The sequence below is a fragment of the Buchnera aphidicola (Pemphigus obesinymphae) genome (genome assembly GCF_026122815.1).
Lineage (GTDB): Bacteria > Pseudomonadota > Gammaproteobacteria > Enterobacterales > Enterobacteriaceae > Buchnera_C > Buchnera_C aphidicola_BJ.
In genome coordinates this window covers 57672-115342 of the sequence record NZ_JAIWQW010000001.1, presented here as the reverse complement: position 1 = coordinate 115342, position 57671 = coordinate 57672, and the positions used below count along the sequence as shown (strand labels likewise).

General features: G+C 27.1%; 66 protein-coding genes, 4 tRNA genes, 2 rRNA genes and 1 pseudogene (2 of these 73 cut by a window edge). 56 read left to right on the top strand and 17 right to left on the bottom strand.

Going from position 1 to position 57671, the window contains the following annotated elements; genetic code table 11:
* Positions 1 to 6, bottom strand: partial view of an orotate phosphoribosyltransferase gene (gene pyrE / locus LDP10_RS00585; protein ID WP_265196805.1) — the 5' end (the start) only. It extends 657 nt beyond the left edge of the window; only the first 6 of its 663 coding nucleotides appear in the window; the start codon lies at positions 4 to 6; the stop codon falls past the left edge of the window.
* Positions 7 to 161: 155 nt separating this feature from the next.
* Positions 162 to 234 (bottom strand) — tRNA-Ile (locus LDP10_RS00580).
* Between the two features lie 168 nt (positions 235 to 402).
* Here LDP10_RS00580 and LDP10_RS00575 point away from each other — a divergent pair.
* Together LDP10_RS00575 and sbcB are read left to right on the top strand one after the other, a co-directional pair.
* Positions 403 to 478: transfer RNA gene (locus LDP10_RS00575), tRNA-Asn, on the top strand.
* A gap of 158 nt (positions 479 to 636) precedes the next feature.
* Positions 637 to 2076, top strand: coding sequence for an exodeoxyribonuclease I (sbcB, locus tag LDP10_RS00570; RefSeq protein WP_265196804.1), 1440 nt, complete (start codon positions 637 to 639; stop codon positions 2074 to 2076).
* Between the two features lie 237 nt (positions 2077 to 2313).
* On the opposite strand, the gene LDP10_RS00565 is transcribed toward sbcB, so the two are convergent.
* Positions 2314 to 2550 (bottom strand): oxidative damage protection protein, encoded by a 237-nt coding sequence (locus LDP10_RS00565; RefSeq protein ID WP_265196803.1) that lies wholly within the window; start codon positions 2548 to 2550, stop codon positions 2314 to 2316.
* Between the two features lie 9 nt (positions 2551 to 2559).
* Positions 2560 to 3615: an A/G-specific adenine glycosylase gene (gene mutY, locus LDP10_RS00560; RefSeq protein ID WP_265196802.1), complete on the bottom strand. Its 1056-nt coding sequence runs from the start codon at positions 3613 to 3615 to the stop codon at positions 2560 to 2562.
* A gap of 156 nt (positions 3616 to 3771) precedes the next feature.
* On the opposite strand from mutY, the gene trmB reads away from it, so the two are divergent.
* On the top strand, positions 3772 to 4491 hold the full coding sequence (gene trmB, locus LDP10_RS00555; RefSeq protein ID WP_265196801.1) for a tRNA (guanosine(46)-N7)-methyltransferase TrmB: 720 nt from the start codon (positions 3772 to 3774) through the stop codon (positions 4489 to 4491).
* Positions 4492 to 4493: 2 nt separating this feature from the next.
* Here trmB and hemW read toward each other — a convergent pair whose 3' ends face one another.
* The 4 genes from hemW to dnaB form a co-directional block, all read right to left on the bottom strand.
* Positions 4494 to 5630, bottom strand: a complete 1137-nt coding sequence (gene hemW, locus LDP10_RS00550; RefSeq protein WP_265196800.1) for a radical SAM family heme chaperone HemW — start codon at positions 5628 to 5630, stop codon at positions 4494 to 4496.
* A gap of 109 nt (positions 5631 to 5739) precedes the next feature.
* Positions 5740 to 6171 (bottom strand): Holliday junction resolvase RuvX, encoded by a 432-nt coding sequence (gene ruvX / locus LDP10_RS00545; protein ID WP_265196799.1) that lies wholly within the window; start codon positions 6169 to 6171, stop codon positions 5740 to 5742.
* A gap of 37 nt (positions 6172 to 6208) precedes the next feature.
* Entirely contained in the window at positions 6209 to 7168 is a 960-nt protein-coding gene (gene gshB, locus LDP10_RS00540; RefSeq protein ID WP_265196798.1) for a glutathione synthase, read from the bottom strand.
* Positions 7169 to 7575: 407 nt separating this feature from the next.
* Positions 7576 to 8976 (bottom strand): replicative DNA helicase, encoded by a 1401-nt coding sequence (gene dnaB, locus LDP10_RS00535; protein WP_265196796.1) that lies wholly within the window; start codon positions 8974 to 8976, stop codon positions 7576 to 7578.
* 1288 nt (positions 8977 to 10264) lie between these two features.
* Here dnaB and LDP10_RS00530 point away from each other — a divergent pair.
* Positions 10265 to 10789, top strand: coding sequence for a single-stranded DNA-binding protein (locus LDP10_RS00530; RefSeq protein ID WP_265196795.1), 525 nt, complete (start codon positions 10265 to 10267; stop codon positions 10787 to 10789).
* Between the two features lie 126 nt (positions 10790 to 10915).
* On the opposite strand, the gene LDP10_RS00525 is transcribed toward LDP10_RS00530, so the two are convergent.
* Both LDP10_RS00525 and LDP10_RS00520 read right to left on the bottom strand, forming a co-directional pair.
* Entirely contained in the window at positions 10916 to 11188 is a 273-nt protein-coding gene (locus LDP10_RS00525) for a hypothetical protein (protein ID WP_265196794.1), read from the bottom strand.
* The gene (locus LDP10_RS00520) at positions 11164 to 11685 is read right to left on the bottom strand and encodes an alpha/beta fold hydrolase (protein ID WP_265196793.1); all 522 of its coding nucleotides are present in this window, start codon (positions 11683 to 11685) and stop codon (positions 11164 to 11166) included. Before LDP10_RS00520 ends, LDP10_RS00525 begins: the two co-directional genes overlap by 25 nt.
* 207 nt (positions 11686 to 11892) lie before the next feature.
* Here LDP10_RS00520 and LDP10_RS00515 point away from each other — a divergent pair, with 207 nt between their 5' ends.
* The gene (locus LDP10_RS00515) at positions 11893 to 12468 is read left to right on the top strand and encodes an NfuA family Fe-S biogenesis protein (protein WP_265196792.1); all 576 of its coding nucleotides are present in this window, start codon (positions 11893 to 11895) and stop codon (positions 12466 to 12468) included.
* A gap of 76 nt (positions 12469 to 12544) precedes the next feature.
* On the opposite strand, the gene ansA is transcribed toward LDP10_RS00515, so the two are convergent.
* Positions 12545 to 13576, bottom strand: coding sequence for an asparaginase (gene ansA, locus LDP10_RS00510; RefSeq protein ID WP_265196791.1), 1032 nt, complete (start codon positions 13574 to 13576; stop codon positions 12545 to 12547).
* A gap of 183 nt (positions 13577 to 13759) precedes the next feature.
* On the opposite strand from ansA, the gene prfC reads away from it, so the two are divergent.
* From prfC to deoD, 3 genes are all read left to right on the top strand, one after another.
* The gene (gene prfC / locus LDP10_RS00505) at positions 13760 to 15367 is read left to right on the top strand and encodes a peptide chain release factor 3 (RefSeq protein WP_265196790.1); all 1608 of its coding nucleotides are present in this window, start codon (positions 13760 to 13762) and stop codon (positions 15365 to 15367) included.
* A gap of 124 nt (positions 15368 to 15491) precedes the next feature.
* Positions 15492 to 16715, top strand: a complete 1224-nt coding sequence (locus LDP10_RS00500; protein ID WP_265196789.1) for a phosphopentomutase — start codon at positions 15492 to 15494, stop codon at positions 16713 to 16715.
* Between the two features lie 54 nt (positions 16716 to 16769).
* A complete protein-coding gene (deoD, locus tag LDP10_RS00495) occupies positions 16770 to 17477 on the top strand; it encodes a purine-nucleoside phosphorylase (protein WP_265196788.1) in 708 nt (235 codons plus the stop codon).
* A 77-nt stretch (positions 17478 to 17554) separates the two neighbouring features.
* Here the strand turns inward: deoD and LDP10_RS00490 are convergent.
* A tRNA-Ser gene (locus tag LDP10_RS00490) sits at positions 17555 to 17640 on the bottom strand.
* Positions 17641 to 18510: 870 nt separating this feature from the next.
* Here LDP10_RS00490 and aroK point away from each other — a divergent pair.
* From aroK to trpS, 4 genes are all read left to right on the top strand, one after another.
* Positions 18511 to 19038, top strand: coding sequence for a shikimate kinase AroK (gene aroK, locus LDP10_RS00485; protein WP_265196787.1), 528 nt, complete (start codon positions 18511 to 18513; stop codon positions 19036 to 19038).
* A 32-nt stretch (positions 19039 to 19070) separates the two neighbouring features.
* Positions 19071 to 20162 carry a 3-dehydroquinate synthase gene (gene aroB / locus LDP10_RS00480; RefSeq protein ID WP_265196786.1) on the top strand — a complete coding sequence of 364 codons (1092 nt, stop codon included), beginning with the start codon at positions 19071 to 19073 and terminating at the stop codon, positions 20160 to 20162.
* Positions 20163 to 20740: 578 nt separating this feature from the next.
* Entirely contained in the window at positions 20741 to 21427 is a 687-nt protein-coding gene (gene rpe, locus LDP10_RS00475) for a ribulose-phosphate 3-epimerase (protein ID WP_265196785.1), read from the top strand.
* A gap of 39 nt (positions 21428 to 21466) precedes the next feature.
* Complete coding sequence (trpS, locus tag LDP10_RS00470) at positions 21467 to 22471, top strand: tryptophan--tRNA ligase (protein ID WP_265196784.1); 1005 nt, start codon at positions 21467 to 21469, stop codon at positions 22469 to 22471.
* A 47-nt stretch (positions 22472 to 22518) separates the two neighbouring features.
* On the opposite strand, the gene tsgA is transcribed toward trpS, so the two are convergent.
* Positions 22519 to 23688, bottom strand: a complete 1170-nt coding sequence (tsgA, locus tag LDP10_RS00465; protein ID WP_265196783.1) for an MFS transporter TsgA — start codon at positions 23686 to 23688, stop codon at positions 22519 to 22521.
* 1322 nt (positions 23689 to 25010) lie between these two features.
* On the opposite strand from tsgA, the gene fkpA reads away from it, so the two are divergent.
* The 37 genes from fkpA to trkA all read left to right on the top strand — a co-directional run bounded on the left by fkpA (position 25011) and on the right by trkA (position 47136).
* The gene (gene fkpA, locus LDP10_RS00460) at positions 25011 to 25814 is read left to right on the top strand and encodes an FKBP-type peptidyl-prolyl cis-trans isomerase (protein ID WP_265196782.1); all 804 of its coding nucleotides are present in this window, start codon (positions 25011 to 25013) and stop codon (positions 25812 to 25814) included.
* Positions 25815 to 25934: 120 nt separating this feature from the next.
* The gene (tusD, locus tag LDP10_RS00455) at positions 25935 to 26321 is read left to right on the top strand and encodes a sulfurtransferase complex subunit TusD (protein WP_265196781.1); all 387 of its coding nucleotides are present in this window, start codon (positions 25935 to 25937) and stop codon (positions 26319 to 26321) included.
* A 9-nt stretch (positions 26322 to 26330) separates the two neighbouring features.
* Positions 26331 to 26690, top strand: coding sequence for a sulfurtransferase complex subunit TusC (gene tusC, locus LDP10_RS00450; RefSeq protein WP_265196780.1), 360 nt, complete (start codon positions 26331 to 26333; stop codon positions 26688 to 26690).
* Positions 26691 to 26702: 12 nt separating this feature from the next.
* A complete protein-coding gene (gene tusB, locus LDP10_RS00445; RefSeq protein ID WP_265196779.1) occupies positions 26703 to 26990 on the top strand; it encodes a sulfurtransferase complex subunit TusB in 288 nt (95 codons plus the stop codon).
* 118 nt (positions 26991 to 27108) lie between these two features.
* On the top strand, positions 27109 to 27483 hold the full coding sequence (rpsL, locus tag LDP10_RS00440; RefSeq protein WP_265196778.1) for a 30S ribosomal protein S12: 375 nt from the start codon (positions 27109 to 27111) through the stop codon (positions 27481 to 27483).
* 46 nt (positions 27484 to 27529) lie between these two features.
* Entirely contained in the window at positions 27530 to 28000 is a 471-nt protein-coding gene (rpsG, locus tag LDP10_RS00435) for a 30S ribosomal protein S7 (protein WP_265196777.1), read from the top strand.
* A 105-nt stretch (positions 28001 to 28105) separates the two neighbouring features.
* Positions 28106 to 30217, top strand: a complete 2112-nt coding sequence (gene fusA / locus LDP10_RS00430) for an elongation factor G (protein WP_265196776.1) — start codon at positions 28106 to 28108, stop codon at positions 30215 to 30217.
* A gap of 38 nt (positions 30218 to 30255) precedes the next feature.
* Positions 30256 to 31440: an elongation factor Tu gene (gene tuf, locus LDP10_RS00425; RefSeq protein ID WP_265196775.1), complete on the top strand. Its 1185-nt coding sequence runs from the start codon at positions 30256 to 30258 to the stop codon at positions 31438 to 31440.
* Positions 31441 to 31966: 526 nt separating this feature from the next.
* The gene (gene rpsJ, locus LDP10_RS00420) at positions 31967 to 32278 is read left to right on the top strand and encodes a 30S ribosomal protein S10 (RefSeq protein WP_265196774.1); all 312 of its coding nucleotides are present in this window, start codon (positions 31967 to 31969) and stop codon (positions 32276 to 32278) included.
* Positions 32279 to 32313: 35 nt separating this feature from the next.
* Positions 32314 to 32943, top strand: a complete 630-nt coding sequence (rplC, locus tag LDP10_RS00415) for a 50S ribosomal protein L3 (protein WP_265196773.1) — start codon at positions 32314 to 32316, stop codon at positions 32941 to 32943.
* A gap of 10 nt (positions 32944 to 32953) precedes the next feature.
* Positions 32954 to 33559 (top strand): 50S ribosomal protein L4, encoded by a 606-nt coding sequence (rplD, locus tag LDP10_RS00410; RefSeq protein WP_265196772.1) that lies wholly within the window; start codon positions 32954 to 32956, stop codon positions 33557 to 33559.
* Positions 33556 to 33858 carry a 50S ribosomal protein L23 gene (gene rplW / locus LDP10_RS00405; protein WP_265196771.1) on the top strand — a complete coding sequence of 101 codons (303 nt, stop codon included), beginning with the start codon at positions 33556 to 33558 and terminating at the stop codon, positions 33856 to 33858. The genes rplD and rplW overlap by 4 nt, the downstream gene beginning before the upstream one ends.
* A gap of 14 nt (positions 33859 to 33872) precedes the next feature.
* A complete protein-coding gene (gene rplB, locus LDP10_RS00400) occupies positions 33873 to 34694 on the top strand; it encodes a 50S ribosomal protein L2 (RefSeq protein ID WP_265196770.1) in 822 nt (273 codons plus the stop codon).
* A 16-nt stretch (positions 34695 to 34710) separates the two neighbouring features.
* Positions 34711 to 34989, top strand: a complete 279-nt coding sequence (gene rpsS / locus LDP10_RS00395; protein WP_265196769.1) for a 30S ribosomal protein S19 — start codon at positions 34711 to 34713, stop codon at positions 34987 to 34989.
* A 15-nt stretch (positions 34990 to 35004) separates the two neighbouring features.
* Positions 35005 to 35337 (top strand): 50S ribosomal protein L22, encoded by a 333-nt coding sequence (gene rplV / locus LDP10_RS00390; protein WP_265196768.1) that lies wholly within the window; start codon positions 35005 to 35007, stop codon positions 35335 to 35337.
* Between the two features lie 17 nt (positions 35338 to 35354).
* Positions 35355 to 36056, top strand: a complete 702-nt coding sequence (rpsC, locus tag LDP10_RS00385) for a 30S ribosomal protein S3 (RefSeq protein ID WP_265196767.1) — start codon at positions 35355 to 35357, stop codon at positions 36054 to 36056.
* Positions 36057 to 36070: 14 nt separating this feature from the next.
* Positions 36071 to 36481 carry a 50S ribosomal protein L16 gene (gene rplP / locus LDP10_RS00380; RefSeq protein ID WP_265196766.1) on the top strand — a complete coding sequence of 137 codons (411 nt, stop codon included), beginning with the start codon at positions 36071 to 36073 and terminating at the stop codon, positions 36479 to 36481.
* A complete protein-coding gene (gene rpmC, locus LDP10_RS00375) occupies positions 36481 to 36675 on the top strand; it encodes a 50S ribosomal protein L29 (RefSeq protein ID WP_265196765.1) in 195 nt (64 codons plus the stop codon). The genes rplP and rpmC overlap by 1 nt, the downstream gene beginning before the upstream one ends.
* Positions 36672 to 36926 (top strand): 30S ribosomal protein S17, encoded by a 255-nt coding sequence (gene rpsQ, locus LDP10_RS00370; protein ID WP_265196764.1) that lies wholly within the window; start codon positions 36672 to 36674, stop codon positions 36924 to 36926. The genes rpmC and rpsQ overlap by 4 nt, the downstream gene beginning before the upstream one ends.
* 157 nt (positions 36927 to 37083) lie before the next feature.
* On the top strand, positions 37084 to 37455 hold the full coding sequence (gene rplN, locus LDP10_RS00365; RefSeq protein ID WP_265196763.1) for a 50S ribosomal protein L14: 372 nt from the start codon (positions 37084 to 37086) through the stop codon (positions 37453 to 37455).
* A gap of 18 nt (positions 37456 to 37473) precedes the next feature.
* A complete protein-coding gene (gene rplX, locus LDP10_RS00360) occupies positions 37474 to 37800 on the top strand; it encodes a 50S ribosomal protein L24 (RefSeq protein ID WP_265196762.1) in 327 nt (108 codons plus the stop codon).
* A 2-nt stretch (positions 37801 to 37802) separates the two neighbouring features.
* Positions 37803 to 38342, top strand: a complete 540-nt coding sequence (rplE, locus tag LDP10_RS00355; RefSeq protein ID WP_265196761.1) for a 50S ribosomal protein L5 — start codon at positions 37803 to 37805, stop codon at positions 38340 to 38342.
* Positions 38343 to 38354: 12 nt separating this feature from the next.
* Positions 38355 to 38660 carry a 30S ribosomal protein S14 gene (gene rpsN / locus LDP10_RS00350; RefSeq protein WP_265196760.1) on the top strand — a complete coding sequence of 102 codons (306 nt, stop codon included), beginning with the start codon at positions 38355 to 38357 and terminating at the stop codon, positions 38658 to 38660.
* A 35-nt stretch (positions 38661 to 38695) separates the two neighbouring features.
* Positions 38696 to 39088, top strand: coding sequence for a 30S ribosomal protein S8 (gene rpsH / locus LDP10_RS00345; protein WP_265196759.1), 393 nt, complete (start codon positions 38696 to 38698; stop codon positions 39086 to 39088).
* Positions 39089 to 39100: 12 nt separating this feature from the next.
* Entirely contained in the window at positions 39101 to 39637 is a 537-nt protein-coding gene (rplF, locus tag LDP10_RS00340; RefSeq protein WP_265196758.1) for a 50S ribosomal protein L6, read from the top strand.
* 1 nt (position 39638) lies between these two features.
* Complete coding sequence (gene rplR, locus LDP10_RS00335) at positions 39639 to 40004, top strand: 50S ribosomal protein L18 (protein WP_265196757.1); 366 nt, start codon at positions 39639 to 39641, stop codon at positions 40002 to 40004.
* A gap of 12 nt (positions 40005 to 40016) precedes the next feature.
* Entirely contained in the window at positions 40017 to 40520 is a 504-nt protein-coding gene (rpsE, locus tag LDP10_RS00330; RefSeq protein WP_265196756.1) for a 30S ribosomal protein S5, read from the top strand.
* A gap of 7 nt (positions 40521 to 40527) precedes the next feature.
* Positions 40528 to 40710 (top strand): 50S ribosomal protein L30, encoded by a 183-nt coding sequence (gene rpmD / locus LDP10_RS00325; protein ID WP_265196755.1) that lies wholly within the window; start codon positions 40528 to 40530, stop codon positions 40708 to 40710.
* Positions 40711 to 40713: 3 nt separating this feature from the next.
* Complete coding sequence (rplO, locus tag LDP10_RS00320) at positions 40714 to 41148, top strand: 50S ribosomal protein L15 (RefSeq protein ID WP_265196754.1); 435 nt, start codon at positions 40714 to 40716, stop codon at positions 41146 to 41148.
* A 13-nt stretch (positions 41149 to 41161) separates the two neighbouring features.
* Complete coding sequence (secY, locus tag LDP10_RS00315) at positions 41162 to 42499, top strand: preprotein translocase subunit SecY (RefSeq protein WP_265196753.1); 1338 nt, start codon at positions 41162 to 41164, stop codon at positions 42497 to 42499.
* Positions 42500 to 42522: 23 nt separating this feature from the next.
* Complete coding sequence (gene rpmJ / locus LDP10_RS00310) at positions 42523 to 42639, top strand: 50S ribosomal protein L36 (RefSeq protein WP_265196752.1); 117 nt, start codon at positions 42523 to 42525, stop codon at positions 42637 to 42639.
* Positions 42640 to 42746: 107 nt separating this feature from the next.
* Complete coding sequence (gene rpsM, locus LDP10_RS00305; RefSeq protein ID WP_265196751.1) at positions 42747 to 43106, top strand: 30S ribosomal protein S13; 360 nt, start codon at positions 42747 to 42749, stop codon at positions 43104 to 43106.
* Between the two features lie 20 nt (positions 43107 to 43126).
* Positions 43127 to 43516, top strand: coding sequence for a 30S ribosomal protein S11 (rpsK, locus tag LDP10_RS00300; RefSeq protein ID WP_265196750.1), 390 nt, complete (start codon positions 43127 to 43129; stop codon positions 43514 to 43516).
* Positions 43517 to 43545: 29 nt separating this feature from the next.
* On the top strand, positions 43546 to 44166 hold the full coding sequence (gene rpsD, locus LDP10_RS00295) for a 30S ribosomal protein S4 (protein ID WP_265196820.1): 621 nt from the start codon (positions 43546 to 43548) through the stop codon (positions 44164 to 44166).
* Between the two features lie 25 nt (positions 44167 to 44191).
* On the top strand, positions 44192 to 45181 hold the full coding sequence (locus tag LDP10_RS00290) for a DNA-directed RNA polymerase subunit alpha (RefSeq protein ID WP_265196819.1): 990 nt from the start codon (positions 44192 to 44194) through the stop codon (positions 45179 to 45181).
* A gap of 45 nt (positions 45182 to 45226) precedes the next feature.
* Positions 45227 to 45616, top strand: coding sequence for a 50S ribosomal protein L17 (gene rplQ, locus LDP10_RS00285; RefSeq protein ID WP_265196749.1), 390 nt, complete (start codon positions 45227 to 45229; stop codon positions 45614 to 45616).
* Between the two features lie 152 nt (positions 45617 to 45768).
* Positions 45769 to 47136, top strand: a complete 1368-nt coding sequence (gene trkA / locus LDP10_RS00280; protein WP_265196748.1) for a Trk system potassium transporter TrkA — start codon at positions 45769 to 45771, stop codon at positions 47134 to 47136.
* Positions 47137 to 47198: 62 nt separating this feature from the next.
* On the opposite strand, the gene fmt is transcribed toward trkA, so the two are convergent.
* Positions 47199 to 48176, bottom strand: a complete 978-nt coding sequence (fmt, locus tag LDP10_RS00275; protein WP_265196747.1) for a methionyl-tRNA formyltransferase — start codon at positions 48174 to 48176, stop codon at positions 47199 to 47201.
* A complete protein-coding gene (def, locus tag LDP10_RS00270; protein ID WP_265196746.1) occupies positions 48139 to 48672 on the bottom strand; it encodes a peptide deformylase in 534 nt (177 codons plus the stop codon). The genes fmt and def overlap by 38 nt, the downstream gene beginning before the upstream one ends.
* Before the next feature lie 465 nt (positions 48673 to 49137).
* Here def and LDP10_RS00265 point away from each other — a divergent pair, with 465 nt between their 5' ends.
* The 6 genes and pseudogenes from LDP10_RS00265 (at position 49138) to cspE (ending at position 54792) form a co-directional block, all read left to right on the top strand.
* A complete protein-coding gene (locus tag LDP10_RS00265) occupies positions 49138 to 49614 on the top strand; it encodes a DUF494 family protein (RefSeq protein WP_265196745.1) in 477 nt (158 codons plus the stop codon).
* A gap of 392 nt (positions 49615 to 50006) precedes the next feature.
* Positions 50007 to 50833, top strand: a pseudogene (gene aroE, locus LDP10_RS00260) (shikimate dehydrogenase).
* Between the two features lie 155 nt (positions 50834 to 50988).
* Positions 50989 to 51061 (top strand) — tRNA-Glu (locus tag LDP10_RS00255).
* A 151-nt stretch (positions 51062 to 51212) separates the two neighbouring features.
* Positions 51213 to 54137, top strand: a 23S ribosomal RNA gene (locus LDP10_RS00250).
* 80 nt (positions 54138 to 54217) lie between these two features.
* Positions 54218 to 54333, top strand: a 5S ribosomal RNA gene (gene rrf / locus LDP10_RS00245).
* A gap of 249 nt (positions 54334 to 54582) precedes the next feature.
* Positions 54583 to 54792, top strand: coding sequence for a transcription antiterminator/RNA stability regulator CspE (gene cspE, locus LDP10_RS00240; protein ID WP_265196743.1), 210 nt, complete (start codon positions 54583 to 54585; stop codon positions 54790 to 54792).
* Between the two features lie 208 nt (positions 54793 to 55000).
* Here cspE and ybeD read toward each other — a convergent pair whose 3' ends face one another.
* Positions 55001 to 55264 (bottom strand): DUF493 family protein YbeD, encoded by a 264-nt coding sequence (ybeD, locus tag LDP10_RS00235; protein WP_265196742.1) that lies wholly within the window; start codon positions 55262 to 55264, stop codon positions 55001 to 55003.
* Between the two features lie 496 nt (positions 55265 to 55760).
* On the opposite strand from ybeD, the gene cysS reads away from it, so the two are divergent.
* A complete protein-coding gene (cysS, locus tag LDP10_RS00230) occupies positions 55761 to 57161 on the top strand; it encodes a cysteine--tRNA ligase (protein WP_265196741.1) in 1401 nt (466 codons plus the stop codon).
* Positions 57162 to 57244: 83 nt separating this feature from the next.
* Here the strand turns inward: cysS and folD are convergent, their stop codons facing one another.
* Positions 57245 to 57671, bottom strand: partial view of a bifunctional methylenetetrahydrofolate dehydrogenase/methenyltetrahydrofolate cyclohydrolase FolD gene (folD, locus tag LDP10_RS00225; protein WP_265196740.1) — the end only. Its footprint extends 434 nt past the window's final position; the window shows 427 of its 861 coding nt (coding positions 435-861); the start codon falls outside the window, past its right edge — the gene reads right to left on this strand; it ends in the stop codon at positions 57245 to 57247.

Sequence of the window (57671 nt, the reverse complement as noted above, 5' to 3'; positions counted from 1 at the left end):
TATCATTTTATTAACCTTGTTATTTTATAAAAATTTTATTAAAAATGTATATATAAATCATGTAAGAATTTTTATAAATATAAAAAAGATAATTTTATCTAATATAAAATAAAAATTTTATATCATAAGATTTAATTTTAAATAATTTATTAAATATTTTTTGGCCCCTGCTGGATTTGAACCAGCGACCAAGCGATTATGAGTCGCCTGCTCTTACCTCTGAGCTAAGGGGCCAAATTTTTTATTTTGAGGCTAATATATATTATTATTTTAATGATAATATTTCAAGTAATATTCCATATATTTTTATTAATTTTATATGTAAAAGTATTTTTAATATGTATATATGTATATAAATAAAATTTATTGATTTATAAAAAAAATAGTGATAAAATCTTATTTTCCTCTGTAGTTCAGTTGGTAGAACGGCGGACTGTTAATCCGTATGTCACTGGTTCGAATCCAGTCGGAGGAGCCACACAATTTTTCTACTGATGTTTTTTTATTTTTATAATTTAAATTTTTTTATAAGATTATTAATTTTATCTTATTTAAATTTATTTTTTGATTCTATATATTTTATTTTAAATATTTTTTGATGAAAATTATTTTTTTATTCATAGTAAGTTTAAGATTATGATAAAATTTTTTAAAAAATATAAAAAAAATGTATCGACGTTTCTTTTTTATGATTATGAAACTTTTGGAACAAATCCTGCTTCAGACAAACCTTCACAATTTGCATGTATTCGTACTGATATTAATTTTAACATTATTGATAAACCAAAAATATCATTTTGTTATCCTCCAATAGATTATTTACCAAATCCTGAAGCAATATTAATTACGGGTATTACTCCACAAAAAACATTTTTAGATGGTTATAATGAATTTTATTTTTCTAAGTATATTTATAACATTTTTAATATAGGTAATACTTGTATTATAGGTTATAACAATATTCGTTTTGATGATGAAATAACTCGAAACATTTTTTATAGAAATTTATTAGATCCTTATTCTTGGAGTTGGAAGAATAACAATTCTCGTTGGGATTTATTGGGTGTTTTGCGTACATATTACGCAATTCGGCCTAATGGAATAAATTGGCCGATAAATGAAATAGGGATGCCTAGTTTTAAATTAGAAAACATTAGTAAAGCAAATAATATTTCTCATACTACAGCGCATGATGCTCTATCGGATGTTTATGCGACTGTTTTATTAGCAAAATTTTTAAAAGAAAAAAATGCAAAATTATTTAAATTTTTATTTGAAATACGTGCTAAAGAAAAATTATTAAATTTAATAGATATAAATAATATGAAACCAGTATTTTATGTATCTGGATTATTTGGTGCTTCTCGGAGTAATATTAGTTTAATATCTCCAATATTACGACATCCTAAAAATAATAATATATTGATAGGTATTGATTTAACTAAAAATATACTTTGTTTAATTAATTATTTAAAACAAGTGAATACCAAAACATTAAATTATAATGAATTATTTTCATTAGGATTTTTATTTATATATTTAAATAGATGTCCGATATTAGTTCCTTTAAATTGTCTCTTAAAAAAAGATTTAAATAGATTAAATATTAATAAGCAAAATTGTTTTAGTAATTTATACATTTTAAAGGAAACACCATCAATTAAAAATTATATTTTATTTTTTTTAAACTACAATCATGGTGTATTACCAAAAGATATTGATTTGACAATTTATGATTCTTTTTTTTGTAATCAAGATAAAAGCATTATAGAAAAATTGCATATACAACTTCCATTAAATAATGTTGATGATAAATTTTCTTTTCGTGACAATAGAATAAAAAAAATATTATTTCGTTGTAAGGCTCGTAATTTTCCTGTTTTTTTAAAAGATAATGAAAACAAAAAATGGTTAAAGTATTGTAATACAGTTTTAAATAAAAAATTAATGTCTAATTATAGATTAAATATAAAATTTTTATTAAAAAAGTATAATCAAGATGAAGAAAAAATTTTTTTATTAAAAGAATTATTAATTTATTCTGAAAATTTGGAGAGTTATATTTTAAATTTTTAATTAATTAATATTATTTTTTAATTTCTTTTTTAATGGGTAACATAATATTTATTTTTACTTTATTTAATTTTTCTATTTTTATTAATATAATGATTAAATCATTATATTACAATTTATATGTTTACAGTAGTAATCATACTATTAGTCCATATTACAACGTTTTTAATAAAATATATTTTAAAATAAAAGTATTTAATGATTATGAATTGATTAGTTCCAGTAGTGAATTTTAGAAATTTATTTATTTTTAAACAAGAAATTTTCCATGTGTTTTTCTATTATTTTTCTGTCTTTTAAATTTAACATGTTTAATTTTCTTTCATTTATTATCGTAGTTTGTTTAGACATCCATATTTCCCAAGCTAATTTAGAAATTTCATTATATATACGTTTTCCTAATGTTCCTGGGTATATTTGATATTCTTGTCCTTCCGCTTCTTTTTTTAAAAATTTACAAAAAATGATACGATTCATTGGATATTTTTATCTCATATTGTTTTTAAGAATGGTTATAATTTTTTTAACAGGACTAGATAAACCTATTAATTGTGGATTTATAAGGTTATACCAAATATGATAGTTATGATGAATATTTTTTTTTTGTGACAAACTTACAGTTATGTGTATAGGTATAATATATAATTTTAAATGGCTAAAATAATGGTAAAATGGATTGATTATTTGTTTTTTACTTTTTTTAATATTTTTCCCATTTAGCCAAGATTGAGCATGTATTTCTTTATAAAATTCCGGAAAAGAAAATAAACTAGCCCATATGCCATATGATGGTCTTTTTTTTAAGAATATAAAATGATTATATTGTAAAATTAAAAAATAAAAAGTTTTTTTTAAAATATTTTTGTGACTATGCTTTTTAGGATAATCTTCATAATTATTATTTGATAATGATATACAATTGATATTTAATGGACAAATATTACATTTTGGTTTTGTTCTTGTGCACACTAAAGAACCTAGATCCATCATAGCTTGATTAAATTTTCCAGTATTGTGTATTGGTGTAATATTGTCAATAATTTTCCATAATTTTTTTTCTGTTTTTTTTTCGTTTATTTTTGTATTAATTGCGTAGTAACGAGTAATAATTCTTTTTACATTACCATCTAGAATAGGGTAGCAATATCCAAATGCCAATGATAAAATAGCTCCGGCAGTGGACTTTCCTATTCCAGGTAATTGGATTAGTTCAATAAAATTATCTGGAAATTTATTTTTATATTTTTCTGAAATAATTTTAGTTGTTTTATATAAATTTCTTGCTCTGGCATAATATCCTAATCCACTCCAAAGAAAACATATTTCGTTCATAGAAGCTTTTTTTAGACTTTTAAAGTCTGGAAATTTTTGAATGAAGGCATTAAAATACGGAATTACAGTTTTTACTTGTGTTTGTTGTAACATTATTTCCGATAGCCAAATTTTATAAGGTGTTTTTTTAATTTGCCAAGGAAGGTTTTTTCTACCATGAATATGGTACCAATTTATAATTAATTGATAGAAATTATAAAATGTATTCATATATCTCCAATCCTATTATAATAAAATTTTTATTAATTTTGCATAAATTTTTATAATTGTTGGGTAATATTATTTAGATAAAATTTAAGGATAATCCAATTTTTTATATTATAATATTGTTATATAATTTTATAAATGATAAAAAAAGATTTTAATATGGTCAATAATATTATAATTCCGAAATATAATAATAAAGGTGTATTTTTGCGTCAGATTCGTAGTTTCGTTATCAGGAATAAAAAAATTAATGATTCTGGTATAGAAATTATAAGGAATGTTTTTCCTATTTTGGGTTTATCATTTAAGATAGAAAAAATAAATTTTGACAAGATTTTTAATACTATATCTCCTGTAGTATTGGAAATTGGATTTGGTACAGGGAAAACATTAGTTGATACTGCTTTGAAGAACAATAAAAAAAATTTTTTAGGTATTGAGGTACATCAAAATAGTCTTTTAAAATGTTTAAAATATGCACATTTTAAGAAAATAAAAAATTTAAAGGTTATATATCATGATGCAGAAGAAGTAATGTTATATATGATTAGAAATAGAACATTATCTAAAGTACAAATATTTTTTCCTGATCCTTGGCATAAAAAAAAACATTATAAAAGAAGACTTTTGAAAAAAAATTTTATTAATTTAATTTTAAAAAAATTAGTTTTAGGTGGTACATTACATGTAGCTACTGATTGTCAAAGTTATGCAGATAACATTGTTGAAATAATAAATTATATTCCAGGGTATAAAAATTTATCAGAAACAAATACTTATATTGTAAGACCAAAAAATCGTCCTGTGACTAAATTTGAAAAAAAAGCTATTATTTTAAACAAAGTTATATTTGATTTATTTTTTGAAAAAATAATATGATATCAGTCATGCAAAAATATTTCTAACAAGTTGTTTAAAAATAATTTCCCTTTTTTTGTAGTTTTCCAAGTAAGTAATGTTTCTTGTAAATAATTTTGGGAAATAGCAGATTCAATATTTTTTTTAATATATTTTTCTTTAAGAAAAGTATATTTAACAAAGTTTTTTCGATATGTTGGTTGGAATAATCTTAGAGTATTCATGAAATATTCAAAGGGTTTATCTTGGTCTTTTACTTTATATATTTTATTTATATATTTTCCATTGATAAAATCGAAAACACCTTTATTTTTAATAACTCTAATTAGAGAACCATTTTTCTGTGTTAATTTACCGTGAGCACCGCAACCTATACCTACATAATCACCATATTTCCAGTAGTTAATGTTATGTTTACAATAGTATCCTTTTTTTGCGTAGGAAGAAATTTCATATTGTTGATAACCTGATTGAGTTAATAATTTTCTACCTTCTTTCCATATTTTCCACATATTTTCTGAATTTGGTAAATTTAATTTTTTACTATAAAAAATAGTATTGGGTTCAATGGTTAATTGATACCAGGAAATATGATGAGGATTTAAAGAAATGGCTGTTTTTAAATCTGATAAAGCATTTTTTAACGATTGTGATGGAAGTCCGTACATTATATCAAAATTTACGTTTTTAAATTTAATATCATGTATGATAGTTTTAATATTAGGAATATCGATATATTCTTTATCTCGTGATAAGATGTGTAATTTTTTTTCATTGAAAGTTTGTATACCTATAGAAAGTCTAGTGATACCAATTTCTTTGTATTTTAGAATTTTTTTATATTCTATGTCTTTAGGATTGGTTTCTATTGTAATTTCTGCTGATGGAGAAACATAAACACATTTTTTTATTTCTTTTAATAACATATTTATAGATTCGTAATGGAATAAACTAGGTGTTCCTCCACCGATAAAAATAGAATTAATAATTCTATTTGAAGTTAAATTTATGTCTTTTTTTAAATCTAATATCAGATGACGAATATATTCTTTTTCTGGAATTTTGTTTTTTGTTACATAAGTATTAAAATCACAGTAAGGACATTTTTTAAAGCACCAAGGAATATGAATGTATAAGCTAAGAGGAGGTAAAGTTATCATGTCAGTATTTTTAATTATGTTATGAATTTATAATTCACGTATTTGTAATATAAAACATGGTAATTATTTTTAAAGTACATTTTTTTTATTTGTAGATATTAATTTTAATTTAATAAAAATTATTTTTTTTATATCCCGTGTTAAAAAACCAGCTTTCTAATATAATTACTGCGGAAATAGAGTGTATTTTATTTTTTTTTAATGATTTAAAACCATCTTGTGCAAATAATATTGACTTAGCTTCTATTGTACTTAGACGTTCATCATGTAATTCTACATGTAAAGAAAATTTTTTTTTTATTAATTTTGCAAATTTTTCTGTTTTTTTTGTTATATTTTGTTTGCTTCCATCTATATTTAATGGTAGTCCAACCACAATGAATTGCGGTTTCCATTCTAATATAAGAGCACCAATTTGATTCCAATCTGGAACTCCAAATTTAGCTGGAAGAGATTTTAATGCATGTGCTGTAAAAGTTAATTTTTGTCCTACAGCTACACCGATGTTTTTTATTCCAAAATCAAAAGATAATATAAGCATGTTTAAATCTCTAGAAATAAAAAATATATTTATGTATTTATTTTTTCATTTTTAATATTTTTTTTTCAATGGTATTTATAATTAAGTCTGTAATGGATTTATCACAATGTGATTCAATTTCGCAAATTCCAGTAGGGCTGGTGATATTAATTTCTATCAATTTATTTCCAATAACATCGATTCCTACAAATAGCAATCCCATTTTTTTTAATGCATTTGAAATGTAATTGGCTATTTTAAAATCATCTTGATTTAATTTTTTTGGTTTCCCAATGCCACCAGCAGCTAAATTACCTCTTGTTTCACCAGATTTTGGAATTCTAGCTAAACACCATGGAAATGGTTTTCCATTTATAATAAAAATACGTTTATCTCCTTTTTTTATTTCAGGTAAATAATTCTGTAACACGCAATATGATTTTTCATATTTAGTCATAGTTTCGATAATTACTGATGTGTTAGGATCATTTTTTTTTACACGAAAAACAGAACTACCTCCCATACCATCTAGTGGTTTTATGATTATATCTTGGTGTTTATTTAAAAATTGACGTATTAAAATAGTATTACTTGTTATTAAAGTATCAGGTATAATTTCAGGAAAATCAGTTGCAAATATTTTTTCATTAAATTTTCTTAGACTTTTAGGCTTATTAATAACCAATACTCCTGATTTTTCTGCAGCTTCTAAAATATATGTTGCGTAAATGAATTGCATATTTACAGGAGGATCCTTACGCATTAAAATAACATCTAAACTAGATAATGGAATATATTCTTCTTTTCCTAAGAAGAACCATTGTTTTTTATTTTTTTCTATTCTTAATAGACGACTCTTAGCATAACTTTTATTTTTTATTAAAAATAAATCATGAATTTCCATATAATAAATTGTATATTTTTTTTCTTGTGCTTTTATTAAAATAGCAAAACTAGAATCTTTTTTTATGTTAATGGTAGAAATAGGATCCATTATTATACCTAGTTTTATGTTCATTATTTTCCAGTTTTTTTGTTTTTTTTAAAAAAAAAAGTTATTAGAATTTTTAAATATAATTTTTACTACTATTTGACATTAATAATTTTATTTCATTAAAAATACATGATAAAAAATATTACTTTAATACAGAATATGTTTGATTAAAATTTATTTTGATTTTTATGGTTTTTTTTCGATTTATAAAATATATATTTAGATTAACATTTATTAATTCAATATGAATGTTCCATTGTTTAAATAACATAAAAAATACTACTATTTTAATAACAAAATTAGTTAAAGATAATTTAAATATATATTTTTTATATTTTATTTTGATAAAAACATATGCAATATATAGATGTATAACAAGTTAGAATTACAGGTAAAATTAATATTTAGCAAAAATAATATAAATCAATCTTTTATTCTTCATTATATTGAGGTCCAGCATAATTATCAAATCTAGACCAATGACCATTAAAAGTTAAGCGTATTTTTCCGATAGGGCCGTTTCTTTGTTTCCCTATGATAATTTCTGCAATACCTTTGAGATCACTATCTTCATGATATACCTCATCTCTATATATAAACATTATAAGATCAGCATCTTGTTCAAGGGAACCAGATTCTCTTAAATCCGAATTTACAGGTCTTTTATCAGATCTTTGTTCTAAAGATCTGTTAAGCTGAGATAATGCTATAACAGGAACTTGTAATTCCTTTGCTAAAGATTTTAAAGATCTTGAAATTTCTGCAATTTCCAATGTTCGATTATCTGACAACGAGGGTACTCTCATCAGTTGTAAATAATCAACCATAATTAAACTTAAACCATTATTTTCACGATATATACGACGTGCTCTTGAACGAACTTCACTAGGAGTTAAACCAGAAGAGTCATCAATGTACATATTTTTCTTTTTTAATAAAATGTTCATTGTACTAGAAATTCTAGACCAATCTTCATCGGTTAATTTTCCTGTGCGAATATGAGATTGATTCACTCGGGATAAAGATGCAAGCATACGCATCATAATTTGTTCAACAGGCATTTCAAGACTAAATATTAACACTGGTTTATCGTAAATCATAGCAGAATTTTCGCATAAATTCATGGCAAAAGTAGTTTTACCCATAGATGGTCGTGCAGCTATGATAATTAAATCGGAACGTTGCAATCCAGATGTTTTTTTATTTAGATCTTGGTATCCTGTATTGATCCCTGTAACACCATCATGTGGATTTTTAAATAATTTTTCTATATTTTCTACAGTCATATTAAGGATTTGTTCGATATTTTTAGGTCCAGAATCTTTTTTAGATCTTTTTTCCGCAATTTCGAAAACTCTTGATTCCGCATAATCTAATAATTCTTCGCTTTTTCTTCCTTGAGGATCATATCCTGCATTAGCTATTTTATTAGCTACTAAGATCATTTCTCTTACTACAGCACGTTCACGGACTATGTCTGCATAAGCGGTAATGTTAGCAGTACTCGGTGTATTTTTTGATAGTTCTGCTAAATAGGCAAATCTACCAACTCTTTCTAAAGTTCCTTTTTGTTCTAAAGATTCTGATAAGGTGATCAAATCAATAGGATTACCAAGATCTAGTAATTTTTGCATTTCACGAAAAATCAAACGATGAGAAAGGCTAAAAAAATCATCAGCAACAATGCGTTCTGAAACTGTGTCCCACCTTTCATTATCTAACATTAAACCTCCTAATACAGATTGCTCTGCTTCAAGTGAATGAGGAGGTATTTTAAATTTATGAATTTGGTTTTCTTTTATTTTTTTTTTATAGAATTTATTTTCTGACATAATTAATATTATAATATCATGTAATGAATAGATTTAAAATTATAACCTAATTTTAATATAAGAAACTATATGATAATGAATCTATTTATATTTGGTATTTTTAAATATGTCTTCATTTTTATTAATTTTTTTTATTATTATAAAAAAAAATGTTTATTTTTATAATAATAAAAACAATACTCAATTTTTTAAATTTATTTTTTAATTAATTTCGATATTGGCTATTAATAGTATAATTTTACCAGATTGGAATTGGTTTTTTACTGTATTTTTAGTAAGTATTCTTTTTTTTAGAATATATTTTTTCTTAAATTATAATATATATTTTTTTAAATTTTTTGATAAATATCATATGGGTATTTTTATATGAATAAAAATTATGTGTAACATTTTTATTATTAATTTTTTATTAAATATTTTAAAATTGATATAATATTAAAGAGATTAGTTTTTATAAATTTTTTCTCATATTTTTGTTAAATTTATCTTTTTTTCATTCATATTCTATCGTAGAATATATTATTTAAAGCATTTATTGAATCTATAAAAAGATCATAATTTAGTGATAAAATTACTAAATTTTTCATATTTAATAATTTTAAATGTAAAAATTATATTTTATACTTTTATTTCTTTTTGATTAAATTATTTTAAAATTTTTTGTATTAATTCTTTTTATATTTTTTTACCATATCTGGTAAAAAAATTAGTATTTTAGATATTTTAAATGATGTTAACTACCTTTCTTTATAAAATATTTGTCTAGTCTGTCAAGACTATTATTTTTAAAGAAATAATAACCGATGTTTAAAATATTAATTCAATTAATTTTTAATGAAAATATTATGTTTTTCAGTTTAAATTATTTGTATCCAGATGTTGAAGTTAAGAACAGAGATCTAGTTAATGAATAATGAATAATTTCATTTTTCTTATTATCGAGAATATACTCTCCTTTTTTTAAATAAAAAATTATTTAGTTTATTTATGTAAAATAGAGAAAATTTTAATGGGTAGAATTTTCTCTATTTTAGAGAATTAATTTCATTTTATATTTCTTTTCTTAATAGATTTTATGTTATTATTTATTTGGGAAAAGAATATCAATATTTTTTATAAAATGTTGATATATTATTAGATTTATTTTTGTTTCATTAATATTCTGTCGTAGAATATAGTATTTTAAGTATTTATTTATGTAATGTCATTTCTGATATAACAGGACATTTCTATTATATAAATGTTATAAAAAAGATTATGTAATTAAATTTACTGAGTAGGTAAACAAATGGCAAGTAGAGGTATAAATAAAGTAATTCTTATTGGTAATTTAGGTCAAGATCCAGAAATTCGTTATATGCCTAATGGTGGAGCTGTAGCAAATATTACTTTGGCTACTTCTGAAACATGGAGAGATAAAAATACAGGAGAAATGAAAGAAAAAACTGAATGGCATAGAGTAGTATTATTTGGGAAATTAGCAGAGATAGCCAGAGAGTATCTTAGAAAAGGTGCACAAGTATATATAGAAGGTGCATTACAGACAAGAAAATGGCAAGATCAAAATAGCGTAGATCGTTATACTACGGAAATCATCGTGAATATTAGTGGAACAATGCATATGTTAGGAAATAGAAATGTTCATAATTCATTTTCTAATGAAAATATACAAAAAAATAATATGATATTGCAAGAAAAAAATAAATTAGAAAAAGGTGATGTGAAATTCAATAAATCTAGTGCTTACAATAAAAAAGAGATTTCTATTAATGATGAGTCTCAAATTGATTTTGATGATGATATTCCTTTTTAAAAATATATTAACTAAATTAAAATGATTATAGCACCCCGTGTTTAGGGGGCTAGTGGTTTATATATATTTTTTACTCATTAATTTAATCAATACCAATATTATATTTCTTTATAATATTATTATAAATCATAATAATTTTTTAAATTCTAACAAACATTTACAAAATTTTTGAGGTTGTGAGATAAAAGGTGCGTGAGCGGATTGATTAATGGTAATAGAATAACTATTTGGTATTATTTCATCTAAAATATCGGCTATTTTATTAGGAATAAAAGGATCTAAATTACCATATATTCTTAATAATGGAACAGTTAATTTTTTTATATTTTCTCTTAAATCGACAGAACATAATGTTTTCAATCCTTCTATTAAAGCTATTCTTTTAGGATAAGGGTACAATAATATTTTTTTTTTAATATTGAAAAATATTGATAAGGTTGAGAAAAATTAAAAATTTGTAAATCTATAAAATTTTTAACAGTTTTCGCATAGTTATTACTTAAAGAATTATAAATATCTTTAAATATTTTAGGATTAATACCAGGCCATTGCGGACGAATTGTGAAACAAGGAGAAGAAGATACGTTAATAATTGCTCGTACATTTTTAGGATAGTATAAACCCATCATGTTAGCAATTAAACCTCCAAGAGACCAACCTAACCAGATAGCATCTTTAGGCATATAGTAAGATAAAATTTCTATTGTAGATTTAATTTTTATTGCTGAACAATGTCTACTTTTCCCAAATCCAGGTAAATCAACCAAATATAACGTAAAATGTGAATTTAATTTATAAATAATATGATACCATATTTTTATATTTAATCCCCACCCATGTAAAAGTATCAGATTGATGTTTCCTGATCCTATTTTTTCCCAATATAATTTATTCATAATTTTTTCTTTCTAAAAGTGTTTTATTTTAGTACGGTATATATAATATCAATTTTCACTGATATGATATATATCATGATGTTTTTTAAAAATAAATTATTCCATTTTATGGATATCAAATTTGAAGATAATTTTTTTCTTGTTATAAAATAAATAAGTATTATAATTAATTATTTTCAATCAATATCTTACCTAAGTATTCTTATTATGATTTATATTTCTAAACCAGCCCAAAAATATTTTAAAAAATTGCTTACAGATGAAGCAAGAGGTACTCAGATTCGAGTTTTTGTTGTTAATCCAGGTACACCTAAAGCGGAATGTGGAGTATCATATTACTCTCAGGACGAAATACAAGATAATGATTTGGAAATAAAATATACTGATTTTAACGTTTATGTTAACGTATCCGATGTAGATTTTTTAAAAAACGCTAAAATTGATCTTGAAATAGAAGGTACAAATTCGAATTTAACTTTAAGTGCTCCTTTTGCTAAATGTAAAAAAAGTAAAGAAGATTTATCTTTAAAAGATCGTGTACAGTATTTTTTAGATGTTGAAATTAATCCTGCTTTATCTTTGCATGGTGGTCAAGTTTTTTTAATTGACATTACTACATTGGGATATGTTATATTAAAATTTAGTGGTAGTTGTAATGGATGTTCAATGATTGGTGTAACTTTAAAAGAAGGTATAGAAAAAAAATTATTGCAGGTTTTTCCAGAAGTTAGAGGAATTACAGATTTAACAACTCATAAACATGGTCATCATTCTTACTATTGATTGTAAAAACATTTTTATATGGTCAGTATCATATATTATTATTCAATATAACAATAGAATTTTATTCTATAATTGATTAATTAAATGTATATTTATTTTCTGGAGTTAATTCTCCTCTTATGTTTTTTTGCATTATTTGTCTTATTTTTTTATTGGATAAATTTTGACAAAATAAAAAATGAAGTTTTGTAAGAGCAGCTTCTATAGTTAGATCATATCCACTAATAACACCGACATTAGCTAGTGAATTTCCTGTTGCGTACCCTTTCATATTGACTGAACCAGAGACGCATTGTGTTAAATTAACAATTATAATATCACGTTGATAAGCTATTTTGAGTTCGTTTAAAAATTTTTTATTTTGAGGAGCATTTCCTACTCCGTAAGAACATAAAATTAATGCTTTAACTGGTTGAAGTAAAAAATTATGAATAATTTTGGCAGAAATTCCTGGATAGATAATTATTACTCCAATAGGTTGTGGAGTTACGTGATGTATTTTAAAGTTTTTACGAATATCCGTTATTAAAGGTTTAAATATATATCTAACTTGTATTCCTATTTCGATTAATTGAGTAAAATTAGGAGAAATAAAAGCATTAAATCCATTGGCATTAGCTTTAGTTGTTCTATTACCTCGATATAATTTGTTATTAAAAAAGAGAGTTACTTCACAAATGGGATAGTGAGCTGCTATAAGTAAAGAATTAAGTAAATTTTGTCTACCATCAGATCGTATTTCATAAAGAGGTATTTGTGAACCTGTAATAATAACGGGTTTTTGTAAATTTTCTAATAAAAAAGATAATGCTGATGCAGTATAAGACATTGTATCAGTACCATGGAGAACAATAAATCCATCATATTTTTCATAGTTAATAGAAATATCATTAGCTATGATTTGCCAGTCTATAGGACTCATATTGGATGAATCGATTAATGGTTGATACTCGTTAATAATAAAATTAGGTATTTCTGGTTGGTGAAAATCAGGCATGTTATTTATTTGTTTTTGCAAATAACCAGACATTGGAACATAACCATTTTTTGAATTTTTCATTCCAATGGTACCACCTGTGTAAGCAATATATATAAATTTTTTATTCATTTCTCTCTCTCAGGTTAAAAAATTAAAATATTACATGTTTATGTATATTACTATAATATGAGTATTTATAGTATATTAAATGTATATTGTATATTTTTGAAAATAAGTATTTTTTTTATATAAAATGTTTTTTTTAATTATTGTATAATAATTTTAAGTGTTAACATTAAATAATAGATCATAATGATTAAAAAAAAATCAGATTTGAATTTTTTATCGGAAGTAGAAAAAAGAAGAACTTTCGCAATTATTTCTCATCCAGATTCTGGGAAAACAACTATAACCGAAAAAATATTGTTGTTAGGAAAAGTGATTCATAAATCTGGTACCGTTAAAGCTAGAGGTTCCGGAACGTACGTTACATCTGATTGGATGAAAATTGAAAAAAAGAGAGGTATTTCTATTACCAGCTCTGTCATGCAATTTTATTATAAATTTCATTTAATTAATTTGTTGGATACCCCAGGTCATCAAGATTTTTCAGAAGATACTTATCGTATTATTACTGCAGTGGATTGTTGTTTAATGATTATCGATGCAGCTAAAGGAGTAGAAGAAAGAACTAAAAAATTAATTAATATAACCAGATTAAGAAATACGCCTATCATTACTTTCATTAATAAATTGGATAGAGATGCTAAAGATCCCATAGAGTTGTTTGATGATATTGAAAATAAATTAAAAATATCTTGCACTCCTATTACTTGGCCAATAAATTGCGGACGTTTATTCCAAGGTATATATCATATTCATGATAAAGGAATATGGATTTATAAAAAAAATGTAAAAAAAAATAAAAAAGAATTATTTTTTTTAAAAATACCAGATTTAAACAATATTTTATTAGATAAAAATATTGGTACAGAATCAGCTCATAAATTACGTGAAGAAGTGGAATTAATAAAAGGGTGTTATTCAAAATTTGAACGTTCTTTCTTTTTAAAAGGTAATTTAACTCCAGTATTTTTTGGCAGCGCTTTAAGTAATTTCGGTGTAGATCACATGTTGCATAGTTTAATAAATTGGGCTCCATGTCCAACATACAAAAAAACTGATATTAGAAAAGTAGAATCTAATGAAGAAAATTTTTCTGGATTTATTTTTAAAATACAAGCAAATATGGATTCTAAACATAGAGATCGTGTTGCTTTTATGAGAATAGTATCAGGTAAATATGTTAAAGGTATTAAATTATTACATGTTAGGACAGGAAAATATATTGTTGTCAATGATGCACTTATATTTTTAGCTGGTGATAGATTTTCAGTCGACAGTGCTTATCCAGGAGATATTATTGGGATACATAATCATGGAACAATTAGGATAGGTGATACTTTTACACAAGGTGAACGAATTAAATTTATTGGTATTCCTAATTTTGCTCCTGAAATATTTCGGTGTATTCGATTAACTAATCCATTTAAACAAAAACAGTTATTGAAAGGATTAAAAGAACTTTCAGAAGAAGGTGCTGTTCAAACATTTCGTCCAATATTAAATAATAATTTAATATTAGGAGTAATAGGTGAACTGCAATTTGATGTAGTTATTGAAAGATTAAAAGAAGAATATTTTATAGAAGCTGTCTATGATAGTGTAAATATTGTAGCTGCACGATGGATATCATCTTCTGATAGCACGCAGTTGAATAAATTTAAATTAAAATATATATCTAATTTAGCAATTGATGGAAATAATGAACTAACGTATATTGCTCCGAGTTTAGTTAATTTAAATATTGTTATTATGCGTTATCCAAATATTATTTTTTCTAAATTTCAAGAAAATTAATGTTTTTTACGATATTCAATTTTTATTAAATAATTTAATACTAGGTAATATTTAATTTTCATTGATAATAATCAAAATATATTTTGAAAATAATTTTTAATGTTATTGGGATATATAATAATATATGAAACGCGCATTTATTTTAGTATTAGATTCTTTTGGAATAGGTTATAGCAGTGATGCTTATAAATTTGGTGACGAAGGTGCTGATACTTTTGGACATATACAACAAGCTTGCTTGAAAGGAATGGCTAATAAAAATAGAAAAGGTCCATTAAAAATTCCTAATTTAATGTCTTTGGGTTTAGGTAAATCAATAGACAAATCTAAAAATAAATCATTATTCTTGATTGATAATGATACTGATATTATAGGAAGTTATGCATATGCTAGTGAAATTTCTTCTGGTAAAGATACTATTTCTGGACATTGGGAAATTGCAGGTGTTCCCGTATTATTTAATTGGGATTATTTTAAAAAAAAAGAAAATAGTTTTAATAAGAAGTTACTGAAAGAAATTTTTATACGGTCTCATTTAATTGGATCATTAGGTAATTGTCATGCTTCTGGAACAACGGTATTAGATGATTTTGGAGAAGAACATATTCTTACTGGAAAACCTATTTTTTATACTTCTCAAGATTCGGTATTTCAAATTGCGTGTCATGAAGAAGTATTTGGTTTGGAAAAATTATATAATTTATCTAAAATAGTAAGACAAACTTTAAACGATAAAAAATATAATATTGGTAGAGTTATTGCTAGACCATTTATTGGTGATAAAAAATACCAATTTTTAAGAACAAATAATAGAAAAGATTTTTCTAATTCACCTACGTCTTCGACTGTTTTAAAGAAGTTAATAGACGAAAAATGTGGAATTGTTGTTGGTATCGGTAAGATTTATGATATCTATGCTGGTGTAGGTATTACACATAACGTAAAGGCTACTGGATTAAATGATTTATTCGATAAAACTATAAATCGCATAAAAACATCTTTGGATAACACTATTGTTTTTACTAATTTCGTAGATTTTGATTCTTCTTGGGGACATCGTCGAGATGTTTCGGGGTACGCAAGTGGATTAGAGTTATTTGATTCTAGGTTACCTGAATTGTTAAGATTAATAAAAAAAGATGATATTTTAATTATAACAGCAGACCATGGTTGCGATCCTACATGGTCCGGAACCGAACATACGAGAGAGAATGTGCCTATTTTAATTTATAGACCAGGTATGGTTTCTAAATATTTAGGTTATCGAAAAACTTTTGCAGACATAGGACAAACATTAGCTAAGTATTTTAATTTATCTAAAATGGATTATGGAACTAATATGTTATAAATGTCTTATTTATCTTAGGATAATTAATAAATTATTTAATTAAAGGAAATTAATATGGTTACTCCTCATATCGATGCTAAAGTAGGAGATTTTTCAGATGTAGTTATTATGTCAGGTGATCCTATTAGGGCAAAATATATAGCCGACAATTATTTAAAAAATGTTACTAAAGTAAATAATGTTAGATCTATGTTTGGTTATACTGGAACTTATAAGAACAAAAAAATTTCTATTATGAGTCATGGTATAGGGATACCTTCTTGTTCTATTTATGTCAAAGAATTAATAACAGAATATTTAGTAAAAAGAATTATACGAGTAGGGACATGCGGTGCGATTATAGAAAACATGGAATTGCATGATATCGTAGTTGGTATGGGAGCATGTACTGATTCAAAAGTAAATAGGTTAAATTTTAAAGATAATGATTTTGCAGCTATTTGTAGTTTCTCTATGCTTTTTAATATAGTTAAGGTAGCCAAAAAACTTAACGTTAAAATTAATATAGGGAATTTATTTACAACTGATTTATTTTATTCAGATGATCAAGAAATATTAGATGTAATAGAAAAATATGGAATTTTAGGTATAGAAATGGAAACAGCAGGATTGTATGCTTTAGCAGCTAAATATAAGATAGAAGCTATTTCTATTTGTACAGTGACAGATCATATAAAAAAATTAACTAAAATTTCTTCTGAAGATCGACAGTCAAGTTTGGATTCAATGATTCGTTTGGCTTTAGAATCTACTTTATTGTAAAATTCATAAATTCATATAATTTTAATTTAAGTGTAAAATGTAAATTAAGTTTTAAAATAAAGCAATTCTATTATTTATGGTGAGGAAGGGATTCGAACCCTTGATACGTTTCCATAATACACGCTTTCCAGGCGTGCTCCTTAAGCCTCTCGGACACCTCACCTGTTGTTTATATATTTTTTAAATCTAAAAACATAATAATTAATATAAGAAATAAGATCAAGTTATTTCATGTTTTAAATTTTTATAAGTTTTGATAATATTAGATATTATTTTTTTAGAAAAAGTATATCATTTTAAAAATAGTTTTTAAGAAGTAATACATTATGCTATTTGATTAAATATTATCGATTTTTTATCATAAATGGGGTATTATGTTTTATGTCATGTATCAATTTTTTGTTTTATAGTAATGATATATATAATTGACATCAATAAATTAAAAATTTATGTATATATAATATTTTACACGTATTTGGTAGAATTAATATTTTGTTAAAAATAAAATTTTTTATTAAATATAGTTTATTTTTCTATTTTATATTTTTATATATATAAATTTATTTTTAATATAAAGAATAGCATAGATAAATGAATCTTTTCTCAATTAAAAAAATGTTTTTAAAAATTATTTTTCTTATTTTTTAAAAAATTTATAGTTATTAAAGATATATTAATAAATAAAATTTATCAGTTAAACATATAGTGTTAAAAACGAATAAAATTATAATTATTTAATATATTATAAATATCGTACATTTTTGATAGTATTTTTTACTAAAGATATTTTTGATTTCGTTTGAAAATTAAAATATTTCAATAATTAATATAAAAAAATTTACATATTAGTTATATTTTATAGATAAAAATATAAAAACAAACTGTAAAAGTAAAATTTTCAATTGATCAAATTTTTAGTAATGTTATAATGTAAATATGTAATAATTTTTACCAATACAATTTATGTCCTACTAGCATATTTTTTATAAATGTAGGTATTATTAACACGTTATATTTTATAATATTTAAAAAAATGGCAGAAAAAAGAAATATCTTTTTAATTGGGCCTATGGGTGCAGGTAAAAGTACTATTGGTCGTCAATTATCTCAACAACTTAGTATGGAATTTTATGATTCTGATCAAGAAATTGAGAAGCGCACAGGTGCTGACATAAGTTGGGTTTTTGATGTAGAAGGTGAACAAGGATTTCGAGATCGAGAAAAAAAAATAATTGATGAACTTACCCAACTTCATGGTATTGTATTAGCTACAGGAGGTGGTTCTGTATTATCTCGAGAATCACGTAATCATCTTTCTGCTCGTGGTACCGTAATTTATTTAAAGACAACAATTGAAAAACAATTGTTACGTACTCAACGAGATAGAAAACGTCCGTTATTACAAAAAGATATATTAACTCGTCGAAAAAAATTAGAAAATTTAGCATATGAAAGAAATCCATTATATCACGAGATAGCGGATATAGTAGTAAATACAGATGAGAAAAGTGCGAAAATTGTTTCTAATCGTATTATCTATTTATTAGAAAAACACCATTAATTTTTTTTATATTGTATGGAAATTGATGAAATATGGAAAAATTGAATGTTGATTTAGGTAAAAGAAGTTATACTATTAGTATAGGTTCTAATTTATTGGAAGAAAAAAATATATTTTATCCTTTAGAATTAGGTAACAAAGCAATGTTGGTAACAAATAAAACATTAGCTAATATTTGGAAAGATCATGTACTACGTTGTCTTACTGAAAAAGGAATTGAAGTTGATCAAGTTATTTTATCAGATGGAGAAAAATATAAAAATTTGCGTGAAATGGAATTTATAATTTCTTCTTTATTAGAAAATACCCATGGAAGAGATACAACTTTAATTGGATTAGGAGGTGGAGTGATAGGTGATATTACTGGTTTTAGTGCAGCTATATATCAGAGAGGAGTAAGGTATATTCAAATTCCAACAACATTGTTATCTCAGGTAGACGCTTCTGTAGGAGGAAAAACTGCCGTTAATCATATTTTAGGGAAAAATATGATTGGTGTTTTTTGGCAACCTGCTTCTGTTGTAATTGATATACAATTTTTACATACTTTACCTAAAAGAGAGTTAGTTTCAGGCATAGCTGAAATAGTAAAGTACGCTATTATTTTTGACAGTGATTTTTTTATTTGGTTAGAAAAAAATATAGATGGGTTATTAAATCTCGATATTAAGTTAATGAAACATTGTATTTCAACTTGTTGTAAATTTAAATTAAGATTAGTAGAATTAGATGAAAAAGAGTCAGATAGTCGTGTTTTATTAAATTTAGGACATACTTATGGACATGCTATAGAATCTCATGTAGGATACGGAAATTGGTTACATGGGGAAGCGGTATCAGCTGGTATTATTATGGCAGCTCGAACTTCAGAAAAAATAGGAATATTAAAACATAAGGATGTTAAGCGTATAGAAAAATTGATGATTAGAGTCGGTTTGCCGATTAAGGGACCTAAAAATATGTTACCTTCTTCTTATTTTCCTTATTTTATGAGAGATAAAAAGGTAATATCTGGTGTTATAAGAATGATTTTGCCAGTAAAAATTGGTGAAGCTAAGGTTTTTACTGGAATTGATGAAAATATTATTAAATCTGTAATTACAGATTGTATTCAAAATAACTAGGGAGTAATATAGTTAAAACTATATTTTTGTTATTAATTTATTTTTATATATATAAACATAAGTGACTATTTTATTAGTCAAAAACTTTTAGTTTTATTAAAAATAATATATTAAGAAATTTATTGCTTATTTATAAGATAAAGATAAAACGTATTATTTTAAATTAATTTTTATATATAGAAGTAAAATAATTTTTTATAAGGATATAAATGTTTGTAATATTTAATATATATAGAATATATGAAATTTTTAATTATTTACCTGAATGAAATACGCAAGATAATAACCTTTATTTTAAAATTTATTTTTATTTGTGATAATAACATTATGTTAAGATTAAAGAAAATGCAATTGCTCCCTTTATTGATTTTTTTATTTTTTTTATTTTATTTTTTAAAAATAATTATTTTAATGTTTTTTATATTAATTTTCTTATTTTTTTTAAGATTATATATTTAATATTTGTGTTGTATTATTATTTAATATTGAATGTAATAAAATACATACTGTAAAAGTGATTTCTATTACTTACAGATATATTACTTAATGGTAAATAATACCATCCTTATGAGATAATTATGAAAATTTTTTTTCTGGCATCTTCAATTTTATCAGCTGATTTTGCTCGTCTAGGTGATGAAACAAAGAAAGTTTTAGATTCAGGTATTGACATGGTTCATTTTGACGTAATGGATAATCATTTTGTTCCTAATTTAACCATGGGTCCCATGGTATTACGATCATTAAGACAGTATAAGATACATGCAGATATTGATGTACATCTTATGACAAAACCTGTGGATAATTTAATTCCTCAATTTGCGTTAGCTGGAGCCAATTATATAACTGTTCATCCAGAATCTACAGATCATTTAGATCGTACTTTGGATTTAATAAAATTTCATGGTTGTAAAGTAGGACTAGGTTTTAATCCAGCAACACCAATTGGTTTTCTAGATTATGTAATGGATAAACTAGATATGATATTATTGATGTCAGTGAATCCAGGATTCGGAGGTCAAGATTTCATTCCTTCTGCTTTAGAAAAATTACGTGAGGTTAGGAAAAAAATTGATAAAAGTGCATATAATATATTATTAGCTGTAGATGGAGGTGTAAAAGTAAATAACATTGCTAATATAGCTTTAGCTGGTGCAAATGTTTTTATTGTTGGGTCGGCAATTTTTAATTCTAATAATTATCAAAAAACTATAAGAAATATGCGTGATGAGTTGGATTCTGTTTCTCATGGAGTTATTCATTAATTTTAAAAAAAATATATTATTTAAAAATAGAAATTTATAATGGAAAATAATAAATCAATTTTATTGAGTGCTGTACAACCGACAGGTAGTTTAACAATTGGTAATTATTTAAGTGTTTTATCTAAATGGAACACAATGCAGCAAGAATACAATTGTATTTATTGTATAGCTGATTTACATGCAATTACTGTTAAAAATGAAAGTAAAGTGTTACGTAAAAATATATTTGATACTTTATCTTTATATTTAGCTTGTGGTGTAGATCCAAAAAAAAGTATTATTTTTGTACAATCTCATGTTTATGAGCATGCTCAATTAAACTGGATATTAAATTGTTATTCTTATTTTGGAGAATTAACACGTATGACACAGTTTAAAAGTAAGTTTAAAAATGTTAATAAAAATATTAATGTTGCTTTGTTTAATTATCCTATTTTGATGGCATCTGATATTTTATTATACCAAACTAATCATGTTTTAGTGGGTTTAGATCAAAAACAACATTTAGAATTAGTGATTGATATTGCTAATCGTTTCAACACTATATATGGTAAAAAAGTATTCACTATTCCTTCTGTGTTATTATCTCAACAAGGGTCTAAAATTATGTCTTTGTTGGAACCTGTAAAAAAAATGTCAAAATCTAATGTTAATAAAAACAACTCTATTTTTTTATTGGAAAAAATAGATTCTATTCGAAAAAAAATAAAAAAATCCGTCACTGATTCAGAGCAACCAGCAAAAATTTATTATAATATCGAAAAAAAACCAGGTATTTCTAATTTATTAACAATTTTTTCTTGTATCACAGGAAAAACAATTTTTGAATTAGAAAAAGAATTCGCTGGAAAATTATATGGAGAATTTAAGGAATCGTTATTTGATGCGCTATCTACTTTGATATTGAAGATACAAAGATCTTATTCTTTATATCGCAAAGATGAATCTTATTTAGAAAAAATTATGATAAAAGGTGCTTTACAAGCACGTAAATATGCAAGAAGAACGTTAAAGAATGTATATGATGTTTTAGGTTTACGATAATATATATTTTATTACGTATTTTAATCGTATAACATATCGACAATTTATTATGAATATTTTCTATGTTTTGAAAAAAAACCTAAAATGAAGCACAGTATAAAAACTATTAAATATAAAATATTTGCGGTGAATAATGCTCCTTTAATTCCAAATTGAGCAACAATAGGACTGGTGATAATAAACGTTAATAACGTTCCTATTGTTCCAGATGTTAAAATAAAATTAATGACTTTTGGAGAAGTTTTTTTAGTTTGTAAAGATCCTAATGTAATTATTAGAGTGTAAATAGCACTAGAAAAAAATCCTAATAAAATTATGATCCATTTTAAATATTCATAATTTGTATTTTGAATGAATAAATACATTAATACACAGGAAATACCTGTGAGAAAAAACATCATTCTTTGTAAATCAAAAAATTTCAAGATTCCACTAAAACACCACATACCAAACATATATGCCATCCAGAAATTGCTAACTAATTTCCCAGCATCGACAATATTTGTCCCTATCAATTTTATCGAAAATTCTGGAATCCATGAAATAAATCCTAATTGTCCTAAAATATAACATAATGCTGATAAAGATAACAAAAATGTACTGGTACTATATTTTTCTTTTTGCTTTATTTTTTTTTCTTGAGGAGTAGAATTTAAATTTGGAAATTTTGAGTATATTGTTAATAAGAAGATAAATAAGTAAATAATCCCTATTAATGTGTATACCCAGTACCATTGAAAATTTTCCTTTAATAAAAAAGTAGTGCAAATAGGAATAAACATACCTGACATGCTGAAAAAAGAATCTGTTAATAACAATAAAGAAGCTCTTTTGTTTCCTGTATACAAATGAGTAATTAAAAAAGTTCCTATTGACATTGTAATTCCACTTATAATACCTAGCATAAAAATACTAAATGAAAAAAATATTAAATTATGATTTAATATTAATACACATATTGATAGTACCATAAGAAAAAAACCTACAATAATTTGTTTTTTTAATGGAATAATTTCCATTAACCAAGCATTTAAAAAAATAGATATTAAGATACCAGCATTTAAAAAAGTAAAAATATTGCTGGTGTATGATAAAGATATTTTAAAATATTCTGATACGTTTCCCATTATCAATCCTGTAACAACAATTAATGCACCAGTTAAAGCATAAGAAAAAAAACTAATCCAAATAAGACTTATACGATTTGTTCTTGTCATATGTTAGTATCCTGAAATAAATTTATTTAATTTTATTTATTTTTTATTATGAATAAATGATTCATACTTGCTTTTTAATTAAATAGAATATATATGATGTTATATAATTTGTTTTTGGTAATATATCAGCAAAAAATTTAAATTTTTAAAAAATGTGATTGATATCAAGTTATATCAAGATAAAATATTTATAGCAATTTTATTGTATGTAATGTGCATTTTATATACATAAAACATTTTTTCGTATATAAGATATATATTTTTATTTTCCAGTGTAACATTTATCTAAAATAAAAAGTTAGTCATAAACTATTTGTATTTTATATAAAAGTTAATTTTGTGATTGTGATACTGAATTTAATATGTGTTGTTATATCTACATACATTTTATTAATTTATATTTTTTATACGCAATATAATATCAAAAGAAATTTTTAGAAATTAATAAATATTTGTAATATTTTTGTTGATATTGTTTTATTTGTTTAGATTTTTTTTGATATAAAATAGATTTTTGCAGAATAAATTAGGGAATAGAAAATATATTTTTGGGAAAAATAAATTTTTGGAAACATAACTAATAAACAATTTTAAATTTATTTACTTTTAGATAAATATGTTTGTACTGTAATTTTTAATATATTTTTTATTAAAAACTTATTATTTTGTCATATTTAACAATATCATTAAATTATTTTTTAATTATGATTAAGAATTTAATTAATGTGATTATGTAATATTATCTTATTTTTAGATAAATTTGATTTATTTTATATAATTTGTAATCTATATTCGTTATGATTTTATATTGATTTATAATATTTAATATTTTTGCTTTATTTTTTTTTGTGTAAAAATTAAGTATTTTAAATAATAAATGTTATTTTAAATAATTTTATATCGTATTTTATGTATCAATTTTTTCAATGATTTTAATAATAATATTAATTATGATATAAAATTTGCGTATAGGTGTTATTAGTATAAGTTTTCATTAAAAATTATTTTCCAATGTTGATAAAAATTTAATTTTTATATTTTCAGGTCATAAAGATATTAGTTTTATTTTTTATTTGAATTAAATTTTGGATGTTTTTTTAACATGTAAGTATGATTATATGTAAAATAATTATTTTACTTAAAAAAAATTTTTAAAATTGATATTATTAATAATGATGTTGATTTTTATATCTCATATATTTGATTAAATTTTCAATGAATATTTTTCATAAATAAATTAAATCTGCAATGTAAAATGAAGATTTTATGCTGATAATCAAGTATAATATTTATTATTATAAAAATATAGAAATAATATAATCATGAAAAACAAAAAAAATGTTTTTTTAAAGAAATTTTTTAATATATTTACGTTTATTTGTATAACATATACTTTATTTTTTAGTTCTGGTGTTTGTTTAGCATCTAATTTTTTTAGATTAATTGAAGTAAAAAAAAATATATCTCACATTAATCATACTTCTAGTTTTAAAAATAACAATGAAAAAATTTCTTATGCGTTAGGAGTTTCATTAGGTAGTTACATGGAACGTTCATTGATAGATCAGGAAAATTTAGGATTTTTTTTAGATAAAACAAAATTTATTTTAGGGTTGCAAGATACAATGTTTGGAACATTAAAATTGTCTAATGAAGAAATTGCTAATAGATTGAGAAATCTAGAATACAAATTGAAAAATACAGAGATAATGATGTTAAAAAAAAGAGCTGAAGAAAATTATATTCAAGGAAAAGTATATATATCTAATTTTGAAAAAAAAATAGGTGTAAAAAAAACTTCAACTGGTTTATGTGTTTTAATAAAAAAATTAGGAGATGGGCAATTTCTAAAAGATAAAGGTATGATCTTAGTAAATTACAAAGGAACGTTAATTGATGGTAGTGAATTTGATAATTCATATACAAGTGGACCAATATGGTTATCTATAAAAGATGTAATTCAAGGGTGGCAAGAAGGTATTAAATATATTAGTAAGGGTGGGAAAATTCAATTAGTAATACCGCCTCAATTAGCTTATGGAGAAAATGGAGTTCCAGGAATTCCTGGTAATTCAACATTAATCTTTGATATAGAATTAATTGATGTAAAACCTATGTCAAATTAAATTAATTTTTATTATTATGCAATTAAAAATTTAACATGTTTAAAATTTTTTTCAATTCTTAAATTATATTATGTGTCCATAAGATATAATTTATGTTTCCAATATTATGGTTTAAATTATATGAATTATTTGGTTATAGTTACAGGTTCAGCATACGGAAAACAAAATTCCAGGACAGCTTTATTTTTTTCTCGTGCTTTAATTGATTGTGGACATAAATTAGATAGTATTTTTTTTTATTTTAGTGGTGTATTAAATGCAAATAAGATGGTATCTCCGGCTGAAGATGAATTTAATTTAGTTAATTCTTGGCAAGATTTCCATTCTCAATTTAATATAAAATTAAACATTTGTATTAGTGCAGCTGCTAGAAGGGGAGTAATAAGTGATGAACAGGCATTACGATTTGGTATTCAAATAGGAAATTTAGCTAAAGGTTTTACGTTAACTGGATTAGGTGAATTATCTGAATCTATTCGAAAATGTGATCGTGTTGTACAATTTTAATGTGATTTTATGAAAAATATAGCTTTTGTTTTTTCTTATGCACCGCATGGTACTGATTTTGGTAGAGAAGGTTTAGATTTAATTTTGTCTGCTTCTTTGACAATTCAGTATATTTCCATTTTTTTTATTGGTGATGGAATTTTTCAATTAATAAAGAATCAAAAACCAGAATATATATTCTCGCGTAATTATACACCTGCGTTTTGTATTTTGCCTTTGTATGGTATTAACAAATTTTACTTTTGTTCTGATTCTTTAATAGAACGAGGTGTTTTTGAAAAAGATATTTTTTTATTAGATATTCAGATTTTAAGTAAGAATATTCTTCAAAAAAAATTAGATGAATGTGATGGAATTATTAATTTTTAAGAGGTGTTTAGTATGTTACATACTTTAATGAATTCCCCTTTTAAAAGTAATATGATATTATTATTTAATATTTTAAAGAAATCAGATGATTTATTAGCATTACAAGATGGTGTAATTATTGCTGTAGATAAAAACTATTTTTTAAGAGATTTATTAAATTCATCAGCTAATCTCTATGTTTTAAAAGAAGATCTAGCGGCGCGCGGTCTTTGTAAAAAAATTGCAACTGGATTTATTATGATCGATTACCAAAAATTTGTGTTTCTAACTGAAAAAAATCAACAGCAAATGAATTGGTAAGCAATTAGTTATTTTATTCTAGAATATTTTTTAACCATTCTAAATTCTGCATAATAATAGTATATTCAATTTAATTTATTTTATTAGAAATCATAAAAATTTTATAATAGGAGATTTCATGGCCACAGTTAATCAGTTGGTCCGCAGACCCCGTGTTCGTAGAAATATAAAAAGTAACGTACCGGCCTTGGATAAATGTCCTCAGAAAAGAGGAGTATGCACAAGAGTTTATACAACTACTCCTAAAAAACCTAATTCAGCTCTTAGAAAAGTTTGTCGTGTTCGGTTAACCAATGGTTTTGAAGTGACTGCTTATATAGGTGGAGAAGGCCATAATTTGCAAGAGCATTCGGTAATTTTAATAAGAGGTGGACGAGTAAAGGATTTGCCAGGGGTTCGTTACCATATTGTTAGGGGTTCTTTAGATTGTTCAGGAGTAAAAGATCGTAAAAAAGGTCGTTCTAAATATGGTGTAAAAAAAACAAAAGTATAAATATAAATAAAAACAAAAATAATTTTTTTATGGGAAAGGAGTATTTATGCCTCGGCGTCGTGTAATTGGTAATCGTAAAATTTTACCAGATCCAAAATTTTCATCTGAAATATTGGCTAAATTTATTAACATATTAATGGTAGATGGGAAAAAATCAATCGCTGAAGTGATAGTTTATAAAGCATTAAAAAAAATATCAGAACATATAGGTAAGTTAGAATTAGATATTTTTAATCTCGCATTAGAGAATGTTCGTCCAACAGTAGAAGTAAAATCTCGTCGTGTTGGTGGTTCTACTTATCAAGTTCCGGTGGAAGTTCGTCCGGTACGAAGAAATACTTTAGCTATGCGTTGGATTGTCGAAGCAGCGCGTAAACGTCCAGATAAATCGATGTTTCTCAGATTATCCAATGAATTGCAAGATGCTTTCGAAAATAAAGGGAATGCTGTGAAAAAAAAGGAAGAAGTACACAGAATGGCAGAAGCAAACAAAGCTTTTGCACATTATCGTTGGTAAAAACTATTTATTGCAGTAATGAATTATATATACGTTAATCAACAGGTAAAGCCATTCTTTTTTATTGATTAACAATTTAGACTATTAGGTAACCAGAGGAATAAAATGGCTCGTACTACTCCTATTACCAATTATAGAAATATTGGAATTAGTGCTCATATAGATGCTGGAAAAACGACCACGACTGAACGAATTTTGTTTTATACAGGAATTAATCATAAAATTGGCGAAGTTCATGATGGAGCAGCAACTATGGATTGGATGGCACAAGAACAGGAGAGAGGTATTACTATTACTTCTGCTGCAACGACTGCATTTTGGTCAGGAATGGCTGATCAGTTTACACCACATCGAATTAATATTATTGATACACCAGGACATGTTGATTTTACCATAGAAGTTGAACGTTCTATGCGGGTATTAGACGGTGTTGTTATGGTTTATTGTGCGGTTGGAGGTGTTCAATCTCAATCTGAGACTGTTTGGCGTCAAGCAAACAAATATAAGGTACCTAGAATTGCATTTATTAATAAAATGGACCGTATGGGAGCAAATTTTTTAAAAGTAGTTAAACAAATTAAAAATCGTCTTGCTGCAAATCCTGTTCTTATTCATTTACCAATAGGTAGCGAAGAGAATTTCGTAGGAATAATTGATTTAATAAAAATGAAATCTGTTAGTTGGAACGATAAAGATCAAGGAGTGACTTTTACTTATTCAGATATTCCTGTCGATATGTTAGATTTATCTAGAAAATGGCATCATAATTTAATTGAATCTGCAGCCGAAGCAAATGAAGAAATTATGGAAAAATATTTAAATGGAGAAAAACTTTCTGAAGAAGAAATAAAATTAGCACTTCGGCAAAGAGTTTTAAATAACGAAATTGTTATTATTACTTGCGGATCCGCATTTAAAAATAAAGGAGTACAAGCTTTATTAGATGCAGTAATAGAATATTTACCATCTCCAACAGATATAGGATTAAAACAAGAAATTTCGAACAGAGCAAAAAATTCAACTATTTTACCTAAATGTAATGATGAGGAACCTTTTTCAGCATTAGCGTTTAAGATTGCCAGTGATCCATTTGTTGGAAATTTGACATTTTTTAGAGTGTATTCTGGAGTAGTGAAATCAGGAGATACTGTATTTAATTCTGTAAAATCTCAAAAAGAAAGATTTGGACGAATTGTTCAAATGCATGCAAATAAAAGAGAAGAAATAAAAGAGGTACGATCTGGTGATATAGCTGCAGCTATTGGTTTAAAAAATGTAACAACAGGTGATACTTTATGTGATCAAAATTCTAGAATTATTTTAGAACGCATGGAATTTCCTGAACCAGTAATTTCTATTTCTGTAGAACCAAAAACAAAATCTGATCAAGAAAAAATGGGTTTGGCTTTAAATAGATTAGCAAAAGAGGACCCTTCATTTCGGGTATGGACGGATGAAGAATCTAATCAAACTATTATTGCAGGTATGGGAGAATTACATTTAGAAATTATTGTTGATCGTATGAAAAGGGAATTTAACGTTAGTGGAAATATTGGCAAACCTCAAGTTGCTTACAGAGAAACTATTAAGGAAACAGTAAAAAATATAGAAGGGAAACATATTAAGCAATCTGGAGGACGAGGTCAATATGGACATGTAGTGATTGATATATTTCCATTAGAACCAGGAAGTGAATCCAGTTATAATTTTATAAATGATATCAAAGGTGGTGTCATTCCAGGAGAATATATTTCAGCAATAGATAAAGGGATTCAAGAACAGTTAAAATATGGACCCTTGGCAGGATACCCAGTTGTAGATATAGGTGTACGTTTACATTTCGGATCTTATCATGATGTAGATTCTTCTGAAATAGCGTTTAAATTAGCTGCATCAATAGCATTTAAGCATGCTTTTAAAAAGGCTAAACCAATTTTACTAGAACCTATTATGAAAGTGGAAATAGAAACTCCAGAAGATTATATGGGAGATGTTATTGGTGACATAAATCGTCGAAGAGGTATTATCGAAGGCATGAATAATATGATAAATGGAAAAATTATTTTTGCTAAAGTACCTTTATCTGAAATGTTCGGATATGCTACGGATTTACGTTCTCAGAGTCAAGGAAGAGCAGCTTATTCTATGGAATTTTTACAGTATGCAGAGGCTCCTAATAATATAGCTAAAAACATTATTTTAGAACGAGAAAAATGATTTTTTATATTTAAAAATTTTAATAAAGGTTATATTTTATGTCTAAAGAAAAGTTTAAAAGATTAAAACCTCATATTAATGTAGGAACGATAGGTCACGTTGATCACGGTAAAACAACTTTAACAGCCGCTATTACTACCGTATTGGCTAAAAAATATGGAGGATCTCCTCGTGCTTTTGATCAAATAGACAATGCTCCTGAGGAGAAAGCCAGAGGCATTACTATAAATACTTCTCATGTTGAATACGACACTCTTAGTAGACATTATGCACATGTTGATTGTCCTGGGCATGCAGATTATATAAAAAATATGATTACAGGAGCTGCTCAAATGGATGGAGCTATTTTAGTAGTAGCTGCTAGTGATGGTCCTATGCCACAAACACGTGAACATATTTTGTTAGGTCGTCAAGTAGGTGTACCTTATATAATTGTGTTTTTAAATAAATGTGATGCTGTTGATGATGAAGAATTATTAGAATTGGTTGAAATGGAAGTTAGAGATTTATTGACACAATATGATTTTCCAGGTGATGATACTCCTATTGTAAGGGGTTCGGCTCTAAAAGCATTAGAAGGTGTTCCGGAGTGGGAAGAAAAAATAATTGATTTAGCTAATTTATTGGATAGTTATATTCCAGAACCGATAAGATCAATAGAAAAACCGTTTTTACTTCCTATAGAAGATGTATTCTCTATTTCTGGTAGAGGGACAGTTGTGACTGGTAGAGTAGAGCAAGGTATTATAAAAGTTGGTGAAGAAGTGGAAATTGTTGGAATAAAGAATACTATAAAAACAATATGTACTGGTGTTGAAATGTTTCGTAAATTATTAGATGAAGGGAGAGCAGGAGAAAATGTTGGAATTTTATTACGAGGCACTAAACGAGAAGATATAGAAAGAGGACAAGTATTAGCCAAACCAGGAACCATTCACCCTCATGTTAAATTTGAATCAGAGGTTTATGTACTTTCAAAAGAAGAAGGTGGTCGCCATACACCTTTTTTTAAAGGATATCGGCCTCAATTTTATTTTAGAACTACAGATGTAACCGGTTTTATTGAATTACCTCAGGATATAGAAATGGTTATGCCTGGAGATAATATTAAAATGACAGTAACATTAATTCATCCTATTGCAATGTCTGAAGGACTGCGTTTTGCAATTCGTGAAGGTGGTCGTACGGTTGGAGCTGGTGTTGTTATTAAGGTAATTAGTTAATTAATATTTTATTGAATAGGATAATTGAAAGGTTGATTTATATTAAATACGGAAGAGCTTTATCAGCTCTTCCGTATTTAATATAAAATATAGAAACATAATTTTTAAATACTACAGTTTACAAAATAGAATATGTTTTTTATAATAATAACATTATGGTTATTGAAAAAATATTCAGCGCACGTTTAGATAATTTTATTATTTATAAGAATTTTTTATAAAGTTGAAATATTGACAATTTTTTAATAAATATTATTATTAATTTTTAAAAATATATTTTATTTTAATTTTTAAAAACTATGTATGTTTATTTTTAAAAGAATGTTAAAATATCTTCCTTATTTTATACAAATTTTAATTTTTAATTGATATAGAATTTTTATTTTAAATTATTTAAATTTCTTATATAATATAAGGACTTAATACTCCTAATTTTGGAGTTATGCATTAAACTACTACGCCAACTTACTAATTATTTAGTAAGAAAGGTGTTTTTTAGTTTTTATAAAATTGGAGTTCTGATTTTATGCAGAACCAAAGAATACGTATTCGTCTTAAAGCTTTTGATCATCGATTAATAGATCAATCAACTTCAGAAATTGTTGAAACTGCTAAAAGAACGGGAGCGCAAGTTCGTGGTCCTATACCACTGCCTACGCGTAAAGAACGTTTTACTGTTTTAATTTCTCCTCATGTTAATAAAGATGCACGTGATCAATATGAAATTCGTACACATAAGCGACTAATTGATATTGTTGAACCTACTGAAAAAACAGTGGATGCTTTAATGCGATTAGATCTTGCTGCTGGTGTAGACGTACAGATCAGCCTTGATTAATAAGATAATTACATGCATGATCAAAGGGTTGTAAAATGATAGGTTTAGTTGGAAAAAAATTAGGTATGACACGAATTTTTACTAAAGAAGGTGTTTCTATACCTGTTACAGCGATTGAAATAAAAGAAAATCGTATTATTCAAATTAAAAATTTAGATAATGATAAATATAAAGCTATACAAGTTACTACAGGAATTAAAAAATTTAATCAGTTAAAAAAACCTGAATCTGGTCATTTTCTTAAATCAGGAGTAAAAGCTGGTCGTGGTTTATGGGAATTTAGAGTTTCTGATTTAAAAGATTTTAAAATTGGAAATATAGTTAATGTAAACGTTTTTATTAATGTAAAAAAAGTTGATATTACTGGTATTTCTAAAGGAAAAGGATTTTGTGGTACGGTAAAAAGATGGAATTTTAGAACTCAAGATGCAACTCATGGTAACTCATTATCTCATCGTGTACCTGGTTCTATTGGTCAAAATCAAACTCCAGGAAGAGTATTTAAAGGTAAAAAAATGGCTGGTCATTTAGGCAACGTTCGAGTTACAGTTCAAAGTTTAACAGTAGTTAGAATCGATGCTGATCAAAACTTGTTATTAATAAAGGGTTCTGTTCCTGGTGCAACTGGTAGTGATCTTATTGTTAAACCAGCTATAAAAGCATGAGGACTATAATATGGAATTATTACTTAAAGATGAATCAACCTTATTTCATTTGTCTGATGTTACATTTGGTCGAGATTTTAATAAGTCTCTTGTGCATCAAGTTGTAATGGCTTATAGATCTAGTGCTAGGCAAGGGACACGAGCTCAAAAGAGTCGTGCTGAAGTTTCCGGATCTGGTAAAAAACCATGGCGTCAAAAAGGGACAGGAAGAGCAAGAGCTGGATCAATCAGAAGTCCTTTATGGCGTTCTGGTGGTGTTACATTTGCATCTAAACCTCAAGATTATGAACAGAAAGTTAATCGTAAGATGTATCGTGGTGCCATGCAAAGTATTTTTTCAGAATTAGTACGTCAAAATCGTCTTATAATTTTTAAAAAATTTTCTTTAGATTTTCCTAAAACTAAGTTATTAGTGAGAAAATTAGAAGATATAGGATTGAAAAATGTACTAATTATTATTAAAGGAATAGATCATAATTTATTTTTAGCTTCTCGTAATTTATATAAAGTAGATGTTTGTGATGTTAATTTAATTAATCCAGTTAGTTTAATTTCTTTTGAAAAGATTATTTTAACAACGGAAGCTATTAGTAAAATAGAGGAAATGTTTTCATGACACATAAGAATCTTATTTTTAAAGTATTACTTTCTCCTAAAATTTCAGAAAAATCTTCTTTATCTGCAGAAAAATATAATACAGTTGTTTTTAAAGTAAAAAAGGACGCAAAGAAGTCTACGATAAGACAAGCTGTACAAGAATTATTTAAAGTAAAAGTAAGTTCTATTAACACTCTTGTAGTTAAAGGAAAAATAAAACGTAAAGGGAATCAAGTAAGTCGTCATAAAAATTGGAAAAAAGCTTATATTACTTTAAGAAAAGGTCAAAATGCAGATTTACTCAGCAATGTAGATTAGTTGTAGGGAAAAAAATGGCAATTATTAAATGTAAACCGACATCTCCTGGTCGTCGTCATGTTATTAAAGTGGTCAAAAAAAATTTGTATAAAGGTAAATCATTTTCTTTACTAACAAAAAAGAATACTAAAACAGGCGGAAGGAATAATGCTGGTCGAATTACTACTCGTCATATAGGTGGAGGTCATAAAAGAGCATATAGAATTCTTGATTTTAAAAGAATAAAAGATGGTATTCCAGCTGTTGTAGAACGTTTTGAATATGATCCTAATCGTTCAGCAAATATTGCTTTAATCTTATATAAAGATGGGGAACGCAATTATATTTTAGCTCCCAAAGGTTTATCTATTGGAGACAAAGTTATTTCTGGTATTAAAGAATCTATTAAAGTAGGAAACGCATTACCTTTAAGAAATATTCCAGTAGGAGAATTAGTTCATAATGTGGAAATGAAACCTGGAAAGGGAGGTCAAATAGCACGTTCAGCTGGAAGTTTCGTACAATTAGTAGCTAGTGAAAATACTTATGTTACGATTAGATTAAGATCTGGAGAAATGAGAAAGATACCATCTGATTGTAGAGCTACTGTTGGAGAAGTAGGAAATTCAGAACATATGTTAAGAGTATTAGGAAAAGCTGGAGCTTCTAGGTGGAGAGGTGTTAGACCAACAGTTAGGGGTACTGCTATGAATCCTGTTGATCATCCACACGGAGGAGGAGAAGGTAGGAATTTTGGTAAACACCCAGTGACTCCGTGGGGTGTTCAGACTAAAGGAAAGAAAACTAGAAAAAATAAACGTACTGATAAGTTTATCTTACGAAGTCGAAATAAATAATTACAGAGGATAAAGAATGCCACGTTCTCTTAAAAAGGGTCCTTTTATTGATCTCAATTTATTAAAGAAAGTAGAAAAATCTATTAAAAAAAATGATAAAAAACCATTACGTACTTGGTCTCGTCGTTCTACTGTTTTTCCAAATATGATTGGTTTAACTATAGCAATACATAACGGTCGTCAACATGTTCCTGTTTTTATTACCGAAGATATGGTAGGTCATAAATTAGGAGAATTTTCTTTAACTAGGACTTATAAAGGGCATGCTGCTGATCGTAAAGTTAAAAAACGTTAGCAAAAAGAGGAACAAATGGAAGTTTTAGCTCAATATCGTCAAGCTCGTTCATCTGCACAAAAGGTTCGTTTGGTTGCTAATTTAATTCGTGGTAAAAAAGTACAAAAAGCTTTAGAAATACTTATTTATTCTAATAAAAAAACATCAAATTTGGTAAAAAAAGTATTAGAATCAGCAATAGCTAATGCTGAACACAATGAAGGTGCCGATATAGATAATTTAATAATAAAAAAAATTTTTGTTAATGAAGGACCAACTATGAAACGAATGATGCCACGTGCTAAAGGTCGCGCTGATCGAATTTTAAAACGTACCAGTCATATCACCGTAGTTGTTTCTGATCGCTAAGATTTTGGAGACTAGTAATGGGTCAAAAAGTACATCCTAATGGCATGCGATTGGGAATAATTAAATCTTGGAATTCTGTTTGGTTTTCTAATAGTAAAGATTTTTCTGATAATTTAAACAGTGATTTTCAAGTTAGAAGTTTTTTAAAAAAAGAGTTATTTAAAGCGTCTGTATCTCGAATTATTATTGAGCGTCTAGCTAAAAGTATTCGAATTACTATCTATACAGCACGTCCCGGAATTGTTATAGGAAAAAAAGGAGAAGATGTAGAAAAATTAAGAGCAGCTATAGCTATTATAGCTGGTGTTCCTGCACAAATTAATATTTCAGAAGTAAGAAAACCAGAGTTAGATGCAAAATTAGTAGCCGATAATATTACTTCTCAATTAGAAAGAAGAATAATGTTTCGTCGAGCTATGAAAAGAGCAGTTCAAAACGCCATGCGACAAGGAGCAAAAGGGATAAAAGTTAAAATAAGTGGACGTTTAGGAGGGGCAGAAATAGCAAGAAAAGAATGGTATCGTGAAGGGAGAGTCCCATTACATACATTACGTGCTGATGTCCAATATAATGCTTCAGAAGCACATACCACATATGGTATTGTTGGAGTAAAAGTATGGATTTTTAAAGGAGAAATTTTAGGTGGCATGTCTGCTGTAAAAATTTTAGAAAAGCCGATTTCTCAAGCTAAAAAATATTATCGTAAGAATCGTAAGTAAGGAGATTATCTTATATGATGCAACCAAAACGAACTAAATTTCGCAAAATGCATAAAGGAAGGAATCGTGGTTTTGCTATTAGTACTGATGTTCAATTCGGGAGTTTTGGTTTAAAAGCTGTAGACAGGGGACGTTTAACAGCTCGTCAAATTGAAGCAGCAAGGATAGCTATAACCCGTTCTGTAAAAAAACAAGGGAAAATGTGGATACGAATTTTTCCTGATAAACCTATTACTCAAAAACCATTAGAAGTAAGAATGGGAAAAGGGAAAGGGAACGTTGAATATTGGGTTGCTTTAATCCAACCAGGTAAAATTTTATATGAAATAGAAGGTTTGTCTGAAGAATTATCTCGAGAAGCATTTAAATTAGCAGCTGCAAAATTGCCTATTAAAACTATATTTGTTACTAAAACGGTGATGTAATGAAATTTATTAAGCTGCGTGAGAAAAATTTTATAGATTTAAATTCTGAATTATTACATTTATCAAGAGAATATTTTAATCTACGCATGCAATTATCATCAGGTAAATTAAAACAATCTCATTTGTTAAAAAAAGTTCGTAAAAATATTGCTCAAGTGAAAATGTTGTTGTCAGAAAAAGGAAAACAATCATGACCAAAAAATATAATATATTACAAGGTTGTGTGATCAGTGATAAAATGCAAAAAACGGCTGTTATAGCTGTAGAACGTTTTGTCAAACATTCTATTTATGGAAAATTTATAAAACGTACAACAAAATTACATTTCCATGATGAAAAAAATGAATGCGTTATTGGAGACACAATAGAAGTTCGGGAATGTCGTCCAATATCTAAAAAAAAATCTTGGATTTTATTACGTATTTTAGAAAAATCGACACTTTGAAAATTCTATGCTAAGCATAAGCATGAACAGTAGTTACTAATTGGCTGTTCATGTTTTCAGAAATGTAAGAGAAAATGGAATGATAAATTTTTTATATTGGTGTTTATTATAAATTTGTTTATTTTTAATCAACAAGTGTTATTATTGGAGTGCTAACATGATTCAGGAACAAAGTGTATTAAATGTAGCAGATAATTCTGGTGCGCGTTCTGCAATGTGTATTAAAGTTTTAGGAGGTTCCAGAAGACGTTATGCAGGTATTGGAGATATTATAAAAGTTACAGTAAAAGAAGCTATTCCAAGAGGTAAAGTAAAAAAAGGTGATGTGCTTAAAGCTGTGGTGGTACGGACTAAAAAAGGTATAAGAAGATCCGATGGTTCTATCATTCGTTTTGATACTAATTCATGCGTATTATTGAACAATAGTACTGAACAACCAGTGGGAACCCGTATTTTTGGGCCAGTGACTCGAGAATTAAGAATAGAAAAATTTATGAAGATTGTTTCATTAGCTCCTGAAGTATTATAAATGGTAGGAGAACATAATATGGCAAATAAAATACGTTGTAACGATAAAGTGGTAATTTTAGCAGGAAAAGATAAAGGTAAAATAGGTATTGTAAAAAGATTATTATCTTCAAATAGGATTATTGTAGAAGGTATTAATGTAGTTAAAAAACATCAAAAATCCGTTCCGGCTCAAAATAAACCAGGAGGAATAATTAGTAAGGAATCGGGAATTCATATTTCTAATGTGGCTATATTTAATTCGATAACAGAAAAAGCTGATCGTATAGGTTTTAGATTTGAGGAAGGGAAGAAAGTTCGTTTCTTTAAATCTAATAAAAAGAATTTACATAATGTGGGACTATAATCATGTCAAGATTGTATGATTATTATAAAAAAACAGTATTACAGAAATTGATGATACAATGTGGTTATAATTCTTTAATGCAAGTACCTAGAATTGAGAAAATTACTTTAAATATGGGAGTTGGAACTGTTATTTCTGAAAAGAAAACTCTTGATCAAGCGGTTTTAGATTTAACTTTAATTTCTGGGCAAAAACCTTTAGTGACTAAATCCCGTAAATCTATAGCTGGTTTTAAAATTCGTCAGGGTTATCCTATTGGTTGCAAGGTAACTTTAAGAGGGAAACGTAAATGGGATTTTTTAGATCGTTTAATTACTATCGCTATACCTCGTATTAGAGATTTTCGTGGTTTGCCTACAAATTCTTTCGATGGTCGAGGTAATTATAGTATGGGAATTAAAGAACAAATTATTTTTCCAGAGATTGATTATGATAAAATTGATCGTATTCGTGGTTTAAACATTAATATTACTACTACTGCTCGTTCTGATTATGAAGGTGAATTACTATTGTCATCTTTTCATTTTCCATTTCGTAAATAAATAAGGTATTCAATGGCTAAACAATCAATTAAAGCAAGAGAAGTAAAGCGTATTAAGTTAGCTAAAAAATTTTTTAAAAAACGTGTAAAATTAAAAAAAATTATTTCTGATCTATCTCTACCAGAAGAATTTCGTTGGCAAGCTGTGCTAAAATTACAAATATTACCAAGAGATTCCAGTCCTTCACGTCAACGGAATCGTTGTCGTCAAACAGGTAGACCTCATGCTTTTTTACGCAAATTTGGATTAAGTAGAATTAAACTCAGAGAATCAGCTATGCGTGGTGAAATTCCTGGTTTAAGAAAAGCGAGTTGGTGATTAGTTAGTAATTTTATTTCTCGGGAGTAAAATAGATGAGTATGCAAGATCCTATTTCAGATATGCTTACGTGTATTCGTAATGGTCAAGTATCTAATAAATTATCGGTTACAATGCCTGCATCTAAATTTAAAGTAGCGATTAGTGATGTTTTAAAAAGAGAAGGATATATCAAAGATTATGTTATTAAAGAAACAATTAAGTTAAAATTAAAAGTTATTCTTAAATATTTTCATGGTAAGGGCGTAATTGAAAGTATACAACGTGTCAGTCGTCCTAGTTTGCGTATATACAAGCAAAAACATGAATTACCAAAAGTAATGTCTGGTTTAGGTATTGCGATTATTTCGACTTCCAGGGGTTTAATAACTGATAAAGAAGCTAGAAAATTGGGTCTTGGTGGTGAAATTATTTGTTATGTTTCTTAATGGGAGAAAAAAATGTCTCGTATTGCCAAAAATCCTATTTTTATTCCTTCTTGTGTGGATATAAAATTAAAAGGACAAAAAATTTTCATTAAAGGGAAAAATGGTGAACTGACTTATATTTTTCACAGAAGTGTAACAATAGAAGAAAAAAAATCTTTTTTATGTTTTTCAGTTAATTTAAGTTATGTTGATGCTTGGGCGCAAGCAGGTACATGTCGAGCATTAGTTTATTCAATGATAATTGGTGTTACAGAAGGATTTTCAAAAAAATTACAATTAATCGGTGTAGGATATCGTGTTAGTGTTACTAAAAAAAATGTTATTAATATGTCTTTAGGTTACTCTCATCCTATTGAATATACGTTGCCTTTTGGTGTAATAGCAGAGATTCCATCTCAAACGGAAATTATACTTAAGGGTGCAGATAAACAATTAATAGGACAAGTAGCGGCTAATTTACGTGCTTATCGTGTTCCTGAACCGTATAAAGGAAAAGGAATTCGGTATGAAAATGAAATAATACGTGTGAAAGAGGCTAAGAAAAAATAATATGACAGCAATTAAAAATAAAAAATTAGCTCGTTTACGTCGTGGGTTAAAAACACGATGTAAATTAAAAAAATTAGGTGCTGTTCGTTTGGTTGTTCATCGAACTTCTCGTCATATTTATGCGCAAATTATATCTTCAATAAGTTCTAGAGTGGTGGTAGTAGCTTCAACTTTAGAAAAAACAATAAGTAGAAATATTATTTATACAGGAAATAAAATAGCAGCAGCAGAAATTGGAAAAATAATTGCAGAACGAGCTTTAAAGAAAGGTATTAAAAATGTTTCTTTTGATCGTTCAGGATTCCAATATCATGGTCGAATTCAAGTTTTAGCAGAATCTGCGCGACAAGCTGGTTTGATATTTTAAGGATAACATATAATGGCTATTATTGAGAAAAAAAATACTTTAGATTTTAAAGAAAAGTTAATTACAGTTAATCGTGTATCTAAAACGGTCAAAGGTGGTCGTATATTTTCTTTTACTGCGTTAACGGTTGTTGGAAATGGTCAAGGTAAAGTAGGTTTTGGATATGGCAAAGCACGTGAAGTACCTGCAGCGATCCAAAAAGCAATGGAAAAAGCACGCAGAAAAATGATTAAGATAGAAATTGTAAATGGGACTTTGCAACATTCTGTTAAAGGTTCTTATACAGGTGCTAATATATTTATGAAACCTGCATCAGAAGGTACAGGAATCATTGCTGGAGGTGCTATGAGGGCGGTATTAGAGGTTTCTGGTGTACACAATGTTTTAGCTAAAACGTATGGTTCTACTAATCCTATTAATGTGGTAAGAGCAACAATGAAGGGATTAGAAAGCATGAGATCTCCAGAAATTATTGCTGCTAAAAGAAATAAATCCGTATCAGATTTTATTGGATAATATAAAAATGATAAAAACTATAAATATAACACAAGTTAAGAGTGCAATAGGTCGTTTATCCAAACATAAATCTACATTACTTGGTTTGGGTTTGCGGTATATTGGACATACAGTTAATCGTAAAGATACACCAGCTATTCGGGGTATGATAAGATCTTTATCTTATATGTTAAAAATACAGGAAATATAGAACATGTATTTAAATAATCTTTTTCCGGCCAAGAAGGCTCATAAAAAAAGAAAACGGGTAGGAAGAGGAATAGGTTCTGGTTTAGGTAAAACAGCTGGTAGAGGGCACAAAGGACAAAAATCACGTACAGGTGGGGGTATTAATAGAGGCTTTGAGGGAGGTCAAATGCCTTTGTATCGGAGAATACCTAAATTTGGATTTATTTCTCGAAAAGCGCGTGTAACGAAAGAAGTAAGATTGTCAGAGTTAAATCGATTTTCAAAAAAAATAATTACTTTAAATTTGTTAAAAGAACATAATATCATTCATAAAAATATTAAGTTTGTAAAGATCATTTTATCTGGTAGCATTTCTTCACCAATTAAGGTATACGGTTTGCGTGTAACAAAAGGTGCACGTATGGTTATTGAAAATTGTGGTGGTAAAATAGAGGAATAAGTAAGCATATAATATGGTTAAAAAATTAGGATTAGATTATCAAAAGTATCATAGTGGTTTTAACATACTTAAGAAAAGAGTTTTGTTTATTATAATGGCATTAATTATTTTTCGTATCGGTTCTTTTATTCCTATTCCTGGTATTGATGTTACAATGTTATCTAGGTTATTGGAAAGACAACAAGGTACTATTATTGAAATTTTTAATATGTTTTCTGGTGGCGCTTTAAGTCGTGCTTCTATTTTTGCACTGGGAATTATGCCGTACATTTCTGCATCCATTATTATTCAATTGTCAACTTTAGTTTATCCACGATTGATAGAAATAAAAAAAGAAGGAGAGTCTGGAAGACGTAAAATTAACAGATATATTAGATATACTACCTTGTTATTAGCAATTTTGCAGTCTATTGGTATTGCAATAAGTTTGCCAAATATGCCTGCATTGCGTTTTTTGATTATTCATCCTGATTTATATTTTTACTGTATTGCTGTTTTTAGTTTGGTCACTGGTACTATTTTCTTAATGTGGTTAGGTGAATTAATTACCGAGAAAGGTTTAGGTAATGGTATTTCAATAATTATTTTTTCTGGAATCATAGCTGGTTTGCCTTCTTCAATTGGTAGCACATTAGAACAAGTTAGATTAGGTGAATTAAATTTTATGTTGTTTTTATTTGTTATTTTTTTTATTTTTTCTATTATTTTTTTAGTAGTTTTAATAGAACGTAGTCAAAGAAAAATTAATGTGCATTATGCAAAACGTCAACAAGGTAGACGTATTTACGCTGCTCAAAGTAGTTATTTACCTTTAAAAGTTAATATGTCGGGAGTTATTCCTGCTATATTTGCTTCCAGTATTATTCTTTTTCCAGCAACTATTTTTTCTTGGTTTGGAGATGGAAGTAAATTGAAATGGTTAATGAATATTTCATTTTATTTACAACCTAATAAATTTGTTTACATGTTTTTATACGCTCTTGCAATAATTTTCTTTTGTTTTTTTTATACTAGTGTAGTTTTTAATTCTCGTGAAACAGCAGAAAATTTAAAAAAATCGGGAGCTTTTATTCCTGGTATTCGACCAGGTGAAAAGACTGCAAGATATATTAACAAAATAATGTTGCGTTTGACACTGATTGGTTCTATGTATATTACTTTTATTTGTTTAATTCCAGAATTAATGAGATTTTTTATTCACGTTCCATTTTATTTTGGTGGTACATCTTTATTAATTGTAGTGGTGGTTATTATTGATTTTATTTCTCAAGTACAAACATTAATTATGTCTACACAATACGAATCGGCGTTAAAAAAATCTAAATTAAATTTTAAAGGTATTTATAAATAAAATATATTTGCAAGGAGTGTAGGATGAAAGTTAGAGCATCTGTAAAAAAGTTATGTCGTAATTGTAAGATTGTGAGGAGAAAAAATGTTGTTCGTGTAATTTGTACTCATGAATTGAAGCATAAACAACGTCAAGGTTAAATGAGCGATTTATGTAATGATTAATTTTTTAGTTTTTATGATTTACATTATAAGGGTATTTATATATAAATATTTTTATACGAAATATAAAATTATAGGAGTGAATAGTGGCTCGTATTGCAGGAATTAATATACCTGATCACAAACATATCATAATAGCATTATTATCTATATACGGTATAGGTAAAACTCGTGCTAAATCAATTTGTTCTATTGCTGGAATAAAAGGAAATATTCAAGTAAAAAATTTAATTGAAAAAGAAATAGAGTTGTTACGTACTGCAGTAAGTAAATTTGTTGTTGAAGGCGATTTAAGAAGAGAAAAGACCTTAAGTATAAAAAGACTAATGGATCTCGGATGTTATAGAGGTTTACGTCATCGTCGAGGATTACCTGTTCGTGGTCAGCGCACTAAAACTAATGCTCGTACGAGAAAAGGGCCGCGTAAATCTATAAAAAAACAATAAGAAAGGAATTATAATTTATAATGGCAAAAATATCTGTTCGTGTTAAAAAACGTGTTAAAAAACAAGTTTTAGATGGTATAGCTCATATTCATGCTTCTTTTAATAATACTATTGTAACAATTACTGACAGGCATGGGAATGCTTTAGGTTGGGCTACATCTGGTGGTTCAGGTTTCAGAGGTTCTCGTAAGTCGACTCCATTTGCTGCTCAGGTAGCTGCGGAACGTTGTGCTGAATTAGTGAAAGAATATGGAATAAAAAATTTGGAAGTGATGGTAAAGGGACCTGGTCCAGGTCGGGAATCAACAATTCGTGCGTTAAATGCCGCTGGTTTTCGTATTACAAATATTACTGATGTAACTCCTATACCTCATAATGGGTGTCGTTCACCTAAAAAACGTCGTGTATAAATTTTTATATGAATGGAAAAATTGACGAAATGGCAAAATATTTAGGTCCTAAATTAAAATTATGTAGGCGTGAAGGTAGCGATTTGTTTTTAAAATCCGGAGTTCGTTCTATTGATACTAAATGTAAGTTAGAGCAATCTCCTGGTCAACATGGTAATCGTAAACCTCGTCTTTCTGATTATGGAATTCAATTAAGAGAAAAGCAAAAAGTACGTCGTTTATACGGTATATTAGAACGTCAATTTCATAATTATTATAAATTAGCTGTGCGTTTAAAAGGAAATACTGGAGAAAATTTACTAAAATTATTAGAAGATAGATTAGATAATGTGGTTTATCGTATGGGTTTTGGTTCAACTAGATCGGAATCTCGTCAATTGGTTAATCATAAATCAATTTTAGTAAATAATCGTGTTGTTAACATTGCTTCTTATCAGTTATCTATTAACGATAGAATTTCTGTTCGTGAAAAATGTAAAAATCAGTCCCGTATAAAAGCAGCTTTAGAGTTATCGGAACAAAGAGAAAAACCTAGTTGGTTAGAAGTGGATATTAATAAAATGGAAGGTTTTTTGAAACGGTATCCTGAAAGAGAGGATTTGTCTGCAGAAATTAATGAACATTTGATAGTTGAACTTTATTCTAAATAAGGTTGAAATGACAAAAGAGGACATAATGCAGAGTTCTGTAACTAATTTTTTAAAACCACGTTTGGTAAATATTGAACATATTAGTCCTACGCATGCTAAGGTTGTTCTTGAACCTTTAGAACGTGGCTTCGGTCATACATTAGGTAATGCATTACGTAGAATATTGCTTTCTTCTATGCCAGGTTGTGCAGTTACAGAAGTTGAAATTGATGGAATACTACATGAATATAGTACAAAAGAAGGAGTTCAAGAAGATGTTCTTGAGATTTTATTAAATTTAAAAGGTTTGGCTATAAAAATGTATGGTAAAGATCATATTATATTAAATTTAAAAAAATCAGGAATAGGTGTAGTTACAGCTGCAGATATAATTCATACGAGTGATATAGAAATTATCAATCCTGAACATATTATTTGTCATTTAACTTGTGAACAATCTGTAATTAATATGAGAATTACGGTACAAAGAGGAAGAGGGTACGTACCGGTTGCTACCAGAATATCTTTAGAAGATAATAATCGTTTTATAGGAAAATTATTTTTAGACGCTTGTTATAGCCCTGTAGATCGTATTGTTTATAATGTTGAAGCTGCTCGTGTAGAGCAACGTACCGATTTAGATAAATTAATCATAGAAATGGAAACTAACGGAACAATTGATCCAGAAGAAGCTATTAGACGGGCAGCAACAATTTTAGTTGATCAGCTAGAAGCGTTTGTTGATTTACGAGATGTTGGTGAGCCTGAATTAATAGAAGAAAAACCGGAATTTGCACCTATTTTATTGCGTCCTGTAGATGATTTAGAATTAACGGTACGATCTGCTAATTGTTTAAAATCTGAGAGTATTCATTATATTGGCGATTTAGTTCAGAAAACTGAAATAGAATTATTGAAAACACCTAATTTAGGTAAAAAATCTTTAACTGAAATTAAAGATGTTTTAGCAGCAAGAGATTTATCTTTAGGGATGCGTTTAGAAAACTGGCCTCCAGAAAGTATTTTAGATGATTAATAAATTTTTATCTTTTAATACTATATCAATTAGGAGAATAAAATAATGCGACATAGAAAAATTAGTTTTCGATTAAATCGTAGTCCTAATCATATAAAGGCAATGTTTCGAAATATGATATGTTCTTTATTACATCATGAATTAATTAGAACAACTGTAGCTAAAGCAAAGATATTGCGTAGAATAATAGAACCATTAATCACTAAATCTAGAGTGGATAATGTTAAAAATCGTAGGTTTATATTTTCTAAAATCAGGAATAATGAAATGGTTGATAAGTTATTTACTGATTTAGGACCATTTTTTTTGAATCGTACAGGTGGTTATATTCGTGTATTAAAATTTGGATTTAGGGCAGGGGATAGATCACCTATTGCATATGTACAATTTGTAGATAGAAAAAAAGAAAAATCTAAAATAGTAACTAAAAAGTAAAATTTTTATTGCAAACAGAAAATTTTTGTTTTAATATGTCTGACATTTTTGGTTATTAATAATAACAAACGGCATTTTATGCCGTTCTGTTTTTGTAATAATTTTTTAAAATATAAATTATTTATTTTATTATTTTTTATAAATTTTATATTATGAGAATAATTATCCTTGGAGCTACTCAAATTGGTATTAATATAGCAGAATTCTTACTAATTGAAAATAATGATATTACGATAGTAGATAAAAATGAATTATCTTTGTTTCAATTGCAAGACAGATTAGACTTACGTGTTGTTATAGGTTATGAATCACGTTTGGAAGTATTGCGTGAAGCAGGGGCAGAACAAGCTGATATATTAATTTCTGCTACTTGTTCTGATGAAATGAATATAGTGGCATGTCAAATTGCGTATTCTTTTTTTTCTATTCCAAAGTGTATTGCAGTTCTTAAATCGACAGATTATATAGAAATAGAGGATAAAATTTTTCCTGAAAATCAAAAGTATATTAATTTTTTTATACATCCAGAAAAAATGATAATAAAACATTTAATCGATTTTATAGAATATCCAGGAATATTAAAAGTAATTTATTTGTTTAATGATACTGTAGTTTTATCTTTGTTAAGAATATTTGATAATAGTAGTTTGGTTGGTTCTTCTATTGTTGATATAAAAAATAAAATTTCTGGAATCGATTTTTTTATTCCTATTATTATTCGTGATGGAATCCCATTTTTTTCTATTCATTCTACTGTTTTTAAACTTAATGATGAATTTTTTATTTTATGTTTAAGTAAACATTTTTTGAAGTTAATTAAACAGTTAAGAAATATTAAACAAACATCAAATAAAAACATTATGTTGGTTGGTGGAGGAAACATAGGATTTGGGATAGCCCGTATTTTAGAAAGAAAATGTAATATAAAGATACTAGAATTAAATGAGAAAAGAGCCAAGATGATATCAAAACGTTTAGAATACTCAACAGTATTGTTGGGTAACGCTTCTGACATTAGATTATTTGCCGAAGAAAATATTGGGAAAATTGATATTTTTATATCCGTAACTAATAATGATGATACGAACATTATATCTAGCATAGTTGCAAAAAAGATGGGATCGAAACAATCTTTGGCTTTAGTGAAAAATGAATTTTATTCTGAACTAATAAATTTTTCTAAAAAAGTAGATGAAATTATTTTCCCTCAAGAAATTATTATGTCTGAATTGTTAAATCGGATTAGATCATCAAATATAATTAGTTTATTTTTATTTCATACAGGTAAGATGGAAGTTATTGAAATTATTGTCAGGGAAAAAAATGGTTCCAGTTTGATTATAGGTACTTTGTTATCACAAATCACTTTACCACCTGGTGTAATCATTTTCGCAATTATTAGATATAACAATCTTATTATTTTTGATCATTTTGATGATATACGGATAGAAGAAGAAGATCATATAATTATGTTATGTACTAATAGAATCAGTATTAAAGTTATCGAAAAATTATTTTAAAGTATTTTAATATTATTTAATGTTGATTTTTTGTTAAATTTTTTTAATGATTAATTAAATCATTAATTTAATACTTTCCCTGGTACGAACCATTCTTTTTTGGAATTAAGAAAATCTAGTACTGACATTATTTTTTTTCCAGATATTTGTAATTTTGTGATATTTAATATTCCATTTTTGGTGTTGATTTGAATTCCATTTTTGTTAGCTAATATAATTTCTCCTGCTTTTTTTTTGTTTGAATTATAAATTACGTTAGCTTCCCAAACTTTAATCAATTTATTATGAATGATAAAAAATGCTGTTGGCCAGGGATTAAAGGCTCGAATTGATCTTTCTAATTTTATAGCGTGGTTGTTCCAATTTAATTTTCCTTGTTCTTTTTTTATTTTATTTGCATAGGTAACAGATATGTTGTCTTGTATAGTGTATTTATAAGTATTTAAGAAGTATTGATTTAATACAATTAGTATTGTTTGTATTCCAATTTTAATTAATTTTTTTTCTAAACTAGAATAAGTGTCATTTAGAGAAATAGAGCAGCTTGTAGAATATAATATTTTACCTGTATCGATGCCTTTATCCATTTTAATTATACTGATACCAGTTTTTTTATCTCCATTTAAAATAGCCCATTGAATAGGTGCAGGTCCTCTCCAACGAGGGAGTAAGGAAGCATGTATATTAATACAACCTAACGGAAATAGATTTAATATATTCTCTGGGAGTATAATGCCATAAGCTACTACTAACATAATGTCTGCGTTTAGTTTTTTTAATATATTTTGTATTTCTGTATTATTAAGAGTAATGGGTTGAAATACGGGAATACAATTTTGTTGAGCTAATGTTTTTACAGGAGAAAAAATTTTTTTTTTGTTTCTACTAAAATAAGAATCTGGTTTTGTTAATACTGCCACAACTTGATGTCGGGATATAAGTAATGCGTGTAGATGCGCAGAAGCGAAATTAGGAGTACCCGCAAAGATAATTTTTATTTTCTTATTTTTTTTTATATTTTTTTTTGAGTAATAAATCATTTTTTTTTGCCATTTTTTTTATTTTTTTGCGTATATTTTTTTGTTTTAATAATGATAAATGATCTATAAATAGTTTTCCTATAAGATGGTCCATTTCATGTTGAATACATATAGACAAAAGAGAATTTGTTTTTATTTCTTTTTTTTCTCCAAAATAGTCTAAGTAATTTATTTTTATGTATTCATATCGTGTAATGATCGCACGTTGTTTAGGAATAGATAAACATCCTTCTTCTGCTTTTTTTTCGCCACTAGTACTTATTATTTCAGGATTAATTAAAACTAAAGGTTTGTTATAATTGTGAATATTACTAATAACAATTATTTGTAAAGGAATGTCAACTTGTGTTGCTGCTAATCCTATTCCTTCTTCTGAATACATAGTTTCGAACATATCATTTACTATATTTCGGATATTATTATTTATTTCTTTGACAGGTTTAGCAGTAATCCTTAAATTTTTATCTGGATATTGTAGTATTTTTAAAATAGTCATATAATTTTATATATTAATTTTTATGTAATTTTATTATGTTATAATCTTTTTTTATTAATTGGTATATAAGAATACCATATTTTTATAAATAATATTTTTTAATATTTATAATTTATGTTAAGAGTTTATATAAATATTACATTTTTTTATGAATATAAAACTTAATAATAGTATTTTTTATATTTTAGGGAGTTATATATTATATATATAATTTTCAGTATTTTACTATATAAAATATATTATATAAAGTATAATATTTCTACAAAAAATGTGGAGTATCGTTAAAAACAATTTTTGAAATAAAATTTTTAATTTTAGTAAAAATGTTTTTTTTATTAAATGTTTATATACAAATTATTTTATTATGTGTACTTTAGCAATAATAATTATTCAACATTTTTAAATTAATATTCAGATATTAATATTATTTTAAATTTTTTAAAAACCAATTTTTTCGGGGATACAATGTTTGACGTATTAATATACTTATTTGAAACATATATTCATAATGAAATAGAAATTTTTATAGATCATGATAAATTAGCGAGTGATTTGATGGATATAGGATTTCAAAAAAAAGATATTTATAATGCTCTCATTTGGTTAAAAAGATTAGTTGATTATCAGAGCGAATTAACATTTTCAGTACCTTCAGTTTCCGATAAATTTCCTGTACGTATTTATACCAAAGAAGAATCTCAAAGATTAAATTTCGATTGTAGAGGATTTTTATTATTTTTAGAACAATTACAAGTTTTGAATTTAGATACTCGTGAAATAGTAATAGATAGTGTTATGGCGTTAGATATTGAAGAATTTGATTTGGAAGAATTAAAGTGGGTGGTATTAATGGTTTTATTTAACATACCGAGTTGTATTGATGCTTACAGCAAGCTGGAAGATATTTTATTTAATGTCAATGAAGAATTTATTTTACATTAATATTTTTATTTCATTTTAAAATTTTTAAAAATATCAAAATATACCGATAATTACTTTTTTTATATAGTATATTTTTTATATAATTTTTATAGGTATTAATTTCTAAAGTAGAATATATTTTTTATTAAAAGTTAAAACTGATAATATATTATTGCATGGTAGATTTTTATTTGAACAAATGTAGAATATAACTTTATAAAACCGATTATTTATGTTATCTAAAATAAATGTTTTTTATTTTTATTTTTTTGTCAAATTCTTTACAAAATTGAAATATGTGCATTGTAATGTATGGGGATAATAATGAATTTTAACATATATTTTGATCTATATTTTTATTGTTAATTAAAATTAACATGTTTTTTTAATATTTTTAGTGAAGAGATAGAATTATGATTAAAATAAAAAAAAAATCTTTTTCGGTGTTTGGAAATCCTATAACTCATAGTCTATCACCTAAAATTCACGATTTATTTTCAAAAAATACTGGTATTAAACATCATTATTCTGCGATTCACGTGCCTTTAGGTAAGATTGAAAATGTGTTAAGTTTTTTTTTTCACATGGTGGTAAAGGAGGTAACATTACGTTGCCTTTTAAAGAAAAAGCATTTAATTTTTGTCACCAATTAACCGAAATAGCAGAAGTGTCTGGTGCAGTAAATACCTTAAAAATGTTAAAAAATGGGAAAATATTAGGAGAGAATACGGATGGAATAGGCATATTAAATGATTTAAAAAGATTAAAATTTGTAAAAAAAAAATATAACATATTGGTAGTCGGAGCTGGTGGTGCAGCTAGAGGTATTATTTTACCATTATTGTTGTTTGGTTGTTACGTATTTATTACTAATAGAGATATGAAAAAAGCAGAAGATATAGAAAAAAAATTTAAAAATTTTGGGCAAATTGCTTCTGTCACGTTAGATAATTTTAAAAAAAAAATTAATCTTATCATTAATGCTACATCCAGTGGCATATACGGTTTATCTCCTGTATTACCTGATTATATTGTTGCTTCTGATACTTATTGTTATGATATGTCTTATCATCCTCCAATAACACCTTTTTTATCGAGATGTAAAGATTTAGGTGCAATAAATATTGCAAATGGAATAGGTATGTTAGTTAGTCAAGCTGCGTATTCTTTCTTACTTTGGCATGGTATATTACCTGATGTGATTCCTATAATCAATTTTTTAAATACTGACAATAAATAAAAATATTTTTAAATTCAAAATGATTATTTGATATAATTAAAATTATTTAAAATGATAAAAGTAATAAAAAAACCTTGACTCTTTTATCTCATTCTGTAACATATAGATTGTATTTTAAATATATATATTTTATATATTGAATTTTTACTTTTTTAGTCCCTTTCGTCTAGAGGTCTAGGACATCGCCCTTTCACGGCGGCAACAGGGGTTCAAATCCCCTAGGGGACGAAAAAAATAAAATTATTTCTGTACTATACAATATATATATGTTATTCTTAATTTGTTTTTGACATAGTTAATAAAATTAATAATAAAGTTCTTTAAAAATTTGGAAAACAAGCATACATTAACTTATAATTAAGACATCTGTGGGTTGTAAGGTTAAGTAAATAAGCGTACATGGTGGATGCCTTGGCAGTTAGAGGCGATGAAGGACGTGCTAATCTGCGAAAAGCGTCGGTAAGTTGATATGAAACGTTATAACTGACGATATCCGAATGGGGAAACCCGGTACTTTTAAAATAGTATCATTACTAACTGAATAAATAGGTTAGTAAAGCAAACCGGGAGAATTGAAACATCTAAGTATCTCGAGGAAAAGAAATCAACCGAGATTCCCTCAGTAGTGGCGAGCGAAAGGGGAACAGCCTAGAGCTATAATCAACTTAATTTTCAGTAGAATATTTTGGAAAAAATAGCGATACATGGTGATAGCCCAGTATATAAAAAGAATTATTTTGTGGGCTCAAAAAGTAGAACGGGACACGAGAAATCCTGTTTGAATATGGGGGGACCATCCTCCAAGGCTAAATACTCCTAACTGACCGATAGTGAACTAGTACCGTAAGGGAAAGGCGAAAAGAACCCCGGCGAGGGGAGTGAAATAGAACCTGAAACCATGTACGTACAAGCAGTAGGAGCTTATATTTTTTAATTTAATAAGTGACTGCGTACCTTTTGTATAATGGGTCAGCGACTTGTATTCTGTAGCAAGGTTAACCGTATAGGGGAGCCAAAGGGAAACCGAGTCCTAAATAGGCGTTAAGTTTCAGGATACAGACCCGAAACCCGGTGATCTAGCCACGGGCAGGTTGAAGGTTAGGTAAAACTAACTGGAGGACCGAACCGACTGATGTTGAAAAATCAGCGGATGACCTATGGCTAGGGGTGAAAGGCCAATCAAACCGGGAGATAGCTGGTTCTCCCCGAAAGCTATTTAGGTAGCGCCTCGTGAATTCATCTACGGGGGTAGAGCACTGTTTCGACTAGGGGGCCATCCCGGCTTACCAAACCGATGCAAACTCCGAATACCGTAGAATGTTATCACGGGAGACACACAGCGGGTGCTAACGTTCGTTGTGGAGAGGGAAACAACCCAGACCGCCAGCTAAGGTCCCAAAGTCATAGTTAAGTGGGAAACGATGTGGGAAGGCATAAACAGCCAGGATGTTGGCTTAGAAGCAGCCATCATTTAAAGAAAGCGTAATAGCTCACTGGTCGAGTCGGCCTGCGCGGAAGATTTAACGGGGCTAAACTATGCACCGAAGCTGCGGCAGCAATAGTTTTTATTTATTTGCTGGGTAGGGGAGCGTTCTGTAAACCGAAGAAGATGTATTGTGAAATACATTGGAGGAATCAGAAGTGCGAATGCTGACATGAGTAACGATAAAACAAGTGAAAAACTTGTTCGCCGAAAAACTAAGGTTTCCTATCCAACGTTAATCGGGGTAGGGTAAGCCGACCCCTAAGGTGAGGTCGAAAGGCGTAATCGATGGGAAACAGGTTAATATTCCTGTGCTTTGTGTTACTGCGAAGGGGGGACGGAGAAGGTTAAGTTAGCCAGGCGACGGTTGTCCTGGTTTAAGCGTGTAGGTATAAAGATTAGGCAAATCCGGTCTTTTTTAATCTGAGGCGTGATGACGAGTCATTAAGGTGATGAAGTAACCTATACCACGCTTCCAAGAAAATCCTCTAAGCATCAGGTAATATAAAATCGTACCATAAACCGACACAGGTAGTTAGGTAGAGAATACTAAGGCGTTTGAGAGAACCTGGGTGAAGGAACTAGGCAAAATGGTGCCGTAACTTCGGGAGAAGGCACGCTGGAATGTAGGTAATAGAATAAACTTCTAGAGCTGAATCCAGTCTAAGACATCAGCTGGCTGCAACTGTTTATTAAAAACACAGCACTGTGCAAACATGAAAGTGGAAGTATACGGTGTGACGCCTGCCCGGTGCCGGAAGGTTAATCGAAGGGGTTAAAGGAAACTTGAAGCTCTGGACTGAAGCCCCGGTAAACGGCGGCCGTAACTATAACGGTCCTAAGGTAGCGAAATTCCTTGTCGGGTAAGTTCCGACCTGCACGAATGGCGTAATGATGGCCAGGCTGTCTCCACCTAGGACTCAGTGAAATTGAAATTGCTGTGAAGATGCAGTGTACCCGCGGCAAGACGGAAAGACCCCGTGAACCTTTACTATAGCTTGACACTGAATATTGATTTTTGATGTGTAGGATAGGTGGGAGGCTATGAGTATTAAACGCTAGTTTAATAGGAGCCGTCCTTGAAATACCACCCTTTAAAATTTAGTGTTCTAACCTAGTGCCGTAATCCGGTACAGAGACAGTGTCTGGTGGGTAGTTTGACTGGGGCGGTCTCCTCCCAAAGAGTAACGGAGGAGTACAAAGATTGGCTAATCACGGTCGGAAATCGTGAGATTAGTGTAAAGGCATAAGCCAGTTTAACTGTAAGCGCGATAGCGCGAGCAGATGCGAAAGCAGGTCTTAGTGATCCGGTGGTTCTGTATGGAATGGCCATCGCTCAACAAATAAAAGGTACTCCGGGGATAACAGGCTGATACCGCCCAAGAGTTCATATCGACGGCGGTGTTTGGCACCTCGATGTCGGCTCATCACATCCTGGGGCTGAAGCAGGTCCCAAGGGTATGGCTGTTCGCCATTTAAAGTGGTACGCGAGCTGGGTTTAGAACGTCGTGAGACAGTTCGGTCCCTATCTGCCGTGGGCGTTGGAAGATTGAGGGGGTCTATTTCTAGTACGAGAGGACCGAAGTGGACGCATCACTGGTGTTCGGGTTGTCATGCCAATGGCATTGCCCGGTAGCTAAATGCGGAAAAGATAAGTGCTGAAAGCATATAAGTACGAAACTTTCCCCAAGATTAGTCTTCCCTGAAACATTATTGTGTTTACTGAAGGGTCGTTGAAGACTACGACGTTGATAGGCTGGATGTGTAAGCATAGTGATATGTTGAGCTAACCAGTACTAATGACCCGAGAGGCTTAACCTTACAACACCAGAGGTGTTTTTATTAATGATTATGTATGTTCTTGTTATCTAAATTTAAACACATTTTTTATTTTAAAAATGCCTGGTAAAAATAGTGTTATGGTACCACCTGAAACCATTCCGAACTCAGAAGTGAAACATTTCAACGCCGATGGTATTACGGGGTTTCCCCGTGTGAGAGTAGGAAATTACCAGGCAACACATAAAAAACAACCAAGGGTACATTTATCCTTGGTTGTTTTTTATGTGTTGCCTGATATTATCATAAAATAATTAATATTTTTTTATGAGTAGTTTTATTTGTACTTTTAAATAGAGTTAGTTATTTATAATAATAAGCAACATTTTTAAAAAATAATTTTTCTATTAATATAGAAAAACTTCTAAAATTTTTTTATTAACTTATTGTATTAAGTTAGTTTTATTTTCATGTAAAGGTAATGTAGATGTCCAAGATTAAAGGTAATGTTAAGTGGTTTAATGAATCTAAAGGTTTTGGTTTCATTACTCCTGAAGATGGAAGCAAAGATGTATTTGTTCATTTTTCAGCTATCCAAAGCAACGGATTTAAAACTTTGACTGAAGGTCAAAGCGTTGAATTCGAAATTACCGAGGGAGCAAAAGGACCATCTGCTGCTAATGTAATTAGTTTATAAATTAATATATAATAACATTATATTAATTTAATTCCATTATATAGTGCAGTGCTATTTAGTACTGCACTATTTTTTATTTTAAAAAAAAATTAATTATTATTATTAATATGGTTTTATGTAGCATATTTAATTTTTGATAACTTTTTATTTTTTAATTTTAAAAAATTATCAAATTAATGGATATTTTTATTTTAAAAATAAATAATTTTTACAAAACCATACGTACTATATTAATTTGACTTAATTCACGGTATAAAATTTCTATTTGAGAAAAATTTTTAGCACATATTGAAATAGAAATAGAAAGATAATTACCTTTATTGCTAGATTTTATTTGAGGTATATAATCTCCAGGTAATCTAAATTGTATTACTTGCACTATTTTATCAATTAGTTCTGGTTTCGCCAAACCAATTATTTTATAAGTAAATGAACAAGGAAATTTTAACATTTTTTCTAATTTTGTTTTCATTTTGGTTCCTTTTTTTTATATCTATAAAATTATTTATAACATTTTTAATTAAATAAAAATTAATATTTTTATTATTGATCAAGAATTATTTTAACATGAAATATTGATATTTTTTTTTATAAAAAAGGATATTAAAATTAAATTTTTAATCTTTAATAATATAATTATTATTTGATATATACAAATAAAGCAAATTGTAATTTGATAATTTAAATAGATTATATTTTCATTAATAATTTTTAACAAAAATTATTAATGTATTTACATATTTATATTAAAATTAAGTATATTATATATATAATATACATATTTAATATATGTTATTTATTTTAATAAAAACTTACTTTTTTTAACATAAAAATATTTTTATATATAATGGATATTTTGATTAATAAGGAATCAGTGATATTTTTTAGTTAATAATATTAATTTTTATTTTTTATAAACATTATTTTTTTAAAAAATTTTTAATGATTTATTGAATAGAGATGCGGTTATGTTAAAAATTTTTAATTCATTTACTAGAAAAAAAGAATATTTTAAACCTATTTTTTCTAAAAGAGTGAGTATGTATGTTTGCGGAATAACTGCTTATGATTTTTGTCATATTGGTCACGGAAGAACATTTATAATATTTGATGTTATAGCCCGTTATTTTCGTTATTGTAGATATCAATTAAAATATGTTAGAAACATTACAGATATTGATGACAAAATTATTAATGCATCTTTTAGAAACAAAGAAAGTATTAATTCATTTACTAATCGAGTAATCGATTACATGAATCAGGATTTTAAATTATTAAATATTTTATCTCCAGATGTAGAACCAAGAGTAACCGAATATATAAAATTTATTATTGCTATGATTTCTGATTTACTCAAATTAAATCATGCTTACATATCTGAAGATGGAAATGTAATATTTTCTGTTGATAGCGATATTAATTATGGGATGTTATCTAGACAATCTTTAACTTATTTGAAATTTAGTGACAAAATAAAAAAAATCAACATTATGAAAAAAAATAAGTTAGATTTTGTTCTATGGAAAATTTCTAAAAAAAATGAACCTTATTGGAATTCTCCTTGGGGAAAAGGGAGACCTGGATGGCATATTGAATGTTCTGCCATCAGTAAAGCTATTTTAGGTGATACGTTTGACATTCATGGCGGTGGTTCAGATTTGTTATTTCCTCATCATGAAAATGAAAGATCGCAGTCAATGTGTGCAAATAAAAGTATTTATGTAAATTATTGGATACATACAGGTATGGTTATTTTAAATAACAAAAAAATGTCTAAGTCTTTAAGTAACGTATGTATTTTAAAAGATATTTTACAAAATTATGAAGCCGAAATTATTCGATATTATTTATTGTCAACTCATTATAGACATCCTTTATATTATTCAGAAGAAAATTTAAAAATATCCAGTCTTTCTTTAATACGACTTTATAGAGCTTTAAAAAATACGAATATTAGCAACACAATTGTTTATAATTCTATTTTTGAGTTAGAATTTAAAAAAGCTATGGATGATGACTTCAATACACCTTTGGTATTATCTATCTTTTCAAGAATAGCTAATCAAATTAATTTTTTTAAGAAGAAGAAAGATTTTATAGAAGTGAATAAATTAGCATCGATATTAACGTTTTTAGGAAGAGAATTGGGATTATTAATGCATAATTCGGATGATTTTTTAAAAAATCTGTCTAATTATACTCAGGAACAAATAAAAGAAATAGAGATGTTATTAAATATGCGAGATAATTTTAGAAAGTTAAAAAATTGGGAAGAGGCAGATAATCTTCGTAAAATTTTATTAAATTTAGGTATCGTTATTGAAGATGATAAAAATAAAACTGTTTGGTATTGTGTAAAAAAAATGTAGATGTTTTTTATATATAGATAAAAGTATTGATTAAACAATTTCACTTATATTTTTTTTACATTTTATATTTATTTTAATTTTTTTTAATCATTGTGATATGTTTCACAAGCATATAAAGTATTTTGTAATAATGAGGTTACAGTCATAGGACCTACTCCTCCTGGAACAGGAGTTATGTAAGATGCTTTTAAACATACGGATAAGAAATCGATATCACCAACTATTTTCCCGTTATTTAATTTATTAATTCCTACATCGATGACTATTGCTCCTTTTTTAATCCATGTTCCATTTATAAAATTAGGTTTACCGACTGCTACAATTAATAAATCAGCATTTTTAACATAATTTTTTAAGTTTTTTGTAAATCTATGTGTAATTGTAGTTGTACAACCGGCTAACAATAATTCTAGACTCATTGGTCTTCCGACTATATTTGATGCGCCAATGATCACCGCATGTAATCCATAAGTGTTAATATTATATTTTTTTAATAAAGTCATAATTCCT

Coding starts and splice junctions, on each gene's coding strand:
- trkA (WP_265196748.1), top strand. CDS start 45,769: ATGAGAATAATTATCCTTGGAGCTACTCAAATTGGTATTAATATAGCA.
- tusC (WP_265196780.1), top strand. CDS start 26,331: ATGAAAAATATAGCTTTTGTTTTTTCTTATGCACCGCATGGTACTGAT.
- rpsE (WP_265196756.1), top strand. CDS start 40,017: ATGGCTATTATTGAGAAAAAAAATACTTTAGATTTTAAAGAAAAGTTA.
- trpS (WP_265196784.1), top strand. CDS start 21,467: ATGGAAAATAATAAATCAATTTTATTGAGTGCTGTACAACCGACAGGT.
- tuf (WP_265196775.1), top strand. CDS start 30,256: ATGTCTAAAGAAAAGTTTAAAAGATTAAAACCTCATATTAATGTAGGA.
- LDP10_RS00520 (WP_265196793.1), bottom strand. CDS start 11,685: ATGAATAAATTATATTGGGAAAAAATAGGATCAGGAAACATCAATCTG.
- rpsQ (WP_265196764.1), top strand. CDS start 36,672: ATGACCAAAAAATATAATATATTACAAGGTTGTGTGATCAGTGATAAA.
- rplP (WP_265196766.1), top strand. CDS start 36,071: ATGATGCAACCAAAACGAACTAAATTTCGCAAAATGCATAAAGGAAGG.
- def (WP_265196746.1), bottom strand. CDS start 48,672: ATGACTATTTTAAAAATACTACAATATCCAGATAAAAATTTAAGGATT.
- LDP10_RS00515 (WP_265196792.1), top strand. CDS start 11,893: ATGATTTATATTTCTAAACCAGCCCAAAAATATTTTAAAAAATTGCTT.
- rplV (WP_265196768.1), top strand. CDS start 35,005: ATGGAAGTTTTAGCTCAATATCGTCAAGCTCGTTCATCTGCACAAAAG.
- rplX (WP_265196762.1), top strand. CDS start 37,474: ATGGCAAATAAAATACGTTGTAACGATAAAGTGGTAATTTTAGCAGGA.
- aroK (WP_265196787.1), top strand. CDS start 18,511: ATGGCAGAAAAAAGAAATATCTTTTTAATTGGGCCTATGGGTGCAGGT.
- tusB (WP_265196779.1), top strand. CDS start 26,703: ATGTTACATACTTTAATGAATTCCCCTTTTAAAAGTAATATGATATTA.
- trmB (WP_265196801.1), top strand. CDS start 3,772: ATGGTCAATAATATTATAATTCCGAAATATAATAATAAAGGTGTATTT.
- fusA (WP_265196776.1), top strand. CDS start 28,106: ATGGCTCGTACTACTCCTATTACCAATTATAGAAATATTGGAATTAGT.
- secY (WP_265196753.1), top strand. CDS start 41,162: ATGGTTAAAAAATTAGGATTAGATTATCAAAAGTATCATAGTGGTTTT.
- hemW (WP_265196800.1), bottom strand. CDS start 5,630: ATGATAACTTTACCTCCTCTTAGCTTATACATTCATATTCCTTGGTGC.
- mutY (WP_265196802.1), bottom strand. CDS start 3,615: ATGAATACATTTTATAATTTCTATCAATTAATTATAAATTGGTACCAT.
- rplE (WP_265196761.1), top strand. CDS start 37,803: ATGTCAAGATTGTATGATTATTATAAAAAAACAGTATTACAGAAATTG.
- rpsH (WP_265196759.1), top strand. CDS start 38,696: ATGAGTATGCAAGATCCTATTTCAGATATGCTTACGTGTATTCGTAAT.
- cysS (WP_265196741.1), top strand. CDS start 55,761: ATGTTAAAAATTTTTAATTCATTTACTAGAAAAAAAGAATATTTTAAA.
- rpsN (WP_265196760.1), top strand. CDS start 38,355: ATGGCTAAACAATCAATTAAAGCAAGAGAAGTAAAGCGTATTAAGTTA.
- rplD (WP_265196772.1), top strand. CDS start 32,954: ATGGAATTATTACTTAAAGATGAATCAACCTTATTTCATTTGTCTGAT.
- rpe (WP_265196785.1), top strand. CDS start 20,741: ATGAAAATTTTTTTTCTGGCATCTTCAATTTTATCAGCTGATTTTGCT.
- dnaB (WP_265196796.1), bottom strand. CDS start 8,976: ATGTCAGAAAATAAATTCTATAAAAAAAAAATAAAAGAAAACCAAATT.
- rplO (WP_265196754.1), top strand. CDS start 40,714: ATGTATTTAAATAATCTTTTTCCGGCCAAGAAGGCTCATAAAAAAAGA.
- deoD (WP_265196788.1), top strand. CDS start 16,770: ATGGTTACTCCTCATATCGATGCTAAAGTAGGAGATTTTTCAGATGTA.
- rpsS (WP_265196769.1), top strand. CDS start 34,711: ATGCCACGTTCTCTTAAAAAGGGTCCTTTTATTGATCTCAATTTATTA.
- LDP10_RS00290 (WP_265196819.1), top strand. CDS start 44,192: ATGCAGAGTTCTGTAACTAATTTTTTAAAACCACGTTTGGTAAATATT.
- LDP10_RS00500 (WP_265196789.1), top strand. CDS start 15,492: ATGAAACGCGCATTTATTTTAGTATTAGATTCTTTTGGAATAGGTTAT.
- sbcB (WP_265196804.1), top strand. CDS start 637: ATGATAAAATTTTTTAAAAAATATAAAAAAAATGTATCGACGTTTCTT.
- ruvX (WP_265196799.1), bottom strand. CDS start 6,171: ATGCTTATATTATCTTTTGATTTTGGAATAAAAAACATCGGTGTAGCT.
- tusD (WP_265196781.1), top strand. CDS start 25,935: ATGAATTATTTGGTTATAGTTACAGGTTCAGCATACGGAAAACAAAAT.
- rpmJ (WP_265196752.1), top strand. CDS start 42,523: ATGAAAGTTAGAGCATCTGTAAAAAAGTTATGTCGTAATTGTAAGATT.
- rplF (WP_265196758.1), top strand. CDS start 39,101: ATGTCTCGTATTGCCAAAAATCCTATTTTTATTCCTTCTTGTGTGGAT.
- rpmD (WP_265196755.1), top strand. CDS start 40,528: ATGATAAAAACTATAAATATAACACAAGTTAAGAGTGCAATAGGTCGT.
- LDP10_RS00265 (WP_265196745.1), top strand. CDS start 49,138: ATGTTTGACGTATTAATATACTTATTTGAAACATATATTCATAATGAA.
- rpsJ (WP_265196774.1), top strand. CDS start 31,967: ATGCAGAACCAAAGAATACGTATTCGTCTTAAAGCTTTTGATCATCGA.
- rpsK (WP_265196750.1), top strand. CDS start 43,127: ATGGCAAAAATATCTGTTCGTGTTAAAAAACGTGTTAAAAAACAAGTT.
- rplQ (WP_265196749.1), top strand. CDS start 45,227: ATGCGACATAGAAAAATTAGTTTTCGATTAAATCGTAGTCCTAATCAT.
- rplN (WP_265196763.1), top strand. CDS start 37,084: ATGATTCAGGAACAAAGTGTATTAAATGTAGCAGATAATTCTGGTGCG.
- rpsG (WP_265196777.1), top strand. CDS start 27,530: ATGCCTCGGCGTCGTGTAATTGGTAATCGTAAAATTTTACCAGATCCA.
- tsgA (WP_265196783.1), bottom strand. CDS start 23,688: ATGACAAGAACAAATCGTATAAGTCTTATTTGGATTAGTTTTTTTTCT.
- gshB (WP_265196798.1), bottom strand. CDS start 7,168: ATGAACATAAAACTAGGTATAATAATGGATCCTATTTCTACCATTAAC.
- rplC (WP_265196773.1), top strand. CDS start 32,314: ATGATAGGTTTAGTTGGAAAAAAATTAGGTATGACACGAATTTTTACT.
- cspE (WP_265196743.1), top strand. CDS start 54,583: ATGTCCAAGATTAAAGGTAATGTTAAGTGGTTTAATGAATCTAAAGGT.
- rplR (WP_265196757.1), top strand. CDS start 39,639: ATGACAGCAATTAAAAATAAAAAATTAGCTCGTTTACGTCGTGGGTTA.
- prfC (WP_265196790.1), top strand. CDS start 13,760: ATGATTAAAAAAAAATCAGATTTGAATTTTTTATCGGAAGTAGAAAAA.
- rplB (WP_265196770.1), top strand. CDS start 33,873: ATGGCAATTATTAAATGTAAACCGACATCTCCTGGTCGTCGTCATGTT.
- fkpA (WP_265196782.1), top strand. CDS start 25,011: ATGAAAAACAAAAAAAATGTTTTTTTAAAGAAATTTTTTAATATATTT.
- fmt (WP_265196747.1), bottom strand. CDS start 48,176: ATGATTTATTACTCAAAAAAAAATATAAAAAAAAATAAGAAAATAAAA.
- aroB (WP_265196786.1), top strand. CDS start 19,071: ATGGAAAAATTGAATGTTGATTTAGGTAAAAGAAGTTATACTATTAGT.
- rplW (WP_265196771.1), top strand. CDS start 33,556: ATGACACATAAGAATCTTATTTTTAAAGTATTACTTTCTCCTAAAATT.
- rpsC (WP_265196767.1), top strand. CDS start 35,355: ATGGGTCAAAAAGTACATCCTAATGGCATGCGATTGGGAATAATTAAA.
- rpsL (WP_265196778.1), top strand. CDS start 27,109: ATGGCCACAGTTAATCAGTTGGTCCGCAGACCCCGTGTTCGTAGAAAT.
- LDP10_RS00565 (WP_265196803.1), bottom strand. CDS start 2,550: ATGAATCGTATCATTTTTTGTAAATTTTTAAAAAAAGAAGCGGAAGGA.
- LDP10_RS00530 (WP_265196795.1), top strand. CDS start 10,265: ATGGCAAGTAGAGGTATAAATAAAGTAATTCTTATTGGTAATTTAGGT.
- ansA (WP_265196791.1), bottom strand. CDS start 13,576: ATGAATAAAAAATTTATATATATTGCTTACACAGGTGGTACCATTGGA.
- rpsD (WP_265196820.1), top strand. CDS start 43,546: ATGGCAAAATATTTAGGTCCTAAATTAAAATTATGTAGGCGTGAAGGT.
- rpmC (WP_265196765.1), top strand. CDS start 36,481: ATGAAATTTATTAAGCTGCGTGAGAAAAATTTTATAGATTTAAATTCT.
- ybeD (WP_265196742.1), bottom strand. CDS start 55,264: ATGAAAACAAAATTAGAAAAAATGTTAAAATTTCCTTGTTCATTTACT.